Annotated in this window: 52 protein-coding genes and 3 tRNA genes (1 of these 55 only partly in view); 22 read left to right on the forward strand and 33 right to left on the reverse strand. The window is 69.5% G+C overall.

Annotated elements, in window-relative coordinates; genetic code table 11:
* Positions 1 to 166 precede the first annotated feature (166 nt).
* The 4 genes from EXE45_RS04435 (at position 167) to EXE45_RS04450 (ending at position 2,748) form a co-directional block, all read left to right on the forward strand.
* Positions 167 to 242 (forward strand) — tRNA-Cys (locus EXE45_RS04435).
* Positions 243 to 349: 107 nt separating this feature from the next.
* The gene (locus tag EXE45_RS04440) at positions 350 to 1,192 is read left to right on the forward strand and encodes a hypothetical protein (RefSeq protein WP_092921299.1); all 843 of its coding nucleotides are present in this window, start codon (positions 350 to 352) and stop codon (positions 1,190 to 1,192) included.
* A 223-nt stretch (positions 1,193 to 1,415) separates the two neighbouring features.
* Entirely contained in the window at positions 1,416 to 2,030 is a 615-nt protein-coding gene (locus EXE45_RS04445) for a VOC family protein (RefSeq protein WP_137693647.1), read from the forward strand.
* A gap of 1 nt (position 2,031) precedes the next feature.
* Complete coding sequence (locus EXE45_RS04450) at positions 2,032 to 2,748, forward strand: alpha/beta hydrolase (RefSeq protein WP_137693648.1); 717 nt, start codon at positions 2,032 to 2,034, stop codon at positions 2,746 to 2,748.
* Between the two features lie 40 nt (positions 2,749 to 2,788).
* On the opposite strand, the gene EXE45_RS04455 is transcribed toward EXE45_RS04450, so the two are convergent.
* From EXE45_RS04455 to EXE45_RS04475, 5 genes are all read right to left on the reverse strand, one after another.
* Complete coding sequence (locus EXE45_RS04455) at positions 2,789 to 3,502, reverse strand: hypothetical protein (protein ID WP_092920506.1); 714 nt, start codon at positions 3,500 to 3,502, stop codon at positions 2,789 to 2,791.
* 78 nt (positions 3,503 to 3,580) lie between these two features.
* The gene (locus EXE45_RS04460) at positions 3,581 to 5,653 is read right to left on the reverse strand and encodes a SpoVR family protein (RefSeq protein ID WP_137693649.1); all 2,073 of its coding nucleotides are present in this window, start codon (positions 5,651 to 5,653) and stop codon (positions 3,581 to 3,583) included.
* On the reverse strand, positions 5,650 to 7,026 hold the full coding sequence (locus EXE45_RS04465; protein ID WP_137693650.1) for a DUF444 family protein: 1,377 nt from the start codon (positions 7,024 to 7,026) through the stop codon (positions 5,650 to 5,652). The genes EXE45_RS04460 and EXE45_RS04465 overlap by 4 nt, the downstream gene beginning before the upstream one ends.
* Positions 7,017 to 9,419: a kinase anchor protein gene (locus EXE45_RS04470; RefSeq protein WP_137693651.1), complete on the reverse strand. Its 2,403-nt coding sequence runs from the start codon at positions 9,417 to 9,419 to the stop codon at positions 7,017 to 7,019. Before EXE45_RS04470 ends, EXE45_RS04465 begins: the two co-directional genes overlap by 10 nt.
* A gap of 1 nt (position 9,420) precedes the next feature.
* A complete protein-coding gene (locus EXE45_RS04475) occupies positions 9,421 to 11,496 on the reverse strand; it encodes a PrkA family serine protein kinase (RefSeq protein WP_092920510.1) in 2,076 nt (691 codons plus the stop codon).
* 474 nt (positions 11,497 to 11,970) lie between these two features.
* On the opposite strand from EXE45_RS04475, the gene EXE45_RS04480 reads away from it, so the two are divergent.
* Entirely contained in the window at positions 11,971 to 12,729 is a 759-nt protein-coding gene (locus EXE45_RS04480; RefSeq protein WP_137693652.1) for a DUF1028 domain-containing protein, read from the forward strand.
* Between the two features lie 10 nt (positions 12,730 to 12,739).
* Here EXE45_RS04480 and EXE45_RS04485 read toward each other — a convergent pair whose 3' ends face one another.
* A complete protein-coding gene (locus tag EXE45_RS04485; protein ID WP_137693653.1) occupies positions 12,740 to 13,591 on the reverse strand; it encodes an endonuclease/exonuclease/phosphatase family protein in 852 nt (283 codons plus the stop codon).
* 403 nt (positions 13,592 to 13,994) lie between these two features.
* A complete protein-coding gene (locus tag EXE45_RS04490; RefSeq protein WP_137693654.1) occupies positions 13,995 to 14,477 on the reverse strand; it encodes an RNA-binding protein in 483 nt (160 codons plus the stop codon).
* Positions 14,478 to 14,609: 132 nt separating this feature from the next.
* On the opposite strand from EXE45_RS04490, the gene EXE45_RS04495 reads away from it, so the two are divergent.
* The 3 genes from EXE45_RS04495 (at position 14,610) to EXE45_RS04505 (ending at position 16,112) form a co-directional block, all read left to right on the forward strand.
* Positions 14,610 to 15,218 carry a 2Fe-2S iron-sulfur cluster-binding protein gene (locus EXE45_RS04495; RefSeq protein WP_092920514.1) on the forward strand — a complete coding sequence of 203 codons (609 nt, stop codon included), beginning with the start codon at positions 14,610 to 14,612 and terminating at the stop codon, positions 15,216 to 15,218.
* An 84-nt stretch (positions 15,219 to 15,302) separates the two neighbouring features.
* Complete coding sequence (locus EXE45_RS04500; protein WP_092920515.1) at positions 15,303 to 15,641, forward strand: hypothetical protein; 339 nt, start codon at positions 15,303 to 15,305, stop codon at positions 15,639 to 15,641.
* A 135-nt stretch (positions 15,642 to 15,776) separates the two neighbouring features.
* A complete protein-coding gene (locus tag EXE45_RS04505; RefSeq protein WP_092920516.1) occupies positions 15,777 to 16,112 on the forward strand; it encodes a NifU family protein in 336 nt (111 codons plus the stop codon).
* 39 nt (positions 16,113 to 16,151) lie between these two features.
* Here EXE45_RS04505 and EXE45_RS04510 read toward each other — a convergent pair whose 3' ends face one another.
* The 3 genes from EXE45_RS04510 to EXE45_RS04520 form a co-directional block, all read right to left on the reverse strand.
* A complete protein-coding gene (locus EXE45_RS04510; RefSeq protein WP_137693706.1) occupies positions 16,152 to 20,033 on the reverse strand; it encodes a glycoside hydrolase family 97 catalytic domain-containing protein in 3,882 nt (1,293 codons plus the stop codon).
* 188 nt (positions 20,034 to 20,221) lie between these two features.
* Positions 20,222 to 21,742: a DUF402 domain-containing protein gene (locus tag EXE45_RS04515; RefSeq protein ID WP_137693655.1), complete on the reverse strand. Its 1,521-nt coding sequence runs from the start codon at positions 21,740 to 21,742 to the stop codon at positions 20,222 to 20,224.
* Between the two features lie 2 nt (positions 21,743 to 21,744).
* Positions 21,745 to 22,137, reverse strand: coding sequence for a hypothetical protein (locus tag EXE45_RS04520; protein WP_092920518.1), 393 nt, complete (start codon positions 22,135 to 22,137; stop codon positions 21,745 to 21,747).
* Positions 22,138 to 22,259: 122 nt separating this feature from the next.
* On the opposite strand from EXE45_RS04520, the gene EXE45_RS04525 reads away from it, so the two are divergent.
* Positions 22,260 to 23,267: a PrsW family intramembrane metalloprotease gene (locus EXE45_RS04525; protein ID WP_092920519.1), complete on the forward strand. Its 1,008-nt coding sequence runs from the start codon at positions 22,260 to 22,262 to the stop codon at positions 23,265 to 23,267.
* A 51-nt stretch (positions 23,268 to 23,318) separates the two neighbouring features.
* Here EXE45_RS04525 and EXE45_RS04530 read toward each other — a convergent pair whose 3' ends face one another.
* The 4 genes from EXE45_RS04530 to EXE45_RS04545 all read right to left on the reverse strand — a co-directional run bounded on the left by EXE45_RS04530 (position 23,319) and on the right by EXE45_RS04545 (position 26,687).
* Positions 23,319 to 24,296 carry an ROK family protein gene (locus tag EXE45_RS04530; protein ID WP_092920520.1) on the reverse strand — a complete coding sequence of 326 codons (978 nt, stop codon included), beginning with the start codon at positions 24,294 to 24,296 and terminating at the stop codon, positions 23,319 to 23,321.
* Between the two features lie 176 nt (positions 24,297 to 24,472).
* On the reverse strand, positions 24,473 to 24,931 hold the full coding sequence (locus tag EXE45_RS04535; protein WP_137693656.1) for a universal stress protein: 459 nt from the start codon (positions 24,929 to 24,931) through the stop codon (positions 24,473 to 24,475).
* A 202-nt stretch (positions 24,932 to 25,133) separates the two neighbouring features.
* Positions 25,134 to 25,517, reverse strand: a complete 384-nt coding sequence (locus tag EXE45_RS04540) for a DUF5611 family protein (RefSeq protein ID WP_092920522.1) — start codon at positions 25,515 to 25,517, stop codon at positions 25,134 to 25,136.
* 90 nt (positions 25,518 to 25,607) lie between these two features.
* A complete protein-coding gene (locus EXE45_RS04545; RefSeq protein ID WP_137693657.1) occupies positions 25,608 to 26,687 on the reverse strand; it encodes a hypothetical protein in 1,080 nt (359 codons plus the stop codon).
* A gap of 160 nt (positions 26,688 to 26,847) precedes the next feature.
* On the opposite strand from EXE45_RS04545, the gene EXE45_RS04550 reads away from it, so the two are divergent.
* Positions 26,848 to 27,162 (forward strand): 2Fe-2S iron-sulfur cluster-binding protein, encoded by a 315-nt coding sequence (locus EXE45_RS04550; RefSeq protein ID WP_092920524.1) that lies wholly within the window; start codon positions 26,848 to 26,850, stop codon positions 27,160 to 27,162.
* A 288-nt stretch (positions 27,163 to 27,450) separates the two neighbouring features.
* On the opposite strand, the gene EXE45_RS04560 is transcribed toward EXE45_RS04550, so the two are convergent.
* Positions 27,451 to 27,645, reverse strand: coding sequence for a cold-shock protein (locus EXE45_RS04560; RefSeq protein ID WP_004599158.1), 195 nt, complete (start codon positions 27,643 to 27,645; stop codon positions 27,451 to 27,453).
* 185 nt (positions 27,646 to 27,830) lie between these two features.
* Between EXE45_RS04560 and EXE45_RS04565 the strand changes: the two genes are divergently transcribed.
* From EXE45_RS04565 to EXE45_RS04580, 5 genes are all read left to right on the forward strand, one after another.
* Entirely contained in the window at positions 27,831 to 28,433 is a 603-nt protein-coding gene (locus tag EXE45_RS04565; RefSeq protein WP_137693658.1) for a hypothetical protein, read from the forward strand.
* Positions 28,430 to 28,597: a hypothetical protein gene (locus tag EXE45_RS20310; protein ID WP_167603322.1), complete on the forward strand. Its 168-nt coding sequence runs from the start codon at positions 28,430 to 28,432 to the stop codon at positions 28,595 to 28,597. Before EXE45_RS04565 ends, EXE45_RS20310 begins: the two co-directional genes overlap by 4 nt.
* An 89-nt stretch (positions 28,598 to 28,686) precedes the next feature.
* Positions 28,687 to 28,977 carry a zinc ribbon domain-containing protein gene (locus EXE45_RS04570; RefSeq protein ID WP_137693659.1) on the forward strand — a complete coding sequence of 97 codons (291 nt, stop codon included), beginning with the start codon at positions 28,687 to 28,689 and terminating at the stop codon, positions 28,975 to 28,977.
* Positions 28,978 to 29,108: 131 nt separating this feature from the next.
* Positions 29,109 to 29,612 carry a winged helix-turn-helix domain-containing protein gene (locus EXE45_RS04575; protein WP_096396191.1) on the forward strand — a complete coding sequence of 168 codons (504 nt, stop codon included), beginning with the start codon at positions 29,109 to 29,111 and terminating at the stop codon, positions 29,610 to 29,612.
* Positions 29,612 to 30,121 (forward strand): hypothetical protein, encoded by a 510-nt coding sequence (locus tag EXE45_RS04580; RefSeq protein WP_137693660.1) that lies wholly within the window; start codon positions 29,612 to 29,614, stop codon positions 30,119 to 30,121. The genes EXE45_RS04575 and EXE45_RS04580 overlap by 1 nt, the downstream gene beginning before the upstream one ends.
* Before the next feature lie 205 nt (positions 30,122 to 30,326).
* Here EXE45_RS04580 and EXE45_RS04585 read toward each other — a convergent pair.
* A tRNA-Phe gene (locus EXE45_RS04585) sits at positions 30,327 to 30,400 on the reverse strand.
* A 199-nt stretch (positions 30,401 to 30,599) separates the two neighbouring features.
* On the opposite strand from EXE45_RS04585, the gene EXE45_RS04590 reads away from it, so the two are divergent.
* Both EXE45_RS04590 and EXE45_RS04595 read left to right on the forward strand, forming a co-directional pair.
* Positions 30,600 to 31,208: a carbonic anhydrase gene (locus EXE45_RS04590; protein WP_137693661.1), complete on the forward strand. Its 609-nt coding sequence runs from the start codon at positions 30,600 to 30,602 to the stop codon at positions 31,206 to 31,208.
* 124 nt (positions 31,209 to 31,332) lie between these two features.
* A complete protein-coding gene (locus EXE45_RS04595; RefSeq protein ID WP_137693662.1) occupies positions 31,333 to 32,529 on the forward strand; it encodes a DNA cytosine methyltransferase in 1,197 nt (398 codons plus the stop codon).
* Between the two features lie 508 nt (positions 32,530 to 33,037).
* Here EXE45_RS04595 and EXE45_RS04600 read toward each other — a convergent pair.
* The 10 genes from EXE45_RS04600 to EXE45_RS04640 form a co-directional block, all read right to left on the reverse strand.
* A tRNA-Pro gene (locus EXE45_RS04600) sits at positions 33,038 to 33,108 on the reverse strand.
* A gap of 49 nt (positions 33,109 to 33,157) precedes the next feature.
* Positions 33,158 to 35,212 (reverse strand): DEAD/DEAH box helicase, encoded by a 2,055-nt coding sequence (locus tag EXE45_RS04605; RefSeq protein ID WP_137693663.1) that lies wholly within the window; start codon positions 35,210 to 35,212, stop codon positions 33,158 to 33,160.
* A gap of 133 nt (positions 35,213 to 35,345) precedes the next feature.
* Positions 35,346 to 35,876, reverse strand: coding sequence for a 50S ribosomal protein L16 (locus tag EXE45_RS04610; RefSeq protein WP_092920531.1), 531 nt, complete (start codon positions 35,874 to 35,876; stop codon positions 35,346 to 35,348).
* 157 nt (positions 35,877 to 36,033) lie between these two features.
* Positions 36,034 to 36,816 (reverse strand): endonuclease NucS, encoded by a 783-nt coding sequence (nucS, locus tag EXE45_RS04615; protein ID WP_092920532.1) that lies wholly within the window; start codon positions 36,814 to 36,816, stop codon positions 36,034 to 36,036.
* Between the two features lie 87 nt (positions 36,817 to 36,903).
* A complete protein-coding gene (locus tag EXE45_RS20315) occupies positions 36,904 to 37,053 on the reverse strand; it encodes a hypothetical protein (RefSeq protein ID WP_167603324.1) in 150 nt (49 codons plus the stop codon).
* Between the two features lie 141 nt (positions 37,054 to 37,194).
* A complete protein-coding gene (locus EXE45_RS04620; protein WP_137693664.1) occupies positions 37,195 to 37,584 on the reverse strand; it encodes a type II toxin-antitoxin system VapC family toxin in 390 nt (129 codons plus the stop codon).
* 1 nt (position 37,585) lies between these two features.
* The gene (locus EXE45_RS04625) at positions 37,586 to 37,828 is read right to left on the reverse strand and encodes an antitoxin VapB family protein (protein ID WP_137693665.1); all 243 of its coding nucleotides are present in this window, start codon (positions 37,826 to 37,828) and stop codon (positions 37,586 to 37,588) included.
* A 52-nt stretch (positions 37,829 to 37,880) separates the two neighbouring features.
* On the reverse strand, positions 37,881 to 39,170 hold the full coding sequence (locus EXE45_RS04630; protein ID WP_092920535.1) for an adenosylhomocysteinase: 1,290 nt from the start codon (positions 39,168 to 39,170) through the stop codon (positions 37,881 to 37,883).
* A gap of 142 nt (positions 39,171 to 39,312) precedes the next feature.
* Positions 39,313 to 40,698 (reverse strand): DNA primase, encoded by a 1,386-nt coding sequence (locus EXE45_RS04635; protein WP_137693666.1) that lies wholly within the window; start codon positions 40,696 to 40,698, stop codon positions 39,313 to 39,315.
* 736 nt (positions 40,699 to 41,434) lie between these two features.
* On the reverse strand, positions 41,435 to 42,778 hold the full coding sequence (locus tag EXE45_RS04640; protein ID WP_137693667.1) for an amidohydrolase: 1,344 nt from the start codon (positions 42,776 to 42,778) through the stop codon (positions 41,435 to 41,437).
* A 105-nt stretch (positions 42,779 to 42,883) separates the two neighbouring features.
* Between EXE45_RS04640 and EXE45_RS04645 the strand changes: the two genes are divergently transcribed.
* Positions 42,884 to 43,285, forward strand: a complete 402-nt coding sequence (locus EXE45_RS04645) for a dihydroneopterin aldolase family protein (RefSeq protein WP_137693668.1) — start codon at positions 42,884 to 42,886, stop codon at positions 43,283 to 43,285.
* 69 nt (positions 43,286 to 43,354) lie between these two features.
* Positions 43,355 to 43,852, forward strand: coding sequence for a hypothetical protein (locus EXE45_RS04650; RefSeq protein ID WP_092920538.1), 498 nt, complete (start codon positions 43,355 to 43,357; stop codon positions 43,850 to 43,852).
* 66 nt (positions 43,853 to 43,918) lie between these two features.
* On the opposite strand, the gene EXE45_RS04655 is transcribed toward EXE45_RS04650, so the two are convergent.
* The 6 genes from EXE45_RS04655 to EXE45_RS04680 all read right to left on the reverse strand — a co-directional run bounded on the left by EXE45_RS04655 (position 43,919) and on the right by EXE45_RS04680 (position 52,219).
* Positions 43,919 to 45,277, reverse strand: a complete 1,359-nt coding sequence (locus EXE45_RS04655; RefSeq protein WP_092920539.1) for an ABC transporter ATP-binding protein — start codon at positions 45,275 to 45,277, stop codon at positions 43,919 to 43,921.
* Positions 45,274 to 46,395 carry an ABC transporter ATP-binding protein gene (locus EXE45_RS04660; RefSeq protein ID WP_092920540.1) on the reverse strand — a complete coding sequence of 374 codons (1,122 nt, stop codon included), beginning with the start codon at positions 46,393 to 46,395 and terminating at the stop codon, positions 45,274 to 45,276. Before EXE45_RS04660 ends, EXE45_RS04655 begins: the two co-directional genes overlap by 4 nt.
* 1 nt (position 46,396) lies before the next feature.
* Complete coding sequence (locus EXE45_RS04665) at positions 46,397 to 47,386, reverse strand: ABC transporter permease (protein ID WP_092920541.1); 990 nt, start codon at positions 47,384 to 47,386, stop codon at positions 46,397 to 46,399.
* Positions 47,386 to 48,381: an ABC transporter permease gene (locus EXE45_RS04670; protein WP_255510254.1), complete on the reverse strand. Its 996-nt coding sequence runs from the start codon at positions 48,379 to 48,381 to the stop codon at positions 47,386 to 47,388. Before EXE45_RS04670 ends, EXE45_RS04665 begins: the two co-directional genes overlap by 1 nt.
* A 249-nt stretch (positions 48,382 to 48,630) precedes the next feature.
* A complete protein-coding gene (locus EXE45_RS04675; RefSeq protein WP_092920543.1) occupies positions 48,631 to 50,271 on the reverse strand; it encodes an ABC transporter substrate-binding protein in 1,641 nt (546 codons plus the stop codon).
* Positions 50,272 to 50,563: 292 nt separating this feature from the next.
* Positions 50,564 to 52,219, reverse strand: coding sequence for a GTPBP1 family GTP-binding protein (locus tag EXE45_RS04680; protein WP_137693669.1), 1,656 nt, complete (start codon positions 52,217 to 52,219; stop codon positions 50,564 to 50,566).
* A 128-nt stretch (positions 52,220 to 52,347) separates the two neighbouring features.
* Between EXE45_RS04680 and EXE45_RS04685 the strand changes: the two genes are divergently transcribed.
* Together EXE45_RS04685 and EXE45_RS04690 are read left to right on the forward strand one after the other, a co-directional pair.
* Positions 52,348 to 53,193: a DUF6293 family protein gene (locus tag EXE45_RS04685; protein WP_137693670.1), complete on the forward strand. Its 846-nt coding sequence runs from the start codon at positions 52,348 to 52,350 to the stop codon at positions 53,191 to 53,193.
* 361 nt (positions 53,194 to 53,554) lie between these two features.
* Positions 53,555 to 54,544, forward strand: coding sequence for an arsenic resistance protein (locus tag EXE45_RS04690; RefSeq protein WP_092920546.1), 990 nt, complete (start codon positions 53,555 to 53,557; stop codon positions 54,542 to 54,544).
* A 23-nt stretch (positions 54,545 to 54,567) separates the two neighbouring features.
* On the opposite strand, the gene EXE45_RS04695 is transcribed toward EXE45_RS04690, so the two are convergent.
* Positions 54,568 to 55,554, reverse strand: coding sequence for a transcription initiation factor IIB family protein (locus EXE45_RS04695; RefSeq protein ID WP_137693671.1), 987 nt, complete (start codon positions 55,552 to 55,554; stop codon positions 54,568 to 54,570).
* 163 nt (positions 55,555 to 55,717) lie between these two features.
* On the opposite strand from EXE45_RS04695, the gene EXE45_RS04700 reads away from it, so the two are divergent.
* Positions 55,718 to 56,133, forward strand: the 5' portion of a protein-coding gene (locus tag EXE45_RS04700) for a hypothetical protein (protein ID WP_092920548.1). It continues 106 nt past the right edge of the window; only the first 416 of its 522 coding nucleotides appear in the window; it begins with the start codon at positions 55,718 to 55,720; its stop codon lies beyond the right edge, outside the window.

Raw genomic sequence — 56,133 nt, forward strand, 5'->3', positions numbered from 1 at the left:
GGAGTGAGCGATCCTCTGGGAACCACGAGTCGCCGCCTGCCCACTCATACGGGAGTGATCTCCCACCCGAGCCCACGGACCGCACGTCCGTGGGCTGTTTTCATACACAGAGCAACCGCACCCGACCGCTAGGCTTAAACGCTCGACAGCGGTAGGTGCGATTGGCGCCAAGGTGGCAGAGTCCGGTCAGACGCAGCGGCCTGCAGAGCCGCCCAACGCCGGTTCAAATCCGGCCCTTGGCTTTCAATTTTCTTCGGGACTCGGCAGTCGTGATCGGTCCCATGAACTGACCCGCTTAGTAACCGTTAAACACTGGGTGACCCATGCGTGAACCATGCAACGACGCGCTGTGGCCGTGTTCGTCGCGCTGTTCCTCGCCATCGCGGGTGTGGCGGGCGCGCTGACCGCGACGGCCGATAGTCCGGAGATAGCGCTCGAGAACCCGGAGATCGATGTCTCTCAAGGAGATTCGATCGAAGTTGGGGGAGAGTCGTACACGGTAACCGATATCTCGGAGACGCAGGAAGGCGGCGGCGGGCACGGCGGTGCGGCGACGACGGTGATTTCGGGGACACTCGAACGCGAGTACACCGCCGAGATGTCCGAGACGTGGGCGAACGGGTCGACGGTCGCCGTGGGCGACCGCAACTGGCGCGTCGAGATCCCCGGGGGGAACGCCACCGAGTTCACCCTCGTTGAGGTGCTCGACCGGCAGGCGATCCTCGAAGCCGACGACGCGGCCGAGAATCAGACGGTGACCCTCGACGACGGCGAGTACGTCGCGGTGACTGACGGTTCCGGTGAGCGGACGCTGGTGCCCGTCGACGAGTACTTCCGCGAGCCCGAGGAACGCTCGTACGCGACGGGCGAGACGCTCGAATACAACGGACAGACGGTCACCGTCGACGAGGTGACGGCCGACGGCGCCGTTCTCGTGTGGCAGGCGACCCAGACGGAGACGATCGACGTCGCTCAGGAGTCGGTCGTGACGCTCGGCGACACGGACTACATCGCGCACTTCCCCGACGCGTCGACGCTTCGGATGTCGACGGACATCGAGGCGTACGAGGCGCAAGTCGCCGAGATGGATCGGTTCAACCAGTACAACAGCGGTCTTTCACGCGTACTCGTCCTCTCGCTGCTGTCCTCGGTACTGCTCGCGGGGATGGCGTTTATCCCGTCGCGGTACTGATTTCCGGTCGGCCCGGGTCGTTGTTCGGGTTAATTTCCTGAAATTTCACCGACTGCGACCGCTGGACGAGGACCGGAAGCGCGCGATCCGGTGGTTCGTCGGCTGCTGGCGCGCGGGGCACGGCGACGAAGCGTGCCGAACGCTCGCGCCGATAACATCGGTGTCAGCCGGTCACGGTCCTGTCCCTCTCGATTTTATACGGCTCGGTCGCCTTCGGATCGGTATGAGCGACGAGAATCGGGCTCCGGTCACGTCGGAGCTTCCGGACGCACCGTTCCACACCAGCGGGACCGACCACATTACGGTTTGGGGGAGCAACGAGGAGGACACGCTCGCCTTTTACCGCGACCTGCTCGGGATGCCGCTCGTGTTGCGGCAGCCGAACCTCGACGACCCCTCGCAGACGCACCTCTTCTTCGACACCGGCGACGGCCGGATACTCACGGTGTTCGTGAGCGACGAGCGGGCGTCCGCTCGCGGCCAGCGCGTCAACACGGGGGCGGTCCACCACCTGTGTTTCAGCGTCGAACCCGACGAGTACGAGGAGATCATGGCGGCCCTCGAGGAGGCCGGGAAGGGGTACAACGTGTTCGACCGGGGTATCTTCCACTCGATTTACACTCAGGACAACAACGGGCTCGTCATCGAGCTGTCGGCCGACAAGTACGAGATTCCCGACGACCGTAAGGGCGAAGTGCTCGCGACCGCGCAGCGCCTCCGCGAGGAGGACGGCGCCGACTTCGCCCAAGACCGCCACATGGAGGGGGCCCTCGAGGAGCTCGGACTCCCCGTGAACAAACACGACCTGCCGGACGCCGACGCCGGCGTGGGGGTCTGAGATGGCCGACCGCTCTCCGGGACCGCACGCGGGGGACGACCCCCACGGCGACGAACCGCTGGTCACGGCCGGAACGTCGCTCGACGACGCGGACGCGGCGCTCGTGCTCGTCCACGGCCGCGGCGCGACCGCTCGCAGCGTCGTCGACCTGGGCGAGCAGTTGGTCGGCGACCGCGAGGTCGCGATCCTCGCACCCGCGGCGGCCGGCAACACCTGGTACCCGAACTCTTTCCTCGCCCCGGTCGCGGACAACGAGCCCGGTCGGAGCTCCGGGCTCCGGGCGGTCGGATCGGCGGTCGATCGCGCGGTCGACGCCGGGATCGCCCGCGACGGCGTCCTCGTCGGCGGCTTCTCGCAGGGTGCGTGTCTCGCGAGCGAGTTCGTCGCCCGCAACCCGACCCGCTACGGCGGGCTCGCCGTCTTCAGCGGCGGCCTGATCGGTGAGACGGTCGACGTCGACGACTACCTCGCGGGCGCGGTCGAATCCGGCGAGGGCGGGCCGGCGGACGGCGACGAGGGCCCGCTCGCCGGCACGCCCGCGTTCGTCGGCTGTAGCGACGTCGACCCGCACATTCCCGAGGAGCGAGTCCACGAGACGACAGCGGTGTTGGAGGCGCTCGGCGCCGACGTGGACGAGCGGATCTACGAGGGGATGGGCCACGGGATCAACGAAGACGAGGTCGCGGCGGTGTCGGAGCTGGTCGCGTCGCTGTCGTAGGCTCTCCTTCCGCGGTTCGGCTGTCCGCCCACCGAGGCCGTCACGGCGCTACGGCAATCGACAGGCCCAGCGCCGCCAGCGCCCCGACGAACAGCGCACCCCCGAGCGCCGTCAGCGCGGCCGAGATGCCCCCCGTCACCGTCGCGAGCGACGCCGGGAGGCCGACGGCGAGGACGAAAAGCGTCACCGCGACGATCCCCGTCGCCATCGGGTCGACGCGCCGGACACGAGACCGGAGCCCTGAGACGGTCTCTCGCCGGGCGGCGCCGCGAGCGGTGTCGCCGTCGCTTCGGCCTCGCTCCGTGCGGGTACTGCCCGCGTCCGCACCGTTGCCCTCGACCGGTCCCGGCCGTCGACCGGTGACGATCCGCCAGCGGCCGTTCTCGCTGCGCGCGCGGGCGAACTCCCCGGCGACGAGGTCGGCAGCGGCCGGGGGATAGCCGAGCCCGCGGACCAGCGCGAGGAAGTCGCTCTCGTCGTATCGCCCCGCGGTCGGCCACCGGTACCGGTCGTGTCGCCGCTCGCCGGTCGGGAGGGCGTACGCGACCAGGACGACATCGCCGTCGCGTTCCCAGTCGATCAGCTGAACCCGGACGGTGCCGTCCCCGACGGCGTGCCGGTCTAACAGGTACAGCTCCGTCGCGTCGTCGAGGGCCGCGGGGTCGCGGTCCGCGAAGGCGAGCGGCGTCCCTTCCGGGAGGGTCTCCGCGCGTTCGGTCTCGCGCTCGCCTCCCTCCGTCTCCGGAGCGTCCATGCCCGAGGTTGTCGCTCCACGGCTATAAGTGTCGGTCCGGACCGCCGAGGCGGCCGAATCCGTCGGCGGTTTCGCGCCTCACGCCAGCCAGTCGTCGGGCTTGGTGTCGTAGTCGACCTCGTCGGCGGCGATGCGCTCTTCGATCGCCTTGTTGAGGTCGTGTTCGGTCACCTCGCCGCCGTCGTACTGGAACCGCACGCCGACCTCGGTGCCCTCGGGCTCCTCGCCGCGGCGCTTCGCGCGCCGGACGGCTCCGTCGTCGTACTCGACGCGGATCGTCGCCAGGTTCACCGGCCGGCCCCACAGCTCGAAGACGCGCTTCAGCGTCGCCGTTGCGCGCTCTTCGTCGAGCGCGACCCCGTTGTACCGGTGGCCTAAGAGCAGCTCGCCCCGGTTCCGGAAGTTCCCGTCCAGCACGACGATCGTCGGCTTCCCGAAGTTCGTGAACCGGAGGAGCAGCTTCTTCCGCACGTCGTCGGCGTCGACGCTGGCGACGCGGTGCTCCTCGGCGGCTCGGCTGTACTCGTAGGTGAAGTAGTTCCCCTCCCGGACGAACTCGTCGGTGAGGAACGCGTCGACGAACGTCACGTCGTTGTGGCTCTCGCGCACCTCGAACATGCGCTCCCAGCCGGCCGCGCGGTCGACGTCGTCGATCGCCGCCGCGACCGTCTCGTACCGGTCGACGTCGAACAGGTACCGCGCCTGCTCTTCGAGCGCCTCCCGGGAGACGTTCCGGAGCGCGCCGCGGTGCTCCGGCCGCGAGAGGACGTAGTGGCGTTCGGCGAGCCCCTCGCGCGTGAGCAGCTTCCACGGGTACCGCTCGACGTCGATCTCGTCCCCACCGTCGCTCGGGGCGTCGCCGCCGGACTCGTTCCGGACGGACAGCGCCCGGTCGACCGCCTCGGCGTCGACGCGCGGATCGCCCGCGGCGGCGAGGTCGGCGAGCTCGTCGAGCGTCGCCGGCCCGGCGCCCGCGATCGCCGGGTCCGGTTCGAGCAGGTCCGCGACCTCGTCGAGGTCGACCCGCGAGTGGAAGTTCTCCGGCGTCACCCCCTCGACGCGGAGCAGCTTGTCGAGCACCTCCCGGCGCGCCGCCCGCAGCTCCACGTGCGTCCACAGCTCGAAGCCGAGCTTGTAGGGGTTGAGTCCGGACGAGCCGAGCACCCGCGACATGTGGTCGGCGTACGTGAGGAACTCGTCGGGGCCGGCGAACCCCTCGCCGCCCATCATGATCGACTCCCAGTAGGTCGCCCACCCCTCGTTCATCACCTTCGTCTGCTTCTGCCCGGCGAAGTAGTACGCCTCCTCGCGGATCGCGTCGATGACGGTCGTCTCCCACGGCTCGCGGTCGACCGCCTTCCCGCTCTCCGGGTCGTACCGCTTCCCGTGATCGCGTAGGAACGCGAGCACGTCCGGGCGCGGTTCCTCCGGCTCGATCCCCTCGCCCCTCAATTCGAGCCACTCGTCGTCGAACACGTCGCGGCGCACCTCCTCGGAGAGGTCGAGGTCGTCGATCCGCGCTTCGATCGCCGCGAGCGGGTCCTCGTCGCCGTCGCTCACGTCCGCGGCGACCCCCGGCTCCTCGACCGACCGGGCGGCGTCGACCGGGCTGTGCTGGTCGATCGTGTCCTCTAACGCGGTCACGGCGTCGATCAGGCGCTCCACCTCGTCGCGATCGACCTCGGCCCGCCTCGCGATCGCCGCGATCCGGTCGGCGTTGCGCTCCAGTCGCGCCGCCGCGTTCGGGCCGTCCTCCCCGCGGTCGGCGTACAGCCCGAACCACTCGTTGTTCGCGAAGAAGTCCGCGTGCGCCTCGACGTGAGTGATGACGGCCTTCTGGTCGGCGGCCGAGTTCGACTCCTGGAGGAACGCGTGCGCCGGGTCGTCGTTGTTGACGATCTCGAACGCCTTCCCGAGCCCGTGGCGGTCCAACTTCGACTGCCGCTCGTAGTTCATCCCCCACCGCCAGTGCGGGTAGCGCCGCTGGAACCCGCCGTAGGCGATCAGCTCGTTCATCTGGTCGTGGTCGACCACCCAGTACCGCACGGGGTACGGCTCCAGCCCGAGCCGCTCCGCGAGCTCGCGGGCCTCGCGGGCCGGCTCGTCGAGCGCCTCCGCCTCGCGTTTCGCCTCGATCCGGTCGTCCCTCATCGGCTCCCACCTCCGTCGGTCCGGCGGGCGGCCCCGCCGGCGTCCGCCCCCTCGGCCGACTCGGTACTGAGTATCTCGTAGATGGCGTCCGTGACGTCGTCCGGCTCGGTGACGCGCGCGACCGCCACGTCGTCGGCGTCGCCGAACGCCTCCTCGACCTCGTCGGCGTGGCGGGCGTTCGCCGCGCCGTCGCCGGGCTGGGTCTCGACGTACGCCTGGAGGTTGGCGTCGATAGACTCCATCGTCGGGATCACGTTGTTCGTCGTGTCGCTGCCGGCGTTCTCGGAGTCGCCCGCGGCGAACACGTACCGGTTCCACTCCGAGTACGGGTACTCCTCGAGGATCTCCTCGGCGAGGTCGTACGCGCTGGAGATACGGGTGCCCCCGCCCGACTGGACCCCGAAGAACTCCTCGCGGTCGACCTCCCACGCCTCCGCGTCGTGGACGACGTACCGGAACTCGGCGGCGTCGTACTTCCCGGTCAGGTACCAGTCCATCGGGGTGAACACGCGCTCGACGAGCTCGCGTTTCGTCTCGCGCATCGAGCCGGAGGCGTCGCGGACGTTGATCACGACGACGTTGCGCTCGCGCTTCTCGATCACCTCCGGGTGGCGGAACCGCTCGTCCTCCCGGCGGAACGGGACGCTGTCGAGCCCCTCCCGGCGGATACGGTGGGTGACGGGCTCGCGGTCGAGTTCGGCGTCGAGCGCGTCGAAGCTCTCCCAGCGGTCGAGCGCCGCGACCGGCTCGCCCCGCTCGTCTTCGAGGGTCGCGGCCGCGTCGGCGATCCACGCCCGCGAGACGGGGATCCCCTTCCCGCGCGCCCACGCGAAGACGTCGTCGACGTCGGTGCCGTCGACGAACAGCCCCTCCCGGACGTACGCCTCGTCGAAGTCGGTCGCGAGGTGGCGCTTCAGCCCGCGCTTGAAGAACTCGTCGACGTCGAGGGTGCCCCGCGGCCCCGCGCGGGCGGTGTCGGTGAAGTCGCCCTCCACCTCCTCGACGACCCGCTTCCCCTTCGGTTCGAGGTCGAGCCCGAGCGCCTCGTCGAGCTCGCGGGCGAACTCCTCGGGGTCCATCTCGTAGTACTCGTGGTCGCCGCCCTCCTCGCCCGGGTCGCCCGCTTCGTCGCCGTCGTCCGGTTCGGGCTCGACCGGCTGACCGGGCTGCGGCTGCCCGTCGCCGCCCTGCCCCACCCCGCCGGCGGCGCGCTGGTCGTACTCGAACGCGGGGAGGTCGACGACCTTGATCGGGATCCGGATCCGCTCGGCGTCGGAGCCGCCGAGGTCGCCGCGGCTGATGAACTCCGCGAGGTCCTCGCGGCGGCTCTCGCCCACCTCGCGGAACCGCTCGCGGTCCTCGGTCAGTCCCACGGGTCACCACCCCCGTTCCGGTCGGCGCCGCCGTTCGGTCCCTCGTCGCCGGCGCGGCCGGCGTCGACATCGGGCCACTCCTCGCGTACGTCCTCCATCACGGCGCGGCTCGTCAGCTCCGCGGACGCGCGGCTGTACCCGCGCTCGCACAGGCGGGCTATCGTCTCCGCCTTCACCCGTTCCGTCTCGGTGTCGGCTGGCGGGTCGGGCCACGCGGCGGGGTCGAGGTCGGGGAACCGGCGCTTCACGTCGGCGAGGTCGTTCGCGTCGATCACCGCCTCCAGCTCGGGCACCTCCCCGAGGTCGACCTCGTCGACGCTGAACTCCTCGCCGCGGTTGCGCCACGCGTACCGCGTGAGCCCGCGGATCACCCGCTCGCGCCGGAAGCGCTCGACGTCGCGGGTCGGGTCGGTCCCGCGGTAGTCGCGCTCGTCGAACCGCCCGAGCGTCTCCGTCTCGAACACCTTCATCGCGAGCGGGTCCGGCGCCTCGTCTTCGCGGTCGCGCTCAGTCGGGTCGTCCTCGTCCCACGCGTACACGTGCTCGACGTACTCCGCGACCGTCTCCGTCGGGACGGTCTCCTCGGCCAGCACCGCGTCGATCACGTCCTCGCGCTGCCGCTCGCGGATCCGCTCCGCGACCGGTCCGCGCCGCCCCTCGAACTCCGCGGCCTCGGCCCGCGAGAAGAGGGGCGCGTCGGCCAGCCCGTCCGCCATCGCGTCGAGCACGTCGGTCGGGGTGACGACGCGCTCGACGGGGAGGTCGGGGTGGCTCCGGTCGGCGGTCGTCGCGAGCAGGTCGGCGACCGCGTCGCGGGCGTAGGTGACCGGGATCCCGTTGCGTCCGTCCCCCGCGGCGAGGTCGACGTCGTCGACGGTCACCGCGTCGTCGCCGCGCCGGACCTCGCCGGTCTCGTACAGCTCCGCGGTCTCGACCAGGTCGAGGTCGCCGGGGAGGTCGTCCCCGTCGAGCCGCGTGACGACCGCGTACAGCGCCGCGGCCCCGACCGCGTGCGGCGCGAGCTCGCGCTCGACGAGGCTCCCGTCGGACTCCCGGACCTCGATCGACAGCGGCGCGGCGCCCGGGCCCCGGGCGTCGTCGTCCGCGTCGCTCCCGCGGTCGCCGCCGGCTCCGTCGGCGTCCTCCTCGACCGCGGTGGCCCCGGCGATCTCCCGGCGGAGCAGCCGCGCCTCCAACCGGCGGTTCGTGAGGTAGCGGAACTCGTGTTTCGAGAGCCGGCGCTTCAGCGCCTTCAGCGGGTCGGCGTCGCCGCGCTCGGCGTGCCGGTCTAGCTCCGCGTCGAGGTCGGGGTTCGAGATGACGATCAGCTGGGTGTCCACGTCCATCCCGATCCCCTTGTCGAGCTTCACGCGCCGCTCGTCGGGGACGTTGAGCAGCCGCCGGAGCAGGTCGGCGTGTTGGCTCGCGTCCTCGACGACGGTGGCGACGCCGTTCCCCTGCGAGAGCACGCCGTCGTAGCTGAACGCCTGCGGGTTCTTCCGGCCGCGCGAGTCGAGCTCGCGGAGCATGCCGCCCATCCACGAGCCGACGAGCCGCTCCTTCGGCGTCCCGTCGTCCTCGGCGTGGAGGACGCCGATCCCCTGGCCGACGTCGACCACGTAACTCGTCACCCGGAGGTGGTTCCGGTCGGTGATCGCCGAGAAGAGGTCGCGGCGCCCGCGCTCGCGGTAGGCCGACTCCAGGTGGTCGTACGCCTCGCGGCTGAACGGGTCGAGCTCCACGTCGGCGGCGATCGGGTACGCGTCGCCGTCGACCGCGTCGGCGATCGACTCCCGGACCGCCTCGGGGAACACCGACAGCGGATGCGACTGGACCGGGCTGCGGTACCACTCTCCGGCGTCGCCGCCGTCGCCGTACGAGAGCGACGCCGGCGCGGCGCCGCCCCCGCCGACGCCGCCCCCGGCGCCCGCGACGTTCCACTCGACGGTGTACCGCCGGCCGGCGTCGGTCTTCGAGAACGCCCGGAGGCCGTTGACCAGGCACCGCTTGAACTCCGACTTCCCGGTCGCGGTCGGCCCGTCGATCCACACTATCGTTTCGTCGCCGCCCCGCCCGGTCGCGGCCGCGCGCAGGTCGTCGACGAACGCGTTGAGCGCGCGGGTGTTGCCGAGGACGGCGTGTTCGCCGTCGTTCGCCGGGTCGTCGAAGAAGCGGTACCGGTCGAGCGTCTCGCCCCGCTCGCGGACCTCGCGGGTCCCGAACGACTCGACGGCGGCGAGGACGTACCCCGCGCCGGAGGCGGCCGCGGTCGGGTGCTCTAACACGCGATCGACGTAGGCGGCGAGGCTCATCGGCGGGTCGTACGCCCCCCTGAGCGCCTCGTCGGCCGCGTCGAGGAACCCCTCACCGTCGGATCGGGTGCGGTCGTTCATCTCAGTCCTCGCCGTCCTCTATCTCCGAGCGCGCGACCGCCGCGCCCGCGTACTCCAACACCTCGGCGGCGCCGTCCTCGGAGTAGCCGCGGTCGACCAACGCCGAGACCCACGCGCTCCGGTCCTCGTCGTCGAGGTCGGTCGCGGACACCAGCGCCGAGAAGTTGATGTTGTGTTTCTTGTCCTCCCAGAGCTTTCGCTCCAGGGCGCGCCGGAGCCGGTCGTTCTCCTGGGGGTCGAAGCCGCGTCCCTCGCGGGCGCGCCGCGAGATCCAGTTCGACACCTCCTGTCGGAAGTCGTCCTTGCGGTCGGAGGGGATGTCGAGCTGCTCTTCGACCGCGCGCAGGAACGTCTCGTCCGGCTCGGTCTCTCTCCCGGTCAGCTCGTCGTCGACGGTGTCGTCGTCGATGTACGCCATCACGTGGTCCATGTACTTCTCGCCCTGTCGGCGGAGCTCGTCCACGTCGTACGCCAACGCGTGGCGCACGTCCTCGATGGCGCGCTCGCGGTACTCCTCGCGGACGCGGTCGAGGAGGCGCTCGTAGCGGTCGAGGTCCTCGGCGGCGATCGATCCGTGGCCTCCGAGGTTCGCCTCGAAGTGATCGAAGACGGACAACGGCGAGAGGTACCCCCGCTCGCGGTGGGTGGCGTCCATGATCGCCTCGGCTATCTCGTCGCCGACGAACCGCGCGGAGATGCCGTCCATCCCCTCGCCGACGTCGGCGGACTCGGCGGCGTCCTCGCGGAGCTTCCGTCGGTCGATCTCCTCGTCTTCCAGCTCGCCGTTGTACGCCTTCGCCTTCTCCACGAGCGTCACCGTCTCGTCGGTCGGCTCCTCTAAGCGAGTGAGCACGCCGAAGAGGCCCGCCATCTCCAGGGCGTGCGGCTCGACGTGGACGTTCGGTACGTCCGCGTTCGCGAGCATCTTCTCGTAGATCTTCGCCTCCGCCTCGTACTCCAACACGTACGGGTAGTCGATCCGCTTGGTGCGGTCGTTGAACGCCTCCATCTTCTCGTCGCCGGTCTTCTCGCGATACTCCGGCATGTTCGTCCGCCCGACGATCACCTGGTCGATGTCGATCCGCGGGTTGTTCTTCGGCTTGATCGTCGACTCCTGGGAGGCGTGGAGGAAGTCGTAGAGGAACTCCCGCTGGAGCTTCAACAGCTCCTCGCCGGAGAAGAGGCCGCGGTTCGCGTTGCAGAACGCGCCGGCGTAGTCGAACGCCCGCGGGTCGGACTCGCCGTAGACGGCGAGCTTCGCGTAGTTGACGTCGCCGGTGAGCTCGGTCTCGTCCTGGTTCTTCTTGTCCTTCGGCTCGAACGTCTCGATGCACTCGCGGCGGTTCTCGTCTGCGATGAGCCGGACGACCTCGACGTGCTCGTCGAGCACGCGCTCCAAGTCGTCGTCGTAGTGCGCGAGCAGCTCGTTCAGGTAGAACTCCGATGCCGGGTCGGGGTGCTGGTCGTTCCGGAGCGTGTAGGGGGCGTCGAGCCGCTCGTTGAGGTCGTCGATCACCGCCTGCCGCTGCGGCTTCGGGAGGAGGACGAGCGGGTCCTGGCTCATCGGCGAGCGGACGGCGTCGTCGTCCGGGTCCTGGTCGTCGATCACCGAACAGAGGTCGACCCAGCGGAAGGTGTACATCCGGCCGGCGTCCTCGCGGGTGTACGCCTCGAAGTAGCGGCGCACGAGCCAGTCGAAGTGCGACTTGCCGGAGCCGACCGGACCGAGCAGGAGCTTGATCCGCTTCTCGGGGCCGAGCCCGCGGGCCCCGGACTTCACCTTGTTGACGAACTCGTGGATCGCCTCGTGGACCTCGCGGCCGTAGAAGACGTTCTCGCCGTCGTGGAGCGGGTCCTCCGCGGCGAGCGCGTACTCGACGACGCCGCGCTCCTCGTCGTAGTGGGTCCCGTAGTGGTCGAACATGTCCGCGACGCGCTGGTGCGCGTTCCGCGCGATCTCGGGGTCGTCGTACAGCGCGTCGAGGTACCAGTCGAACGAGCGCGCCGCTCTGAGGTCGTCGGGGACCGCCGTCCGGTACTCCTCGCTGAGCCGTTCGAGCGTGTGTCGGTCTGCCATCGTATCACGTTCGCTCGGAGGGGGTGGCGACGTCGCCGGCGCCCGTCGCGACGGTCGGAGCCGCCGCTCTCCGTGCGCGTGTCAACAGCTCGTCGAGCCGCGAGCGGCGCATCGTCGGAGTGCGCGTCGGTGCCTGTGGTCGCCTCGCCCGTATCCGAGGCTATATATGTGCCGGGGATTGCCACGGATAAGCGTGTCGCCAGTTGACACGCGTCACGGACGGGCGGCGCCGTCGCCCTCACCGGATCCGCCCGGTTCGCTGACGGTCCGTCGGCCGGTCTTATGACTGCCCCGTGAGATCCACGGCGCGGGGCGGCCCGCGACCCCCGCGGATCGCTCGCGCGCGCCGACCGCGGTGCGCGCCGTCGGGGCCGTACATCGCCCGGACGGCGCGCCGTCCGGTCTCCCCGTCGGAGAACCGGAAAGCTCGCCCCCGGAACCCACCCTTTTGCCCGACGCCCGCCCAGTGCGCGTGTGACGTTCAGCATCTGCGTTCGCGAGCGGTACACCGACGAGGGCGGCGACGACCAGATCCGGTTCGGCGTTGCGGTGACCACTCGACTGCCGGGCGTCGGGACGCTCTGTCCGTTCGCCTCCTCGGACGGCGCGGTGGCGACCCAGTCGCTCGTCAACGTCGAGTTGGGGCGGAAGGGGATCGAGTATCTCGACGACGGCCTCGCGGTCGAGGATGCCCTGGAGGCCCTGTTGAACGCCGACGAGGGGAGCGCCCAGCGCCAGCTTCACGGCGTCGACGCCGACGGGACGTTCGCCTTCTCCGGCGACGAGTGCAACGACTGGTACGGCCACCGGGAGGGACAGAACTACACCGTCGCGGGCAACCTCCTGACGGGCGAGGACGTGATCGCAGACACCGCGGCCGCCTACGAGTCCGACGCCCACGGCGACGCGCCGCTCGCCGAGCGGCTGATCGACGCGCTCGCGGCCGGGCACGCGGCGGGCGGCGACAAGCGCGAGGACCTCGAGGTCCAGTCCGCGGCGCTGCTCGTGCGGAACACCGAGGAGGAGGCCGACGACCCGTACTACGACGACCTCCGGGTCGACGCGAGCGAGACGCCGGTGGCCGACCTCCGCGAGACGTACGAGACCGCGAAGCGCGGCTACGAGACGATTTTGGAGAAGTACGCGGAGGAGGAAGACGAGGCGGAGACCGACGACGAGGCGGACGACACCGACGCCGACGCCGGCGACGCGGGAGCGAGCGACGGCGAGTAGCGTTCCCTCGCTACACCGACAGCCGCGCGAGGATCGGCAGGTGGTCGGACGGGTACCGGCCGCGGTCGTCCCGGTCCGCGAGGGTCGCGAACGCCTCGACCGACACCCCGGGCGAGACCAGGGCGTGATCGATCCGCCGGTCGTCGATGAGGCGGGCGAAGTCGGTGAGGCTCGTCCCCGGGCCGTGTCGGAGGTCGGCGGCGGCCGCGGCGTCGCGGAGCGAGAGGCCGTCGTCGGCAGTCGGGTTTCCGGGAGCGTCGTCGTCGTCGGCTCCGGAGTCGTCGCCGACGAGGATTCGGTGCGGATCCGACCCCGGCGTACAGTTGAGGTCGCCCACGAGGACGATCGGGGTCGACCCGTCGGCCTCGTCGTTTCCGGCGGTCGCCGCTCCCGGAATCCGATCGCGAAGCAGCCGGGCGGACTCGCGTCGCGCGCGGGCGCTCACGTGGTCGAAGTGCGTGTTGACGACGCGGAGCGCGGCGTCGCCGTCGACGGCGCGCACCCGGGCCCACGTCGCGATCCGGGGGTAGGCGGCGTCCCAGCCGGTCGAGGGCTCGTCGGGCGTCTCGGAGAGCCAGAACGTGTCGCCCTCGACGACCTCCCAGCGCTCGCTCCGGACCGCCATCGGGCACCCCTCGCCCTCGCCGCCGGCCTCGCGGCCGCGTCCGACGAACTCGTACGCCGGGAGCCGCTCGCGGAGGTCGTCGCGCTGCTCGGGGAGCGGCTCCTGGAACGCGGCGACGTCGGGGCGGTGGAACCGGACGAGCCGCCCGACGGCGTCCCGGCGGTCGTGCCAGGCGTCGTGGTGGTCGCCGCGGTTGGCGTAGCGGACGTTGTAGCTTAACACCCGGATCCCGGTCATTACGTCGGAAATCGCGGGCGAGGCGATTAAAAGACGCGGAGCGATCGCGCGTTCGCTCGCGTCGTGGTCGGTGGGTCTGATACCGATCATTTATAAGCGGGTGCGTGCGGATCGGCAGCGAACACCGCCGAAGCCCCAGTTGGGAGGCGATACGTGACCAATACCGTTCCCGAGAACCGCCCCTTCGAGTCCCGCCCCGCACGGCACCTCACGCCTCCCCAGCCTCGTCGCTCCCTTCGGTCGCGACTCCCTCGCGCGTGCTGTCTCGCGGCCTTCGCTTCGCTCCGGCCGCTCGCAGGCACGCAGGGAGGCGCGACGCGCCTCTTACAGCCGGCGGCAGAGCCGCCGGCGACGCCACCGCAGTTCTATTTACAAATAGCGTCGTCGCCGGCACCGCTCGCGCTCACACCGAGAACTCGTAGAGGTCGTCGCCGACGTGGTGAATCGAATCGACGACCTTCCCGCTGTCGCCGGCCATCTCGTCGCCGTCGACCAGCGCGCGACCGACGGCCAGCACCTTGTCGTGCGTCTCCTCGGCGACGACGACCAGCTCGCCCTCGCGGATCTCCGGATCGGCCTCGACGATACCGGGACGCATCACGTCGGCCCCGTCCGAGACGAACGAGATTGCGCCCGCGTCGACGGTGACGACGCCCGCCTCCGGGTCGAAGTCGTTCGCGCCGCGCACCGTGAGAAACGGCTCGTCGTCGTCGACGTAGAAGACGGCGGGGTCGCCGTCGACCAAGACGAGCTCGTAGCCGGCGTCGACGAACTCCACGAACTCGAAGGTGTCCCCGTCGATGTCGACCCCGAGGTGGTCGGCGACCGCCTCGCGGATCGCCGTGATCTCGTCGCTCCGGAGGTGGTGCCGGGATTTCACTTCCATGCCCGTCCCGTCGACCGCTCGGCCGATAAATGGACCGCTCCGCGGCGTCCGTCCGCCGGCCCCCGCCGTCCGGGCTCCCACGCGGTTGGACCGATCAAAACGGCCTTATGCCACCTCTCCATATCGGTTCGTATGCTCAACCCGCTCATTGCGAACGTCGCGAACCCGCCCGCGATCGTTCTCGGGGCGATTGCGACGCTGCTCATCGTCCTCGTCACCTCGGTGAAGGGAACTGGCTGGGAACCCACGACCGACATTTCAGAGGACGTGCTCGAACACCGAGCGTCCGCCGTTCCGGAGACCGAGTTCCCCGAACCGGGCAACCGCGCGGTCGGCGGCGGCGGCGGGGGCGGCGGCGCCATCCCGGCCGGCGGTGCCGAGGGCGAGGAGGGCGAGCTCGAAGAGGGCGGCACCGCCGGCTCCGGCCCGGGCGACATCCCCGAAGACGAGGTGGAGTACTTCGAGGTCGAGTTCGTCAAGCAGGGCGAGACGGTCGAGCTCTCGAACGACCAGCCCATCCTCGAACAGGGCGAAGACGAGGGGTGGGACCTCCCGTACGCCTGCCGCCAGGGCCAGTGCGTCTCCTGTGCCGGTCAGATCACGGACGGGCCGAGCGAGGACTTCGTCGAGCACGACAACCAGCAGATGCTCGAGGAGGCCGAGATCGACGACGGCTACACGCTCACCTGCGTCGCCTACCCGCGCGACTCCTTCAGCATCGAGACCGGCGAGGCGCCGTAGTCCTCCCGCTTTCGCCGCCTCGTCTCGTTTTCCCGTCGCGTTCGCTCGCGACACCCTTTTTCGCGTCTCGCTCCAACCGCTCGTATGTCCGTCACCACGGCGCTCGTCGCCGGCGGCGGGGGCGTCGCCGTCGCGCTGATCGCCGCGGCCGTCTACCGCGACGCGGTCCGCGTCGGCGTCGACCTCGGCTCCCCGGCGACCTGGGCCGCGCTCGTCGTCCTCACCGGCGGCGCGAGCCTCGTCACGCTGGTCCTCGTCCCCGACGCGCCGCTGCCCGGCGTCCTCGTGTTGACCGCGCTCGGCCCGCTGCTGTACCTGCTCGAACGCGACGACTCGATGAACGGCGACGACGCGGCCGACCCGACCCGGCTCCCGAGCCAGTCCGGCGACTCCGCCGACCGGAGCGACGAGCCGGAGCGGTAGTCGCTCGACGACGGCGACGGAGCCGCGGCCCTCGCGGGCTCGTTCCGTCTCATCGACGATGACACAGTTCCTTTCGATCTGTTTTACCGCTCCTAAACCGCAACTTTCCATACCGTCGGCGACGAAGGACGGGCAATGAGCGACGAGAGCGACGAGAGCCTCGCGGACCGGGTCGAGCGGTGGATGGTCGGACAGATGCCGATCATCCAGATGCACGGCGGCACGAGCGTCGTGCGCGAGGCGGACCCCGAGACCGGCGAGGTCGTCGTCGAACTCGGCGGCACCTGCTCCGGGTGCGGCATCTCGAACATCACCGCCGACAACATCCGCCGCGACCTCATCATGGACTTCGAGGAGGTCGACAACGTCACCGTGCGAACCGCCTCCTCCGGTGACAACGGCGCCTCCACCGTCGAGGGCGGCCGCGGCGGCGAGCTGAAACACGAGACCGAGTCCGCGAACCACTTCTGAATCGGGCGGGCCGGAGGGCGTCCGTCGCTTCTCTTCTCTCTACAGCGGCGTGAACGGCAGCGACGCGAGCGAGTTCGGCCCGTAGTCGAGCGCGTCGGACTGCGAGACGCCCTCGGGCGTGATCATGTCGATCACGCGTGGTGCGTTGTCGGCCGCGCCCTCCTTGGCGCCGCCGAAGACGAACTCACCGGGCTCGCCGACCTGTACGTCGCGGAACGAGCCGAAGCTCTCCGAGCCGACAACCGGAAGAACCTCCCAGTCGGAGATGTCGGTGCCCCCGACCGACTCCTTCGGCACCGAGAGAACGGCGAGGTTCGTATCCAGTTCGACGAACGTTTCCGGCGATCCGAGGTTGGTCCCGCTCGCGTTGACAACTCCCCCGCCGAAGCCGCTTGCTCTAACGCGGTACTGCCACGGCTCGGCGAACTCGGCGGTGACGTTCAGGTCGCCGATTTCGGTCGTACGCCCGGTGTCGGTTTCCGGGTCGCGTAGATAGACCACGAAGTAGTGCGGGGAGAACTCCCCGCCGAACGCATCGTACAGGCTCTCCACCTCGAACGCGAACCGCCAGCTGTCGTCCGTCTCGAAGACCGTGAACGTACGCAGGTCGAACGCCCCCTCCTCCTCCCGGAACGCGCCATTCGTCGGGTATGTGTACCCTCCGGGACCGTTGTCATCACCCTGCGGGTCGGTAAACTCGGAGACAGATTCTCCGATGACACCCGTGACAGTCGCCGAGGCGAGCTTTCGACCGGTGTCGGGTTCGCGGACGACGACGTCGAAGTCATCGCGCCGAGTGATCCGGAAGCCGAGGTCGACGGTCTCGTTCGTCGCGTTCGGCGGGAGCCGAACGTTGTCGACCGCTGCGAACTCGCCGTCCACGAAGATCTCGACGGTCGTCCCGCCGACGAAGCCGGCGTCGTTGGAACCGGTTGCCGAAATAAACGATTCGCCGAGGGCCGCCCGCTCGTCGATCGTTACTGAGAACTCCTGCTCCGGCCGTTCGTACTCCGGCAAGCGATTGATCTCGCGGCCCCGCGCCGGCCGGAGTTTGACCGCGGTCCCGCCGCTCGGCGCGAGCGACGCGAGTAGCGTCGTGCTCGGCGTGACGACCGCCTCGTCGATGCGGACGCCGGTCGGGTCGCGGTCGACACCGGTGCCGACCGCGTCCGAGTAGATCTCAGCGACGTACTTCGGGCCGTTTCGGCCGTTGCCGCGGCCCTTTCCGTTTCCACGGCCGTTGCCGCGGCCCTTGCCCCGCCCCTTTCCGCGTCCGGGCGCGTCGCCGGAGTTCCCGGGTGCGTTCCCCGAGTTGCCGGGCGCGAGGAAGTCGAGCGACACGTCGACCGCGCGGCCGTCGCCGTTCGTCATGGCGCCGACGTACCACTCGTCGCCGTGCCGGCGGGCGATCGCGAGGTAGTCGCCGATCGCGGCGCCGACCACGCGCGTCTCGTCCCAGCCGGCCGCCGGGACCGACTCGATGAAGGCGAACTCGGGCTCGGCGTCGAAGTTCTCGCTGTCGGGCTCGTACCCCTCGTACTCGGCCGGGACCGGCGACGGCTCGCCGGACTCGGTGACGGCGACGGTGTTGAGGTTGAAGCCGCCGACGTCGCCGGTGAAGCCGCTCTCGCCCTGCGCGTAGTCGAGCTCGATCGCGATTTCGTTGTCGCCCGCGTCGAGTTCGACCGGCGTCGTGAACACCTGCCAGTCGTCCCAGTAGTCGGTGAAGTCGGGCTCGATCATTCCGGTCTCGTCGTTGACGCGCAGCGTCGCCCGCGGCGTGCCGGCGTTTTTCACCCGCTGTGCGTTCTCCTCCGCGTCGCTCGCGTACCGGAGGTGGAGGTCGTACGTCCCGGCGCTCGGCACGTCCTCGACCGTGAACGACACCGACGACCCGCTCGGCGCGCGGTTGGGATCGACCGCGACGTAGTTGGTCCCGAACGCGTCGCGCCAGCTGTCGCTGGTGACCAGCCCGTCGAGCTCGCCGGCGGCGGCCTGGAGCGCCTCACCGACCGCGAACGTCTCGTCGACGTACCCCTCGATCCGGTCGGCCGCCATCTGGAGGCCGCTGAGGTACGTCGGGTACATCGCGAGCTGCTTCGCGCGCGTCGTCTGGATCTGGTCGCCGCGGTCGTCGTTGAAGGTGATGTCGAAGATCCCCGGCTGGAAGCTCACCGGGCCCGCGAGGTTTCGCGTGAACGGCAGCGTGACGTGGTGGTCGCGGCCGACGTTGGAGCCGAGCTGGCCGAACCCGTCGTACTCCTGCGCCTTCACCACCTCGCGGTTCGCCACGTTCGGGTAGGTGCGGATCTCGCCGGTCGGCTTGATCCCCTCGTGGATCTCTAAGAGCTGCCGGTCCGCCGCGGCGTTCCGGATCACCAGGCGATGGTGGTTCACCGCGAGTTGGTTGTGCTGGTTGTGGGTCGGCTCGGAGCCGTCACCGTCGATGCCGAGTCCCCGGTCGGAGACGTACCCGTTCTTGATCGAGTTGATCCCCTCGGCCTCGTACCCCGCGAACACGTCCTCGTCGAGGATCGCGGACTCGTACTGCGGGAGGTTCCCCGCGGTCTCGTTGTGGATCGTCATCTCGACGGGGTCCGGCAGCGACGCGCCGAAGTCGGTCACCTCGGGCACGTCGAAGTCGGGGTAGGAGTCGTCGACGCCGAACTCGAACCCGGAGCCGTCCCCGGGATAGGTGCTCCAGCCCTGGTTCCACCCCTCGACGAGCACGCTGTCGAGCCCGTTCTCGCTCGCGAACCGCATGTATCGCTTCATCCGCTCGGTCCGAGCGCCGTGGATGTAGGCCGCGGGGTTCCCGCCCCCGGCCGCCACCTCGTCGTCGGTCTTGTACTCCCAGTTCGCCTGGCCGGCGATCATCGTCCACCAGATGCCGACGTACTTGCGGGGCTCGATCCAGTCGGTGTCGGGCTCGCCACCGACCGTCGGCAGCGCGTCCTCGTCGAGCGAGTCGGAGAGCAGCGGCACGAGCTGCGACTCGATCAGTTCGCCCGGGCGCTCGACGACCTGGACCGTCCGCCACGGCGTCGCCGCCGGGAGTTCGAGGGAGGCCCTCGTGCCGTCCGGCAGCGGCGTGAGCTCGGTCGCGAACGCCGTCCCGCCGTCGTCGCTCCGCGGCGCCAGCGTCGCGGCCGCGTAGTCGTCGAGGTTCGCCTCGTGAACGCTCAGGTACGCGTCGCCCGCGTCCACGGTAAGCGGCGTGTGCGCCCCGCTGCGCATCTCGGTGCCGTTCGGCCGTCGCGGCTCGCTTCCGGCGGGAATCTCCGACAGCGGCGTCTCGGCGTACTCCTGTTCGAACCGCGGGTTCGTCACCGCGTTTCTGATCCACCAGGCGTCGTAGTCGTCCGCGAAGTCGACGCCGGTGTTCTCCGAGGCGACCACCGCCCGCTCCGAGTTGCTCGCGAACCCCTCTCCGAGGACCGTCCGGAACCCGATACCGTCGTCGAAGACGCGGAGCTGAAGGGTCGCGCTCCGGGACCCGTCCGCGCTGTCCGCCCCGGAGCCGCCGGATCCGCTCTCCGCGGCGTCCGCGAGACCGACGCTCAGGGCGTTGTACTCCGCCGACACCGACTCGTAGGCGCCCCACACCGGGTCCCACTCCTCGGTCGTCGACTCGCGCTCGGTGCCCGTGACGGCCACCGGACCGTCCGACCCCCCGGCGCTCGCGCCGAACGCCGCCTGATTTTTGAAGTCGAATCCGATCGTCGATGGCCCGACGTACGTCGTCCCGCCGCGCGCGACTTCGTAGGTCGGCACCCCGTCCCTGACGTCGACCGTGACCGCGATCGATCCGTCGGGCGACGCCACCGTCTGGACCGGGTCGTCCGCGTCGTTGGCTATCTGCGCGGCGTCGTCGGCCGCGACGCTCCCCGAGTACGCGGCCGCGGCCACCAGCGCCCCCACGCTTCCGAGGAACCCCCGTCGTGTCGTCTCGTTGAACGTCTGCTGTGATTGTTTCTCACGCATTCCGTCCCCACCGTGTCTGCGATGAATAATAATGTTATTGTAACGCAGCGAAGTGATCGGATTTCGAAACGACCGAGTCGACACGTCGCCGTGCCCGGGCCGGGACCCTCTGTGCTCCGGCCGCCTTACAGCGCGTTTTCCAGCGCTGACGCGACGCTCCGGGCCTTTTCGGCGAGCGGCTCGGGAGTGTCTCCCCCCGCGACCGACTCGTCTAAGACGTCGTCGTCGACGCGTTCGACCGTGCCGTCCGGGCGTTTCACCACGTCGACGTGGAGGTCCACGTACCGGGCCGCGTCGGGGAACACCTCCACCGGCGTACAGACGTTGACGTACGTCCCGCGGACGGTCCCGTCGCGTCCCCGGTACGTCGTCGGATACCACCACCGGCCCTCCTTCAGGCTCGTCTCGGCGACGTCGCCGGCCTCGCGGGCGACGCCCAGTCCGTCGTAGGTCCCGCCGCCGGTCATCTCGCGCTCGACGGTGACGGTCCCGTCGGGGTCGACCCCCGTCACCGTCCCCTCGCCGAGAGTGATAAGGCGACCGTCCGGCTTCCCGTGGTCGATCCGGAGCGCGTCGCCCTCCCGCGGACCGAACGCGTCGGTCACGACCGCGAAGGGGAACTCGGCCTCGGGGTCGGGGTCACAGAGGGCCTCCGCGAGGTCCACGCCCGCCGAGGCGTCCGCCGAACCGGCCTTCACGCGATGGTGGCCCGGCATCGTCGCGGTCGCGGTCCGGCGCGCGTCGTCGAGCCCGAACCGGCTCTCCCGCCCGAACCAGGCCCAGACGCCGACGTTCGGCGCGGCGATCGGCGCGTCACGGAGGCGGCTTCGGTCGTCGAGGACGCCGAGTCCGCCCTCGCCGTCGGCCCCTCCGTCGCTCTCGCCGTCGGCCGGCCCGACCGTCGCGCGCAGCTCCTCGGCGGCGTCGACCGCGGCGTCGAGGCCCGCGGTCAGCGCCGCCGTGTCGGCGTCGACGGACGGGGGTCGCCACACCGCCCGCCACCCCGCCGGCGGTTCGAGACCGAGCAGGTCGATCATCCCGAACAGCTCCCTCGCGGCCTCGTCGTCCCGGACGTCGACCCGCGTTCCGGATCCCGGTTCGAGCGCGACGAGGTCGCCGCCGACCCGCAGCTCCCCGGCGAGTTCGGGGCGGCGGTCGGTCCACGGCGCCGCCGACTCGCGGACCTGAACGCGGACCGAATCCCCCGTCTCCACCCGGGCGTCGACGTCGCCGTACGGGAGGTACCCCTCGGCGCCCCCCGGGGGCGTGCCCGCCGCGTCGCCGCCGTCGCCGTCGGCTCGGCCGTCGCCGGCTCGGAGGTCGACGACGGCGCCCCCGCCGAGCGTCTCGGTCACCTCCCCGTCGAGGACGGCGCCGGGCGGCGTGGGATCCGGCCACGCGAGCGCGTCGCGGCCCGCGTCGGTCAGGAGGGCCCGGACCGCGTCGACCGCGTCCGGGTCGCCGCTCGCCCCGACGCCCTGCCGGTCGCTGCTCGTCGCGATCCGCACGTCGGGCGGCTCCTTCGGGAACTCGGCGTCGAAGCGCCGGCAGATCGGCGGCGAGGCGTCGACGACCTCGTGGCCGGCGTCGAGGAGCCGCGCGGTGAGCGCCGTCGCGTAGATGCCGCGGACGCGAACCCGGGCCATCGTCACAGGGCCTCGCGCTCGCGCGCGAACCGGACCCGGTCGTTCACCGTGTCACCGAGGGTGAGTTCGACGACGACCGGGTCGCCGCCGTCGTCCTCCCGGAGGATCCGCCCGCCCTCGACCGGGACGCCCCACCCGTCGAGCGAGAGGTAGCCGCGGAGGTCGCTCCCGTGGGTGAACAGGTCGACGTCGGCGGTCGCGTGCTCTTGGACCGACTCCGCGCTGTGGGCCATCTCCATGTCCGAGTAGGCGGGTCCGTCCCCGTCGAAGAACGCCCGAAGCCGGTCGGCGTCGCGGGCGACGAGTTCGGCAACTCGGTCCGAGGCGTCGGTTATCGCGTCGGCGTCCAGCCCGGCCTCGCGGAGGGCGCGCTGGGTCCGTGCGTCGAAGTGCATACCCCGCCTTCGGCCGCCGCCGTTTCAACGCTGTCGGCCGCGCCGCGGCGCGGCCCGCTTTCCCCCGGTGAATCGCTCGCTTGCGCCAATTAGTTAAGTCACCGGGGAGGCAAACGATCCCTATGCCATCCGACGAGGACCCGATCGCGTCCCGGGCCGACGACCGCGACCTCTACGACGTCGCGACCTGGGAGGAGCGGACCTCCCTCGACGGGCTGTCGGTCGCGCTGTACTGGCTGCTCACGCGCTCCGCGAAGGCCGGCGTCATCCTCGTCGCCTTCGTCGGGCTCCTCGCCATCCTCGGATCGTTCGGGCTGGGGCTGCTCTTCGATCCGGCCATCGCGATCCTCCTCGGCCTCTCCGTCGTCCCCGCGCTGGGTCTGGCCGCATACGTGTACGTCTCGGACGTCACGACGGCCGAACCGCTGTCGCTACTGGTGGCGACGTTCCTGCTGTCGATCCTCACCGCGACGTTCGCAGCGATACTGAACAGCGTGCTCCAGCCGTACTTCCAGCCGTTCGGCTTCCTCGGGATCGTCGTGTTCTTCTTCGTCGTCGTCGGCCCGATAGAGGAGTCGGTGAAGCTGCTCGCGGTGCGACTGTACGCGTACAACGACGACCGGTTCGACGCCGTCATCGACGGTGCCATCTACGGCGCCATCGCGGGACTCGGATTCGTCGTCATCGAGAACTTCGTGTACATCGCTCAGAACGTCGACATGGCGGAACTGACGGTCGGGATCGCAGCGCTCGGCGCGGGCGACGGCATCGCGGCCCTCCGGGCGCTCGCGGGGCCCGGCCACGTCGTCTACTCCGCGTTCGCGGGCTACTACCTCGGGCTCGCGAAGTTCAACCCCGAGAACCGGGGCCCCATCATCGTCAAGGGACTCGTCATCGCGGCGGCGATCCACGCGCTGTACAACACGCTCGTCGGCCCGGTGACGGGAATCGCCTCGCAGCTGTTCGGCCTCTCGCAAATCGTCGCGCTGTTCGGCTTCGTCCTCGCCTTTCAGGGGGCGTTCGGCTACGTCCTCCTCCGAAAGATCTGGCGGTACCGGGACGCGTACCTCGACACGCGCGACGCGGTCGACCCCGACATGGAGCCCGACCTCGACGAGTTCGAGCCGTAGTCCGCCGGTCCGGCTCGCGGTGCGGTCCCGACTCGGTCGGCCCGTCCGCCGTCAGGGGGCGGCCTCCACCCGCGAGCGGTCGCCGGTTCCGCCCGTCAACGCGCTCGCGAGGGCGCCCTTCACGACGACCTCGTCGCCGAGGTCGGTGAGCCGCACCTCCGGAACGTTGATGAACACCATCTCCGGCAGCTTCTTCCGGATCGGATCGAGGACCCGCTCGGGGTTGTTGAGCGCGACCGCGCCGCCGACGCTCACGACCAGCGGGGCGTACGCGTGGATAATGTTCGCGATCCCCATCGCGTTCCAGTGGGCGAGCTGGTCGATCACGTGGTCGGCGAAGGTGTCCTCGCCCGCCGCCTCGAACACGTCGACCGCGGAGAATTCGGGGTCCTCGACCGGTAGACTCGTCTCGATCGGGTCCTCGGCGTGGAGTTCGCGGGCGTAGCTCGGGATGTTGTTCCCCGAGCAGTACCCCTCCCAGTGCCCGTCGAGGCCGCAGCCGCAAGTCATGAAGCCGTGCGGGTCGACGGTCATGTGGCCGACCTCCCCGGCGTTGCCGTCCCACCCCGAGAGCACGTTGCCGTCGACGGCGACGCCCGCGCCGATTCCGGAGGAGATGGTGAGATACACCATGTCGTCGGGGTTGCGCTCGGAGTGGAACCGCTCGCCGATGACGCCCGCGATGGTGTCGTTGTGAAGGTACACCTCGTCGGTGTCGAGTAGCCGACCGACCGGGCCGACGAGCGGAATGCGCTCGACGGTATCGGGGAGGTTCGCCGGTCCGTTGACCACTCCCTCCGCCAGGTCGAGCGGGCCGATCGAGCCGACGCCGGCCGCGACCGCCTCGCTCGGCGCGATCCCCGCGTCGGTACAGGCCTTCCGGATCACCTCCAACACGGCCTCCGTGACGGCGATGCCGTTCGGTCCCCGCGGAGTGTTTCTCGACGCGGAGCCGAGGATCGCAGCGGTCTCGTCGCCGACGACCGCCCGGACGTTCGTCGCCCCGAGATCGGCGCCCACGTAGTACATCGGGTGTAAGCGCGGACCCGTCTCACTTAAGCGGGACGCTTCAGGCGGTCCAGCAAGGGGAACAAACGGACCGGTTTCCCTCCGAATCGGGTCTCTGCGGTAGCGAGACAAAAGTCCCCTTCAGAGATGGGAAGACGACGGACCTTCGGACTTCTCCGTTTCGCCGTCGGAGGATGTCAGGAGGCGATTTCGCGCACGAACGTCACCGGGCACGGCGCCGAGAGCATGACTTCCTGTGCGACGCTACCGAACACGGCCTTCCCGGTCGGGGAGCGTCGCCGTCCGCCGACGACGACGCGGTCGGCCTTGACGCTGTCCGCGGTCTCGACGACCTCGTCCGCGAGGTCGCCGACCGCGCCCCGCACCGAGTGTCGCACGCCCGCCGCGGAGAGCGCCTTCGAGAGCGCTCGGGTGGTCTTGTGTCGCTCCGCCACCGCGTCGGGGGTCGCCCCTTCGCTCCCCTGGTCGAAGCCGAGGTTCGCGCGGGTCTCGTCGAACTCCTCTCTGTCGAACACGTGCGTCAAGACGATCTCCGCGTCCGCGGGCTCGGCGATCGCGATGGCCTCCCGTGCGAGCTGTTCGGTTCGCTTCTCGTCTTCCGTGCCGACCGCAAGCACTACTGTCTCGATGCTCATACTTCCCTTTCGCTCCCGGCCGGCTTAAGCCTATCGGAGTTTTAACTCAGATTTGAATAAACATTTTCTCGATCGATCCTGATACTCTCGGGGGCGGCGACGCGACGGTCTCCGACGACGTCCGTCGGACGAGCGGGACGCTGCCGGTGCTGTGCGTCGCTCTCGGTCGGACGGAGCCGGACGCGACCGCCGCAGAAATCGATCAGTAATCGGGCGCGTCGTCTTCCACTTCGCGCTTCAGCGAGTCGCGACGCGACTTCGCGTCGCGGCCGGTCGCCTCCAGTAGAAACTCGTTCTTCGCGTCGACGGCGTCCGCGGCGGCGTCGGCGTTCCCCTCGGCGATGACGTCCTCGGCGGGCCGCTCCTCGAAGTGGACCGCCAGCTTGTCCTTCTTACTTCCGTACTCGGCGGCGCCCGCGACGATTCGCTCGAACACCGGGTTGTCGGGGTCCTCGACGACGTACAGCTCGTGACCCTCCCACTCCTCCGTGTCGGAGACCTCGCCGAAGTACTCCTCGACGGAGCCCTTCAGGTCGGGCATGCGGTCGTCCAGATGCTCGCCGCGACGCATCTTGTACTCTTTCATGCCGCGACCGTTCGACAGGCCGGCGTAAACCAGTTTCGTCACGGCCGCTCGGCGGGTTCGACCGCCGACGCGGCGCTCTTTTCCGTCCGTCTACCGGGGCCGCTCGTCGACGTACCCGCGCTTACACTCCGGACAGATGTCGCCCGCGCGCATCGAGCTCCCGTCCGCGGCCCGGACCATCCCGCACTCGGGACAGTAGTACTCCGTCGGTCCGTCGTCGCCCATCGTCTCCAGCTCGGGGCTCTCGCCGCGGGTGATCCCCGTCTCGCCCTCCCCGCCAGTGTCGAACACCGCGGTCTCCCCGTCTTCGGGCGCCTCGACGTACTCTGTCTCCGCCTCCGTCTCCGTCTCGCCCTGCTCCGCGGCCTCCGGAGTGAGCCCGCCGCCGAACTCGACGCCGGCGTCGCCGCCCTCGCCGACCGCCGCGCTGAATCCCTCGTCTTCGCCGCCGTGATCGGGCCAGGCCGTCCGTTCGTCGCCGTCGGGGTCGTCCTCGTCGACCGCCGGCCACGCACCCCGGTCCCGGTCGTCGGGCGCGTCGTCGTCCTCGTCGAGGATGACCCCGTCGTCGCTCTCCGCGTCGGGTTCCTCGCCGCCCGCCGCCGCGTCCCCGTCCCTCGGGCTCGACGCGCCGTCCGGCTCCGAGTCGCCCGCGGCGTTCGGCCGATCCGCCGGGGCCGCCGGCGAGTCGGCGTCTCCTGTCGCCGGTTCGGCGTCCGTCGCACCGGCCTCCGCGTCGGCCGCGGGCCCGTCGTCCAGGATCACCGCGTCGTCGGTTTCGGCTCCCGGCTCCTCGTCGAGCGTCACGCCTTCGCCGCCGGTCGCGCCGTCGTCAGCGTCGCCCCGCCTCGGCGCCACGTCGGCGTCCGCGACCGCCTCCTCGCCGTCCGCGGCGGCGGCCTCGCCCGGAGTCCCGGCCGGTCCCGCGTCGGTCCCGCGGTCGGAACCGCCCGCCGAATCGACTCCTTCGGCCTCGCTCGCGGCGGCCTCGTCGGCCAGTTGCTCCATCGTCGTCACCTCGGTATTCTCGCTGACGATCTGCGTCTCGCCGCAGCGAGCGCAGGTCTTCACCTCCTTGACGGTCGTGACGACCTCGTCGCCCTCCTCCTCGCGTTCCCGCTGGAGTTCGGGTTCGCCGAAGTCGTGTCCGAGCAGACACCTGAGTCCCATTGTGCCACCCTGCGGTGCCGAGGGTAAAAAACGCCCCGTCGGCGTCCGACGCTCGGCGCACGACCGGTATCGCGGGGCGACGCGCTCGCCGCGTCCGACTTCGGTCGCGCGCCCCGATGACACAGACTCTTTGTGGATCGGTCGCGTACCGTACCTCACCATGCCTACCGTATCCTACAAGGGCGAGGAAATCGAGTGCGAGAAGGGCGCCAACCTGCGCGACGTGCTCAGGGAGGCCGGCCTCTCCGTCTACAACGGCAAGATGGAGACGCTCAACTGCCGCGGCGCCGGGTCGTGCGGGTCCTGTGCGGTCCAGGTCGAGGGCGAGGTCAGCGAGCCGGGCAAGAAGGAGCGCGCCCGCCTCTGGCTCCCGCCGCACCACCCCAGCCACGACGTCCGCCTCGCCTGCCAGACGAAAGTCGAGGGCGACGTCGAGGTGACGAAGGGCCGCGGGCTCTTCGGGCAGCACATCTGAGCGCCGACGCGCCACTTCCGTCGAACGCGCCACTTCCGTCGAACGCGCCGCTTCCGTCGAACGCGCCGCTTCCGCCGGGCGCACCGCTCCTACCGTTTCTCCCTCTCCGCGAGCGACGCCCGACCGACGAGCGGAACGCTGGTCGAACGGAAGCGACGAGCGGAACGCTGATCGGGAGTAAAATACGACCGCGGCGGACGCGAGCCCGCGACGCGGACGAAAACGCTTGATACCGTGTGTCAGAGTCGCGTTCGGCGTCAGCCGGACCGACCCACTCTTCGGATTGGCTTACTGCCGAACGACGTTCGTCGCGCGGGGGCCCTTCTCGGAGGACTCGATGTCGAACTCGAGCTCCTGACCCTCTTCGAGGTCCGGGCCGCCGACGTCTTCCATGTGGAAGAACACGTCGTCGTCCGCGTCGTCAGTCTCGATAAATCCGTAGCCGCCAGTGTCGTTGAAGAAATCAACCTTTCCGGTCGCCATTGCGTGTCGAGAGAGGCGCCGACCGTGGATAAGAATTGCGAGTGTACAGTTACCACGTCTCTCTATAGACGTTCGTTTTCGAAGAACCCAGATTCGACAGCCACGCGCTGACCGCACGACGGATTCTCGGTACAGGATCGACCGATACGTCGGATTCTCCGGTGCCCCGTCCGACGCCGACGTTTATGTCTCCGGCCGCGAAAACGGGACGTGTGTCTCACGCGCATCGGGCGAGCGGCCCCGGCCTGACGCTCCGCGAGAACGGTCCCGCCCTGCTGGTCCCGGCGGCGTGGGGCGTCGCCGGCGCGGCGGTCCTCGGCGTCGTCTCCGCGCACGCGCTGTTCGTCGCCCACGTCGTCATGAGCGCCCTGCTCGTCGCCTTCGTCGTCGCCTCGTGGCGCGACATGGCGACGGGCGTCCTGCGCGCGTGGAAGCTGGCCATCCTCGCGGGCACGCCGGTCACGCTCGCGGGCGTCGCCGGGTTCCTCGCGCGCGACGGGACCGTTCCGGCGCTCGCGGCCTCGCTTCCGCCCGACGCGCTCCTCGCCGTCGCCCTCTACGGCTGGATGCTGCTGCCCGCGCCCGCGTTCGTCTACACGGGCCTGCGCGACCCGGCGGTCCCGCGCTCGGTCGTCCACCACGTCGCCGCCGCGTGTTCGGTCGCGGGCGCCGTCGTCGCCGCGCTCGCGGGCACGCCGACCGGAACCGTCGCGGGAATCGCGCTCGTCGGCGCCGGGCAGACCGCGGGCATCCTCGCGGCGACCGCGCTGTACTCGCTCGGAGAATGACCGACGCGGACACCTACGACTGCGAGACGTGCGGCGCGAGCGTCGCCGTCGCGGACGCCCGCCGGTCGAAGCCGTTCGGCGACCTCGACCCCGACACGTGGCAGACGCTGAACTGTCCGCACTGCGGCGACCGCCTCGCGACCGTCTTCGTCGGCGACGAGTGAGCCGCGGCCCTCCTCCCGAGCGCCGGCCGATCCGTCGCAGTCCGTGCTGACATCCCACATTATCTACGGCTGCGGCCCGTAGCCGACACATGTTCGACGTCGGCACGGCCTACCTCGCCGCGGCGGGCGCGCTGCTGCTCGTCGCGCTCGGCGTCGGGGCCCGAGCCCTCGTCCGGATCTTCCGCGAGGCCCGCGAGCGCAGCCGGAAGCGACGCGAGGGCGAGTTCGAACGCTACACCAAGGACCCCGTTTACGACCGCGATCCGGCGGACCCGGAGGCTGACGGAGCGGCGCGGTCGACCTGTCCGCAGTGCGGCGCCGAAAACGCGGCCGGATTTTGCTACTGCCGCGAGTGCGCGGCGCCGCTGGGGCCAAATTAGCGCCCGCTCCGACCTCTGCGTTCGCGGAACCGGTCCCGTCTGAATATCTGAATTATACAAAATTATTTGAGCTCAGCGGTACAACGTCAAGTCGAATGGCCGACTCGGAGTCCGAACCGTGGAGAGAGACCATGAGCGGGCGTGAGCGCGTCCGGCACGTCGCGGAGCTGCTGGACGAGCCGACGCCGGTACAGGAGATCGCGGACCGGGCGGACGTCTCACGCGCGACGGCCGACGACGAACTTCGTCGACTGGAGAGCGACGACTGGGTGACTGAGACGACCGTCGACGGGACGAAAGCCTACGACCTGAACCCCGTGCGGATGCTCTTCGACGAGGTGACGGACCTGATCGAAGCCCACTCGCGTGAGGAACTGGAGCGTCGACTCACGGAACTGAAGGAGGAACAGGAAGAGCTGGCGACGGAGTACGACGTCGATTCGCTCGCTGAGTTCCGGGAACGCCTCGCTGACGAGGCGTTCTCGGCCGCGGAACTCCGTGAGCGTCGCAACGCGATCGCCACGTGGGAGGCGATCAACACGGAACTCGGGCTTGTGAAGCACGCCCTCCAGCTGTACGATGACGTCCTCGAACTCTCCTCGCCGCGGACTGACTCTCCCTCGACGCTCGCCTGATGGTCGTTTTCCTCGCTGACCGGACGAACCTTCAGAGCAAGCGGCTCCACGACCGCATCGGGAACCGGCTCGGCGGCGAGTTCGACAACGTCCGACGGAGACGTGCCGAACCGCGCGAAGCGGGCCCGTACCGCGTCGTCGCCGCCGTGAACCCACGGCAGTTCTTGGGCGACGACGAGTACCCGGTGACGGCTGCGCGGATCGAAATCGGGTTTCAACTACAGACTGGTGAGCCGCACGAGTACTACTGGTTCAACTGGATAGAGCCAGACCGGAGGCTGCTGGTGGGTTGGCATCGGGACGACACGCACGATGACCTCGGTCCAGTTCATCTCCAAGTCAACGACGGTGGGACGCCCGCCGCGCACGAGCCGGCGCAGTTCATCGACTCACATCCGCTGGACGTCGTCGAGCGACGCCTTGACTCGCTCCGAGATGTCGTCCTCGCGGTCGAGTGGGACCGGGGACGCCCCGTCGGCCTCGACCTCGCTGCGCCCCCGGGCGAGTAGGTCCGGTGGGGGCCGCACGGCGTCGCTTCTTCACCCGCTCGCTGTCGCTCGCGGGTTCGGAATATGCCGCCTCCCCGATTTGAACTCGCCGAGACGCTCGTCCTCGCTCCGCTCGGGCTCACGACTCGTCTGCTCAAATCGGGTCGGGAGCATTTTCGCTGCTCACAACTCGGTCGCTGCGCTCCCTCGTAGGTTCGCAGGAAAATGCCGCCTCCCCGATTTGAACGGGGGACAGCTCGATCTTCAGTCGAGTGCTCTCCCAGTCTGAGCTAAGGCGGCTCGCACTCGCACCAACGCCGATTCCAGACAAAAGGATTTCGAAAGGCCGCGCGCCGATCGCGCGCAACCCACTCGCGTCGCTCGAATCGGGACGCCGACCATCGTCGCGGTATCGGACGATATCGCCGCCGATCCGCGGCGACGGCGCGGATCGTGGCTTCCGCAACCGCCCCCTTTCTCGCGTCCCTCCGATATCGTGATGGCATCTCACGACGACCACGACCACGCCGACCACCACGAGACGCTCGACGCCGCGGTCGACGCCCGCGACGACTGGGCGCGCCGCCGCCGCAAGGGGATCCCGACCGACGAGAACCTCCTCGTCGTCGCCTGTATGGACGAGCGCATCCCCGTAGAGGAGGCGCTCGGCATCGACCTCGGCGACGCGCAGGTGTTCCGCAACGCGGGCGGCAAGGTGACCGACGACGTGATCCGGTCGGCCGCGCTCACGACGAACTTCTTCGACACCGACGAGATCGTCGTGATCAACCACACCGACTGCGGCATGATGAGCGCCCCCGACGAGGCGATCCGCGACGGCCTCGCGGCGCAGGCCGGCGACCTCGACGCCGCCGACCTCGACCCGTCCCTCCCGGAGCTGACCATCGGCGACGCCGACCTCCTCGATTGGGTGAAGATGACCGACGACATCGACGCGGCCTGCGCCGCGCAGGTCGAGTACCTCCGCGAGTCCGCGTTCATCCCCGACGACACGACCGTCTCCGGCTACGTCTACGAGGTCGAGTCCGGCGAGCTCCGCCGCCCCGACGAGCGTATCGCCGAAGCGATCAGCGAGCGGCGGGCCTGACCGCCGCCGGCTGACGGCGCGCGGGCGACGCGCCGCCCGAGGTGAGACGTTTTTATGCGCCCGCGGCGAACCGAGTGGCAAATGGATCGAGCACGCGCGCCCCTCTTCGGACGAGGTGGTGCCGATGGACGCTGACGGCGACGCCGTCTCCGAGTCGGACGCCGCGAGCGACGCGGACGGCGCGACCGCGTCCGGCGACGACGCCCCGGTCGTCGCCGGCTTCTTCTCCGGCTGCGGCGGCCTCGATTTAGGCTTCGAACGGGCCGGCTTCGACGTCGCGCTCGGGAGCGACCAGTGGGAGCCGGCCGCGCAGACGTACCGCCGCAACTTCCCCGACACCGAGTTCGTCGAGGAGGACGTCCGCGAGCTCGACGCCCCGGCGGTCCGCGCCGCGGTCGAACGGGCCGGCTACGACCACGAGGGGATCGACGTGGTGATCGGCGGGCCCCCCTGTCAGGGGTTCAGCCGGCTCAACAACGAGCAGATCGAGCTCGACGAGATGGAGAAGGACCGCCGGAACACGCTCTTCGAGGAGTTTCTCCGGGTCGTCTCCGTCCTCGAACCGCAGCTGGTGTTGATGGAGAACGTCCGCGACCTGATCAACCGCCAGACCAGCGACGACCGGTACGTGAAGGACCTCATCGTCGAGGAGTTCGCGGCCCACGGCTACAAGTGCGAGTACCGCGTGCTGGAGGCCGAACAGTACGGTGTCCCCCAGAAGCGCCGCCGGATCTTCTTCATGGGCACCGACCGCGACGTGCCGATCCGCTTCCCCGAGCCGACGACGCCCGAGGGACAGTGGCGCACCGCCGGCGCGGCGCTCGCGGACGCGACCGACGACCTCCCGAACATGACGTACGCGGACACCGGCGAGAAGACGCTCGAACGCATCCGCCACGTCCCGCCGGGCGGCTACTACCGCGACCTCCCCGACCGCCTGAAGACGAAGAAGTACCAGTGCGACTGCGAGGACACCGACACCTGCCCCCACGAGCCGGAGATCGTCAAGCGCTACGGGACGTACCTCCGCCGGCTCGACCCCGGCGAGCCCTCGTTGACGGTGAGCACGAACGTCTTCATCCACCCGACCGAGGACCGCTACCTCACGCCCCGCGAGATGGCGCGGCTCCAGACGTTCCCCGACGAATTCGCGTTCGAGGGGACGAAGACCGACGTCATGAAACAGATCGGCAACGCCGTCCCGGTCCGGCTCGGGGAGGAGTTGGCGAATCAGTTGCTGGAGTATTTCCCCGAGATCCGTGACGCGCCGCCCGCCGACCCCGACGTGTACGAGCAGCAGTCGCTTACTGACTTGGCCTGAGATCCTTTTTAAATAGTGATTGGCGATGCGGCGAAGGATTCTGCTGTTCCAGCAACTTGCTTATAAATAGCCGCTGGTAGATCGGTGGCGAACACCGCCAAAGCCCCAGCCGCTCGTTTATAAATAGCCGCCAACACCACGACGATTACCACCAAAGCCCCAGCCGGGAGGGCGGCGCACGCTCGCTGCGCTCCTCACTCGGTCGCTCACTCCGTTCGCTCCCTCGTTGCGGTGCTTACGTCACCTGCGCCGCCCTCCCGGCTGCCCTTTTGAGTTCCACCCCTACAGCAACCGCACCGCACCTCACACCTCCCCAGCCTCGTCGCCGGACTACCTCCGGCTGCAAGCGAGAGCTTCGCTCTCGCCCTGTCAGTCACCTCCGCTTCGCTCCGGCGACTGACTCCCTCGCGCGTGCGATTCGCGCCCTCCGGGCGCTCATCGGCACGCGCCACCGCTTCTTTATTTATAAATAGTCGCCGCTGCTCACGGACTGTTCGCAACAGCAGAATGGGGCCGCTGAGAGTCGAACTCAGGTCCACTGCACCCAAGGCAGCGAGGATACCACTACCCCACGGCCCCGCACCCGTACCTACCCCGAAGAGCCGCTAAAGGGTTTCGTTGCGCGCCGTCACTCCTCGTCGTCGCGCCGTTCGAGGTCGGCGACGATGTCGTACGGGTCGGTCCCATTCCGGACCGAATCGAGGATGAAGAACGCCTCGTCGGGCGCGAGGAAGTGTCTGGTGACCCCGCGGCCGAGCGGCGTCGGCTCGAAGCCGTCGATGAAGTTCCACTCCAACAGCTTCCCGAGCGCGTGCTTCGTGGGGACCTCGCCGATCATGCGGTCGTTGAGGCGCTTCGCCTTCTTGCCGGCCACGACGACGTTCGCGAGCGTCTCCTCGGCGGCCGCGGTCTCGTCGTAGTGGGTCGCCACGTCCTCCATCTCGCCTTTCAGGAGGGTGAACGCCACCTCGTCCTCCGTGCGGTCCATCGAGCCGTGGTAGACGCCGTCGGGCTCGACGAGGAGGTAGACGCGGCCGCGGTCGTGGTAGTCCGGCCGCCCGGCGCGGCCGAGCATCTGCGAGAACTCCTGGACCGAGAGCCACTCGATCCCCATCGCCAGCGAGTCGAAGATCACCTGTGAGGCGGGGAAATCGACCCCGGCGGCCAGCGCCGCGGTGGTGACGACCGCCGAGAGATCCTGGTTCCCGAACATGCGCTCGACCTTCTTCCGGCGCCCGTAGTCGAGTCCGGCGTGGTACGGCGCGGAGTCGTACCGGAGCTTGCGGCTGATCTCGTGGCAGCGCCGCCGGGAGTTGGTGAAGATGATCGTCTGCCCGCGGTACCCCTTCGAGGACTTCGTGTCGAACTCCCGCTTGACGAGCTTGTCGGCGATCTGCGCCTTCTCGCGGCCGTCCGCGAAGGTGACGTGGCGCTCGATCGGGACGGGGCGCTCCTCGTACTCGATGAGCGTCGCCCGCAGCTTCTCCGCGAGCCACTCGGGGTTGCCGACGGTCGCCGAGAGGTAGACGAACTGCGTGCCGTCGTACCCCTCGTGGGTCTCCATCCGGTTCTCGCTGTAGTACTTCAGCCGGGAGATGAGCCCGTCGAGCCGGTGGCCGCGCTCGCCCTCCTTCAGGGTGTGGACCTCGTCGATGACGACCGTCCCCACGTCGCCGAGGTCCTTCCCGGTCCGGAGCGCGTGGTCGATCCCCTCGTAGGTGCCGACGATCACGTCCGCGCCCGGGTCGAACCGGTTGCCGTCGTCGTTCACCCGCGAGGAGCCGACGCGGATGGAGACGTCGAGCAGGTCGCCGTAGCGGTCCTCGAAGTCCTCGTGCTTCTGGTTGGCGAGCGCGACGAGCGGGACCAGAAACAGGAGCTTCCCGTCCCCCTTCAGCGCGCGGTCGATCCCGGTCAGCTCGCCGACGAGCGTCTTCCCCGTCGCGGTCGCGCTCACGACCAGCTGGTCGTCGCCGTCGAGGAGGCCGTTCCGCACGGAGAGGCTCTGGACCGGGAGCAGCTCCTCGAACCGGCCCTGGAGGTGCGCGGAGAGGTCCGGGTGGAGGTCCAAGTCCTCGGTGCGGACGGGGCTCACGTCGTCGACGTTCGCGGACACCTCGTCGTACTTCGTGAGGTCCGGGTCGAGCCCACCCTGGAGGAGGCTCACGATCCGGTCCAAGTCGCCCGACTCGTACAGCAGCTCCTCTAAGCGCTCCTCGGCCGCGCCGGTGAAATCGCCCTTGTACGACAGTTCTCGCTCCAGTTCCCGGCGGGCGCAGTCCCGGCAGATCAGCTCGCCGTTGTGTTCGATCGCGTCCTCGCTCGTGATGGGGCCGTACCGCCCGTCGCTCGCGCAGCGCCGGCAGGTCCGGACCGCCGTCGCCTCCAGCTGATAGCCGTCGAGCATCTCCTTCAGCCGCGCCCGGTTCTCGGGAGCGGTCTGCTCGGAGATGCGGATCCGGCCGGCCGCACGGGCGAGGTCGACGAACTCGTCCGGCTGGCGGGGGTGGTCCTCGCCGTCGCGGATCACCCGGAACTTCCCCGGCCGCGGACCCGCGGAGGTGTCCTTGAGTTCGAGCCGCCCGCGGAGCACGCGCTTGCCGTCGCGGTTCGCGACGACGGTGTAGTCGCTCCGCGACTCGTGGAGGAACAGCGTCTCGACCTCGGCCAACTGCTGTGACACTGCCGTTCGGTACGCGAGCGAGGTATTTCAGGTGTTCGGCTCGGGGGCCGAGAGCGTGTCCCTCGTGCGCTCCGGCGGCTACCCGACGCGACCGCACGAAGAAGAACCGCCTTACGGACGGGGAAGTCGGTCGCTACGAGACGAGCAGCTTCTCGCCGCGGTCGACCGTGATCCGGCACGGCGGGGAGAGCTTGTTGTACGCGCGGCGGAACGCCTCCTTCACGACGGACGCCTGCTCGACGTCGCAGTACGCCGTGAAGACGACGTCGTCCTTGTTGAGCCGCGCGGCGGTGCCGACCGGCTTGCCGAACGCCTGACGCATCCCGTCGGAGACGCGGTCCGCGCCGGCCCCGGTCGCCTGCTTGTTCTCTCGGATGACCTGGTGGGGGAACTTGCGGAGGGTCATCTTGTAGTTGCCCTCGCCGAGCTCCTTGATCAGGTGGCGGTTCGCCGAGAGGCGCGCGCTCTCCAGCGAGCCGTGTCGGACCTGGAGCTCCTCCTCGACGCGGAGGCTGATCTTGACGGGGTAGTCGTCCGGCTCCGCGGAGAGGTCGCCCATGTTGTGCTGGGCGATCTTCGAGCCGGGAATGCCCGTGATGTACTCGCGGCGGGTGTACGACGGCTTGTCGATCGTCCGATACATAGAGGCGGGTTTGTCAGACATGGCTACTTGTCCGATGTAGCCGGTGCTGCGGCGATAAAGCCTTCGATAGCGAGGCGCTTTCATCGGCTCCGCGGCCGTCAGCGTCGACGTCCGGTCGGATCGCGGCGTGCGTTGACACACCGTTCCGACCCCGGCGCGCGTTGACACGACGCTCGGTTCACTCCGCCGGCGTCGGGTCGAGCGCGACGTGGTCGAACCCGCGGTCCGCGAGCCGTTCCGCGGCCCGGTCGGTGACCGACGGCGCGACGAGAATCCCCCGGACGCCCGGCGCGTCGTCGGGGTCGCGGTCCCCGTCGCCCGTGCCGCCGTTATCGTCGGCGGCCTCCTCGATCCCCAGCTCCTCCTCGAGCGCTCGCACGTACCGAGCCAGCTGTCCGACCGCGTCCGGTCCGACTCGGCGCCGCTTCAGTTCGACGACGACCGGCGTCCCGTCGGCGTCGACGCCGAAGACGTCCATCGGCCCGGCGTTGGAGGGGCGTTCCGTCTCGCGGGGTTCGAACCCCGGCTCGACGAGGCCGGGTCGTTCCAGAATCCGGGTCCGGAGGTCCTCCTCGCTGCCGTGAAGGGTGAGGTCGCGCCCCCCCGTCACGGCCATCGCGGAGAGCTGGTGAACGTCCGAAAAGCGGACCGTCAGTGTCTCGTCGGGGTTGCTTCTGGTCGAGACAACGCGGAGCCGCCCGTCGCGTACCGCGGCGCGGTGCTGGGACCCCGGCGGCTGCCAGTTGACCGGCTGGCGCCCCTCGTCGGTGTGGACCAAGGCGGCGCCGTCGGGTTTCAACACGAGCAGCCGGTCGCCGGCGCCGAGGTCCGAGGCGGCGCGGCCCTCGTAGGAGACCGTACAGGTGCCGAAGACGCTGACGAGGTCGCCGCGCTCGAAGGCGTCCTCGAGCTCCCAGAGGGCCTCGCGGTGACTCGGGTCGTGGACGCTCGTGACTGTCACTGCGGTTCGTAGGCGGTCGCGGCTGAAAAAGGGTGTGCGCCGGCGGCCGCAGCCGCTCGGTCCGGACCGGCGGCGCGTCCGCTCGGCTCAGTCGCCGCGCCGCGAGACGACGATACCGGCGACGAAGAGGACCGCCCCGAGCGCGAAGGCGGCGACGCGGAGCGTCGTGTCCGAGACGAGGATTCCGGCCAGGACCGAGACGGCGAATCCGGCGTGTAACACCGCGGTGAGGTTCATGAGACCGCTACGGCCGCGCGGCACAAAAGCGGGTCGAAGGCGGCGGCGCGGTCGGTTCACTCTTGTCGTGAAAGGTCGCCGCGGTACTCTTTCGCTCTGGCAGCCGTCGAAATCGAAACGTAATCGCCGGCGAACTCGTGTTCAGTAGCGTTCGATCTCGACGTCTAGTCGCTCGAAGTCGTCGACGTTTCGGGTCAGGACCGGTTCGTCGACGACCTCGGCGGTGGCGGCGATGATCACGTCGCCGTCGCCCACAGGGGTCCCTTCGTTCTGTAGCTCATCTGCGAGTCGGCCGGCCTTCCGCATGACGGCGGTGTCGGCCGGATGGACCGGCTTCGAGGCGAGAATATTCTCGACCTTTTTACGTTCGTCCTCTGACTCGGTCGCTCGGGCGATACCGTAGTACAGTTCGAACAGCGTCATCGAGGAGATGCGCTGCTGGATCAGTTCCGTCTCCAGTTCCCGAGCCTTTTCCACGGCGTCCTCGTCTCCGTTCATCAAGTCGATGAGGAACGACGTGTCCAGCAGCACGCTACGCCTCTCGAAGCCGGTCGGCGGTGTCCTCTAGCTCGGCGGCGCGTCGATCGCGTCGCTCCTCGACAGCTTCATGGAGCGCGTCGGCTTCGTCGTCGCTCAGAACGCCCGCGAGCTCCAGCAGCGATCGCTCGCCGGCGAGCCGGAGAACGATGTCGGAGAACGTCTCGTCCTCCCGCTTGTGGGCGGCGAGCCGATCGTATGCCTCCTCGGAGAGGCGGATGCTTTTCGACGTATACATACGGTTGTATGCAGACTCACAAAGGCTTTTCTCAGGGATCGCCGCTGCCCGCCTACGTCCCGTGCTCCCAGCTCCCCATGTACTCGCGCTGCTCGTCGGTGAGCTCGTCGTACTCGACGCCCTCGGCGGCGAGCTTGATGTCCGCGACCTCGCGGTCGAGCTCGTCGGGCACGTCGTGGACGCCGGGCTCGTAGCTCTCGCCGTTCGCCGCGAGCTCGCGCACGACGACCGCCTGGACGCCGAAGCTCTGGTCCATCACCTCGACCGGGTGGCCGAGGGAGATGGGCGCCGCGAGGTTGACGAGCCGGCCCTCCGCGATGACGTTCAGCACGCGGCCGTCGGGCATCTCGAACCCCTCGACGCCGTCGCGGACCTCGTAGCGGTCGACGGCGAGGTCGTCGAGGTGGTCGAGGTTCACCTCCACGTCGAAGTGGCCGGCGTTCGCCAGGAGGACGCCGTCGTCCATCTCCTCGAAGTGCTCGCGGGTGATCACGTCGCGGTTGCCCGTCGTCGTGATGAACACGTCGCCCTTCTTCGCGGCCTCCGTCATGGGGAGGACCTCGTACCCCTCCATGTGCGCCTCGAGCGCCTTGCGGGGGTCGACCTCGCAGACGATGACGTTCGCGTTCTGGCCGGAGGCCTTCTTCGCGACGCCCTTGCCGCACTGGCCGTAGCCGCCGACGACGACGTTCTTCCCGGCCCACGAGAGGTTCGTCGTCATCGCGATGGTCGCGAGCGACGACTCGCCCGTGCCGTGGACGTTGTCGAACAGCTGCTTCATCGGCGTGTCGTTGACGGCGAAGACGGGGTAGCCGAGCTCGCCGTCGGCGTCCATCGCGCGCAGGCGGTCGACGCCGGTCGTCGTCTCCTCGGCGCCGCCGACGATGGAGTCGACGAGGTCGGGATACTCCTCGTGGACGAGCTTCACCATGTCCATCCCGTCGTCGACGGTGATGGTGGGCCCGTGGGCGATGCAGGCGTGCATCGCGTCGTAGTACTCCTCGTCGTCGACGCCCCGCACGGCGTAGGAGGCGATCGACTCGTGGGCGTCGAGCGCGGCCGACACGTCGTCGTGCGTCGAGAGCGGGTTACAGCCGGTGATCGCGACCTCGGCGCCGCCCTCGGCCAACAGCTCGACGAGGTTCGCCGTCTTCGCCTCGACGTGCATCGCCATCGCGATCGTCTCGCCGGCGAGCGGCTGCTCGTCGACGAACTCCTCGCGGAGCGCGTTCAAGATCGGCATGTGCTGGAGCGCCCAGTCCATCTTCCGGCGCCCCTCCTCTCGGGCCGCCTCGACGTCCGAGAGGTGCTGTGACACCGGCGGATACGCGGTTTCGCTCATACTACTCGGTTCGCTCACGGCGCACTAAACCCTGCCGACACCGGGCCGCGAAAAAAAATCCGCGTCGTTCGAGGGACGGCCGGTTCGGGCCGTCAGTTCGGAGCTCGGTTCGAGTCGTCAGTTCCCCGACCGATTCGAGTCGTCAGTTACCGCCGGGGCCGCCGGCGTGGTCCGGCGGGCCGCCGTCGTCGTCTTCGTCGTCGTCCTCATCGTCATCGTCGTCTTCCGCGTCGTCCGCTTCAGCTTCGTCCGCTTCCGCGTCGTCTGCCTCGGTTTCGTTCTCCTCCGCGTCGTCGTCCACGTCCGCGTCGTCCGCGTCGTCGTCTTCCGCGTCGTCGTCTTCCGCGTCGTCACCGCCCGGGCCGGCGTGGGCCGGCGGGCCGCGCTCGCCGTCCTCCTCGCCGTCGGGACCGGCGTGGTCGGGCGCGTTGCCGGGCGCGTCGGTCTCGTTTTCGGCGTCGTCGTCATCGTCGGCCTCGTCGGGGCCGCCGGGGCCGCCCGCGTGGTCCGGGGCGTTACCGGGGTTGTTCTCCGTCACGAAGTCGGAGACCGCGCTGCCGATGCCGCCCTCGCGGTCCTCGAGGCCCTCGATGAACTCCCGGACGAGCTGGCCGAACGGCGTTCCCGCTTCGGACTCGTCGTCCTCCTCTTCGACGGTCAGCTCGACCGTCTCGGAGACGCTCTCGTTCTCGGACGCGGCGGTGATCTCGACCGTCACGTCCTCCTCGGCGGCGGGCAGCGTCACCGTGCCGTTGGCGTCCGTCTCGTACTCGCCCGTGCCCACGTACGACGCGTTCTCGTCCGCGTCGCCGGCGAGCGCGACGACGACCGAGGCGTTCTCGACCGGCTCGTCGTCGTCCGTCACCGTGACGACCGGTTCCTCGTCGGTGTCGTCGACCTCCAGTTCGAGGCCGTCGGGCGCCTCGAGTTCGACCGTCTCGGAGACGCGCTCGTTCTCGTGCTCGGCGGTGACGTTCACCGTCACGTCCTCCTCGGCGGCGGGCAGCGTCACCGTCCCGTTCGCGTCGGTCTCGTACTCGCCGGCGCCCGCGTACGACGCGTTCGCGGGGTCGGCGACGGTGACGTTCACCGTCGCGTTCTCGACTGCGGTGTCGTTGTCCGTCACCGTGACGACCGGTTCGCCGTCGGTGTCGTCGACCTCCAGTTCGAGGCCGTCGGGCGCCTCGAGTTCGACCGTCGTCGAGGCGGTGTCGTCACCGTCGGCGGCCGTGACTGCGACCGTCACGTCCCCCTCGGGCGCGGGCAGGTCGACGGTGCCGTTGGCGTCCGTCTGGTACTCGCCCGCTCCCGCGTACGACGCGTTCTCATCGCCGTCTTCGTCGACGACGCTCACGACGACCGTGGCGTTCTCGACCGCGGTGTCGTTCTCGGTCACCGTGACCGTCGCTGTCCCGTCCGCGTCCTGCTCGACGCCCACTCCGAGGTGGCCGTCGGCGGCCGCGACGCCGGTCATCGCGCCCAGCGCGACGACCGCGATCAGTAGGATGGCTGTCGTGCGTTCGCTCATGTCCACTCGGGTCCACTCCCTGTTACCGTATAAAAAGCGGACTCGCTTAACGCGGTTTAACCCGGTTTGTATCCGGGTTAACGGCGCTGAGACGTTTGTTTTGGTTGATCGGGGTCTGGCGGCGGTTTCGCCCTCGATCGAACCCGGTTTCGACCCCGGACGCGGGTCGGTCATCGCTCGCGCGCGATACGTCTCTGGGAGTGTCGCGCTCGACCGAGTTGTGTTCTCTCGTTTATACGCAGGCGACCGTTTCGCGGCGAACACCTCCAAAGCCCCAGCCGTTCGCTTATAAACGGTTGATAGCGGATCGACAGCGAACACCTCCAAAGCCCCAGCCGCGAGGACTCGCGCGGCTCGCTGCGCTCCTCAGTCGCTCGTTTCACTCGCTCCCTGCGGTGCTTGCGTCGCCGAGCTTCGTCCTCGCGACTGCCCCTTTGAGTCCCGCCCCGCACAGCACAGCGCCTCACACCTCCCCAGCCTCGCCGTTCGCTCCGGGCTCTCTTCGGTCGCCCGTCGCTCACGGCGTCCCTCGCGCGGTGCTGTCGCCGGCGCTTCGCGCCGGCTTCCAGAGGGACCTCCGGTCCCTCGCGGCTCGGCCGCGAGGCGGCCTCGCAGGCACGCGCCACCGCGGTTCATTTATAAGAAGTACGTCAGACTCAGCTTCTCTATTTAAATACTGCCTACGTGGGTCGGCTTTGCGCGTCGCGTTCGATCGCGCTCGCGCTCGCGCTGCGCGCTACGCCGATCCGACGCGGTCGACGAGGTCGCTCGCGGCGGCCGCGGCGCGCTCCTGGACCGACTCGGCGTCGAGCGTCAGCACCTCGCGGTCGCGCATCAGGACCTCGCCGTCGCAGACCGTGTGGCGCACGTCGCTCCCGCGGGCCGCGTACGCGAGGTGCGAGACCGGGTCGTGGACGGGCGTCAGATGCGGCGCGTCGAGGTCGACGACGGCGAGGTCGGCCGCCGCGCCAGCCTCGATCCGGCCGCCGGGGAGCCCGAGGGCGTCGGCGCCGGCTCTCGTCGCCATCTCCACGGCGGCCGCCGCGGGGACCGCGCTCGCGTCGTCCGCGGCCAGTTTCCCGAGCATCGCGGCGTCGCGCATCTCGTCGAACACGTCGAGGTCGTTGTTCGAGGCCGCCCCGTCGGTGCCGAGCGCGACCGTCACGCCCGCCTCGCGCAGGCGCCGGACCGGCGCCATCCCGCTGGCGAGCTTCATGTTCGAGGCCGGGCAGTGGACGACCGCGGTCCCGGCGTCCCCGAGCCGGTCGATCTCGGAGTCGTCGACGTGAACGCCGTGCGCGAAGAAATCGTCCGGGCCGAGCGCGTCGACCTCGGCGGCGTACGCGATCGGTCGCTCCCCGCGCTCGTCGACGATCGGGTCGACCTCGTCCGTCGTCTCGTTCGCGTGGAGGTGGATCGGGACGCCCGCCTCGCGCGCCTCCGCGACGCCCTCGCGCAGGTACTCCTCCTCGACCGTCGTCAGCGAGTGCGGCATGAACGCGGTACGGATCCGGCCGTCCGCGGCGCCGTCGAGCTCGCGGGCGACCGCGAGGCTCTCCTCGACGTCCGCCCGAGCGTCGGCCTCGTCCTTCCCGACCGTGACGACGCCGTGCCCGAGCCGCGCGCGCAGCCCCGCGCGGTCGACGACGTCGGCGACGCGGTCCATCGCGAAGTACATGTCCGCGAAGGCGGTCGTCCCCGATCGGATCATCTCCAGCGCGCCGAGTTCGGCGCCCGCCTCGACGTCGGCGGGCGTCAGTTCGGCCTCCGCCGGCCAGATGTCCTCCCGGAGCCACGGGTCGAGCGGCTTGTCGTCGGCGTACCCGCGGAGCAGCGTCATCGCGACGTGCGTGTGCGCGTTGACGAGGCCCGGGATCACGATCCCGCCGGCGGCGTCGAGCGTCTCGGCGGCCGCTCCGCCGACCGACTCGTCGACGTCCCCGCCGACCGCCTCGTCGACCTCGTCCGGCGACCCCACGGCCCGGATCGTTCCCTCGTGCCGGTCGACCGCGACGTCCGCCCGCTCGACGCGACCGCCGGGTCGGAGCACTCGACCGCCGGTGACGCGGAGGTGAGTCATAGTTCACCGTGTCTCCCGCCGCACCAAACGCCTTCGGTTCGCCGTTGCTCCTCTCGCCCCGTCCGCCGTCCGAACCTTCTTGCCCGCCCGCGGCCGCGTTCCGCCATGGCAACCGACGCCCAGCAGGCGTGTTTCGAGGCGGGGATCAAGTTCGGCTCGCTGTACCACCAGTTCGCCGGCACGCCCGTCAGCCCGGAGAGTGCGCGGAGCATAGAGGCCGCGATGGCGGCGGCGATCGAGAACCAACCGTACTGCGAGGCGGTCGACGTGACGGTCCACGACGACCGCGTGGCCGACGCGGTCGACCACGAGAACGGCTACACCGAGCTCACCGGCTCGCTGATGGACGTTCGGATGCGGATCGAGTACGAGGGCGTCACGGTGCGCACGCGGATGGCGATGACTGAGGGATATCCCCTGATGGAACTGGTCGAAGTGGTCGACGACGGGGAGCCGTCGCGTTCCGGCGGCGCCGACCCGTCGCCCGACGGCGACCCGAACGCTTAGTACCGCGACACCCGTACTCCGAGCCGAACGGCGGTCGACACCACCGATTTCCCGCGTTCAGAGACGCACATGGTCGACAGACGCCACGACAGTCAGACGGACCGCACCGGCTTCGACGAGACGAAGAACTACCTCTCGAACGCCCTCGGTCGCGTGGTGCCGCGATCGGTTGCGCGGCGAGCGATAGCGGTGGCCGTCAGCACGGACGCCGCCGAGTACGCCCCCGACGAGCCGGTCGAGATCACCGTCACGATCCGCAACCGCCTCCCGGTTCCCATCGAGGTCCCCACGTCGACGCGCCGCTCGTGGGGATGGGCGGTCGACGGCGTCTTGGAGGCCACCGACGAGCGGCTCTACGTGCGCCCCGAGGAGTCGGCGCTGTCGCTCCGAGCCGGCGAGACGAAGCGGGCGACCGCCACGTGGAACGGTCGGTTCCGCCGCACCGACGGCGACGGACTCGACCGGTCGGTCCGGGCCGATCCCGGGGAACACACGATCTCGGCGTTCGTGCCGGTTCCCGACGGCGACGAACGCTACGAGGCCGCCACGCAGATACGGATCCGGTAGTCGCCGGAGCCCGACCCGTCGCGGTCGGCGGCCCGGCTCCGTCGAACTTCGAACGCGGTAGCGCGGTCAGTCGTCCGCTTCGGGTCGACCGGGACGCGCCGCGCCGTCCAACGCGGCCTCGTCGACGGCTGCCGCGATCGCCTCGTCGCGACGCAGGTGGCACGCCGCGTAGTGGCGGCCGTCGCTCCGATCGGACTCCACCTCGTACGCGGGGTCCGTGGTCGCGCAGACGCTCTCGTCCGCGAACCGCTCGGTGAGGATCCCCTCCGCGTCGTCCCACTCGTCGCGCTCGATGTGACCGAGCGCCTCGTCGAGCAGGGTGCCCGCGTCGCCGCCCGGTACCGCGCCGTCGAAGTACCGGTTCCGAAGGGCGTCCGGATCGGTCTCCTCGAACGCCCGGCGCTTGACCGCGCGCTGGAACTTCACGACGTTCCGCCAAGTGTCCTCGGGCATGTCGTACGACTCCGGCTGGATCAGCCTCGGGCACCGCGTCCGGAACCGACAGCCGGAGGGCGGATCGATCGGGGAGGGGACGTCGCCGGACAGCAGCTCCTTCCGTCCGCCGCTTCTCGGGTCCGGAACCGGAATGGCGTCGAGCAGCGCCTCCGTGTACGGGTGTTTCGGGTTCTCGAACAGCTCCTCTTTGTCGGCCAGTTCGACGAGGTTCCCGAGGTACATCACCGCCACCCGGTCGGAGATGTGGCGGATGACGCTCAGGTCGTGCGCGATGAACAGGTACGTCAGGTCGAACTCCTCCTGGAGCTCCTCCATCGTGTTGAGCACCTGCGCCTGGATGGACACGTCGAGGGCGCTCACCGGCTCGTCGCAGACGATGAAGTCGGGGTTCACCGACAGCGCCCGCGCGAGGTTCACCCGCTGGCGCTGCCCGCCGGAAAACGCGTGCGGGTATCGGTTGTAGTGTTGCGGGTCGAGTCCGACCTTCTCTAACAGCTCCTTCGCGCGCGCTTCCCGTCCCTCCTCGTCGAGCATCCCGTGAGCCTTCATCGGCTCTTCGACTATCGGCCCGACCTTCATCCGCGGGTCGAGCGACGACTGCGGGTCCTGGAAGATCATCTGCATGTCCTTCCGCTTCCGCCGCAGCGGCTCGCCGGAGAGCGCCGCGAGGTCCTCGCCCTGGAAGTAGACGCTCCCGCTCGTCGGTTCGAGCAGCCGGAGGACGGTTCGCGCGAGCGTCGACTTCCCGCAGCCGGACTCGCCCACGAGCCCGAGGGTCTCGCCCTCCTTGATGTCGAAGCTCACGCCGTCGACGGCGCGGACGTCGGAGGCCGACCGCGAGACGTACGGGAACTCGTCGTCGAGCTGGACGCCGGCGAGCAGCCCGCTCTCGTTGTCGAAGTACTTGCAGAGGTCGCGGACCTGTAACAGCGCCTCGGAGTCCGACTCCGGCGGGCCGACCTCGCTCATTCCGCCTCACCTCCGGTCTCGGTGAGGCCGGCGGAGAACCCGCCGGTGGCCTGCGTCTCGATCGACCGGCTCTCGTCGTACCCCACGTCGAACGCGTCGTGTTTCACGCACGCCGCCGTGTGTACGGGCTCGCCCTCCTCGCTCAGGTCCCGTAGCTCCGGGTGGACTTCGCGGCACACCTCCCGCGCCTCGGGACAGCGCGAGTGGAACCGACAGCCGGCGGGCGGATTGATCGCCTCCGGCATCACCCCCTGGATCGGCCTGAGCTCGTCGACCGTCCTGTCGGGCCGGGGCATCGAGTCGAGCAGCGCCGACGTGTACGGGTGTTTCGTGTCGTAGAACAGGTCGTCCACCTCGGCCTGCTCGATGATCTCGCCGAGGTACATCACGTTGACCCGGTCGCAGATCTCCGCGACGACGCTCATGTCGTGGGTGACCCAGATGAACGACGTGTCGTACTTCTCCTGGAGCTCAGTCACCATCTCGAGGATCTCGCCTTCGACGGTGACGTCGAGCGCGGTCGTCGGCTCGTCGGCGATGATCAGGTCCGGCTCGCAGGCGAGCGCCATCGCGATCAGCACGCGCTGTCTCATCCCGCCGGAGAACTGGTGCGGGTACTCGTCGTACCGCGACTCGGGCGCCGGGATCCCGACCTCTCTGAGCATGTCGATCGCCTCCTCCTTCGCCTCGTCCGCGCCGAGGTCGCGGTTGATCTCGATGAACTCCCGGAGCTGCCCCCCGACGGTGAACACGGGGTTCAACGACTCCATCGGGTCCTGGAAGATGATCGCGATCTCCCGGCCGCGGATCCGCTCGCGCATCTCCGACTCGGAGAGCATCTCGTCGCGGGGGCGCAACTCGCCGGCGTCGTCCTCCTCGAGCCCGAAGATCGTCTCTCCTTTGAACTCGATTTCGCCGCCGACAATCTCGCCAGGGCTGTCGACGAGCCGGAGGATACTGGAGGTCGCGACGGACTTTCCGGCGCCCGACTCTCCGACGAGCCCGACGATCTCTCCCTCGTACACGTCGAAGGAAATCCCGTCGACCGCGCGGACCGTCCCGTCTTCGGTGAAGAACTGTGTCTTGAGATCGCGTACGCTGAGTAGTGGTTCAGTCATATCAGTTGTTTATCCGCGGGTCGAGCGCGTCCTGTAGACCGTCGCCGAGAATGTTGAAGCCGATGACGGTGATCAGAATAGCGATTCCGGGGAAGATACTGAACGTCGGCGCGGGAAGCATGTACGCCCGCGAGGCCGACAGCATCTGTCCCCACGACGGCGTCGGCGGCTGTGCGCCGAACCCGAGGAACGAGAGGCCGGCCACGATGAGGATGCTCACCCCGACCTGAAGCGTCGCCTGGACCAGCACCGGCGCGAAGCTGTTCGGGATGATATGCTGGAAGATGATGTTTCTGTCTTTCACCCCGGCGGCCCGCGCGGCCTCGATGTAGTCCTCCTCGCGGATGGAGACGACGCGAGACCGGATGAGTCGGTTGAACACGGGGACGGCCGTGATCCCGACGCCGATCATCGCGAACGTGAGGTTCCGCCCGAACGCGGTCATGAACGCGATGACCAAGACGAGGAACGGAATCGCGTAGATCGTCTCCGTCACCCGCTGGAGCACGTCGTCGATCCAGCCGCCGTAGTAGCCGGAGACCGCGCCGATGACGGTGCCGCCGCCGAGGCCGATCGCGGTTGCGAGGAACCCGACCGTCATCGCGATCCGCGTCCCGTAGATGGTCCGGGAGAGCAGGTCTCGACCCCGGTGGTCGGTGCCCAGCGGGTGTTCGATCACGCCCTCACCGAACTGGTTCTCCATGCCGACAGGGGGGAGCAGCCGCCGGACCTGCTCCGGGTCGGCCTCGGGGTTGTACAGTACCGCTTCCGCGATCGCGTAATTGAGGACGTAGTAGTCGAACGCCGCGAAGATCGCGACCAGGGTCATGAACCCGACGATATATGACCCGACCCGCGCCGTCGTGTCCTGTCGAACCTGTTTCAGCGTGTATCGAAGCCCGACGCGGGCCTCGACCTCGTCGGGCCCGCCGCCGCTCTCGTCGCCGCCGTTCGGGGTGTCGTCGTCCGAAGTTGCGCTGTTGGTCGACATTACTCGTCACCGTAGGTAACTCGCGGATCGAGGTAGCCGTACATGATGTCCGTGATGATCACGCCGATCACGTAGACGAACCCGAACACGAGCGTCGTCCCCATGATCAGCTGGTAGTCCTGGTTTTGAATCGCCGTGATGATCAGTCTCCCCATCCCCTGGATTCCGAAGACGGTCTCCGTGAGGACGGCGCCGCCGAGCGCGGTCGACAGCCCGAGGCCGATGATGGTGATCACCGGGAGCTGCGCGACCTGGAACGCGTGCTTGCGGACGATCGTCGACTCGGGCACGCCGTACGCCCGGGCGAGCTTCACGTACTCGCCCTGGAGCGAGTCGACCATCGACGAGCGCTCGATCCGCGTGATCTGTGCCATCTGGAGCGTCCCGAGCCCGATCATCGGCAAGAAGAGGTGGTGTGCCGACTGGCGGATCACCTCGATCTGCGTCGCCGCCCCGCGAACGTCCGTCGGATCCGCCCACGGCAGGACGAGTCCGCGTGCGGGGAACCACCCGAGGTAGAACGCGAAGACGATGATCAACACCAACCCGATCCAGAACGACGGGGTGGAGACGCCGATCAGCGAGATGATCCGGGAGATGTGGTCCGCCGGCTCGTTCCGCCGCTTGGCCGAGATGACGCCGAGCGGAATCGCGGTGACGATCGCGAACGCGAACGCGGACAGCATGAGCAGCAGCGTCACCGGCAGCCGGAGCATGATCATCTCGAGGACGGGGCGGTCGTAGTAGATGCTGAGCCCGAGATCGCCCGTCGCGACGCTGGTGAGGTACGAGAGGTACCGCTGGTACAGCGGCCGGTCGAGGCCGTACTGGGCCCGGATCGCCTCCACCTGTTCCTGTCCCGGCGTCGGTCCCAGCATGATTTCGACCGGATCGCCGGGGATCTGGTTCGCCAGGAAAAACGTTATCGTCACGATACCTATCAGTACGGGTATCGCCTGTGCGAATCGTCTGAGTGTGTACCGAAGTAAACTCACTGTCGTGGATTCCTCGTTGTTTCGGTTCGGTTTTTGCCGTCGCTTATCCGTTCCGTTCCCGCCGGCGCATCAAGACGGTGACCGCGGAGGGCCGCCGAACGCGTCGACCGGCTCCCGACGGGCTCGCGTTCGGAACGCGCGCGGCCGTCTCCGCGTCGCGGTCCGTCGTTTTCGAGCGTCGTTCCGTCGTTCTCGCGCCGCGACCGTTCGATAGAACGCGAGCCGACGGCGTTCTATCCCGTCGCCGGGTTATCGGGACACCGTGACGTCGGTCATCTGGAGCTCCGTCGAGATCGGGTGCGCTTCGAAGCCCTCCACGACGTTGCGGACGCCGTAGGAGTTGTTCAGGTTGTACGCCGGGAGGTGGACGCGACCTTCGAGCAGCGTCGTCGTCGCGTCGATGTAGAGCTGCCGACGCTCCTCGCGGTCGGCGGACTCGCGGGCCTGCGTCAGCTTCTGGGAGGCCTCGTCGTACTCGTGGAACGTCCCGTTGGTGACGCCGTTCGTCTCCTGGCTCAGCAGGTTGTACGCGAACGTGTCCGGGTCCGGGCTACCCGACCAACCGAGCGTGTACATGTTGTAGTCCTCCTCGTTGCCGGTGAGGTACGCGTCGAGGAACGTCCCCCAGTCGAGGCGCTGGACCTGGACGTTTTCGAAGCCGGCGTTCTGGAGCCCGTCGCCGATCGAGATACCGATCTGCTCACGCTTGTTGTCCGGCGGCACGATGATCCGCCAGTCGTAGTCCATCGGGACTCCGGCCTCCTCGAACAGCGCCTGCGCCTCCTCGAGGTTCTGATCGTGGGGGATACTCGACCACTCGTCGACGGGGAAGTTCCACTCCTCGCTGATCGAGGAGGGGTACGGGCTGTACTGCCGCACGCCGGCCGGCGTGACGAAGCTCTCGACCGCCTGGTCCATCGAGACGCAGTAGTCGACCGCCTCCCGAACGAGCGGGTCGGACGTCGGCCCTTCGGCGCAGTTGAACGCGAGGTAGAAGTATCCGACGCCGGGCTCCTCGGTGATGCTGGCGCTCTGGTTGCTCTGGACCGTCTCGTACAGCTGCGGGGGGATGCTCTCGATGATGTCGACGTTCCCCGTCTCCAGTTCGGTGACCCGCGTCGTCTGCTCCACAATCGGCTGGAACTCGATCCCGCCGAGCTCCGGGAGGCTCTCGCTGTCCCAGTAGTCGTCCCACCGCTCCAGCGTCGCGAAGTTCTCGGGCTCCCACTCGACGAGCTGGAACGGCCCCGAGGTGACCGGGTCCTGGTTGTACGCGTCGACGTCCTCCTGACGTACGGAGGCGTTGACGACGTTCCGCGCCATGGCGATCGTGAACGCGCCGTACGGATACTTGAGATCGAACTGCGCGGTGGTCTCGTCGATCGCCTCCGCGGTGTCGATCATGTTCACCTCGGAGGCGTTCGCGGTCTCTTCTTCGATCGGCGCCATCATCGTGTGGACGACGTCTTCCGCGGTGACCGGATCGCCGTTCTGGAACTCGGCGTCCTCGCGGATCGGGACGATGTACCGCGTCCCGTCGCGCTCGACCGTCGGCATGTCCGCGGCGATCTTCGGCTCCAGGTTGACGCCGTCGCCGTACTCGTAGAGGCCGTCGAATATCCGCCCGGCGATCTGCGCGGACGGCACGTCGTTCATGATGACCGGGTCCATGTCGAGCGGGCCCTTCGCTTGCGCGAAGTACAGCGTCGAGGGGGTTCCGCCGTCGCCCCCGCCGCCGTCGGAGCCGTTGCCGCCGCTGGAACCGTTGCCGCCGCCGGAGCCGTTGCCGTCCCCGCCGCCGGTACACCCGGCGAGCAGGAGGGAGGTGCCGGCCGCCCCGCCGGCGAGGACCTTTCGTCGCGAAATGCGTTGTGTGGGTTGTCGACGCATACAGGCAACTCTTGTTTTCACTAAATAAGCTTTTGGGTCGGCGTGTCCGTACGGTCGGATCTGTTCGTTGTGTGCCCTCTTCTCAGTACGAATCCGCGCTACTACCGCCGAATCGGCGGAAACACTCGAATACGCCGGCGCTCGACGGTGGAACGGCATTCTCGCACGCGAGGGTAACAGCGACGTCTCGCGTCTCTTCCGGGAACCGTCTCGCGTCTCTCCCGGGGACCGTCTCGCATCTCCGTTCGAGAGCTGCCACGGCGCGGTCGCCCCCGGCGTCACTCGACCGGAGCTAGCGATCGGCGGGCGACGCTCCGCCTCCGGCCTCTCCGACGTCCGTCACGGTCCCGACCCCCTTGCTCGATCCCTCGCGGAAGACGAAGCGCTGCCCCGCTTCGATCAGGTACGGTCGGAACTTGAACCGGACGCGCGCGTCGCCCGTGTCCCCCGGGAGCAGCCGCCCGTCCTCCGGGAAGAACGCGGCCGCCTCGGAGACGGTCTCGAGGTGGACCACCGGTTCGTACCCCTCCTGGATCCGAGTCGGGTGGTTGAGCACCATCACCTCGGCGTCGAACTCGCGGACCGGATTCGGCTCGCTGTCGCGGGGCACCAAGGCCATCCCCCGCTCGATCTCCGCCTCGTCGACGCCCTTCAGCGCGATGCCGACGATCCGCCCGGCGGTCGCCCTGTCCACCCGGTGGTAGTGCATCTCGATCGACCGGGCCTCCACCTCGCGGAAGGACCCGTCGGGCATGGGGCCGAGCAGGAGTTCGTCGCCCGTCTCGACGGTCCCCGAGTTCACCGTGCCGGACGCGACCGCGCCCACGCCCGTCACCTTGTAGCTGCGGTCGACGTACATCCGGAACGTCTCGCGGTCCGGCGTCGCGCGCTTCGGCAGGCGCTCGAACAGGCGGTCCAGCGTCTCGATCCCCGCCTTCGTCACCGCGCTGGTCCGCAACAGGGGGACGACGCCGTCCCCGACCTCCGCGACCGCGGTGTCGACGCCGTGCCGGTCGACCAGGAGCGGGGTCTGTCCGGCGTCGCGGAGCATCGACTCCACGTCGCGCTCGACCGCCGCGAGCCGGTCGTCGCTCACGGCGTCCGCCTTCGTGATCGCGACGATGGTCGGCAGCTCCGTCGCCAGGAGGATCCCGAGGTGTTCCCGGGTCGTCGTCGTCGGCCCGTCGTCGGCGGCGACGACGAGGAGCCCGTAGTCGAGCTTCTGCCCGACGAGCCCGCGGATCGTCGTCCGGAGCCACGGCTCGTGACCGACGGTGTCGACGAACGAGACGAGCCGGTCGGCCGCCTCGACGACCCCGGCGCGGTCGGACTTCCGGTGCGGGTTGTCCATCCGAACCGGTTCGTCCGCGTCGTCCGCGAACCCGTACACCGCGTACGAGAGGTCGGCCGAGAGGCCGCGCTCGACCTCGTGGGGCTGGACGTCGAGGAAGCCGCGCGTGCCGCCCTGCCCGTCGTCGGCGCGGCCGGTGACCAGCGTCCCCACCAGCGTCGACTTCCCGTGGTCGACGTGGCCCGCGGTGCCGACAACGAGGTGGTCCTCGTCGGCCTCGAACACGCCGCCGTCGCGGAGCGTCGCGAGCCCGACGAGCCCGGCCTCGTCGGCGTCGCCGCCGGAGCCGGCGCTCCACGTCTCGACGTCCGCGATGTGGGCGTCTGCCTCGTCTGCCAGCAGCGAGAGCACGTCCATCGTCTCGGAGAAGGCGTCGGGGGAGACGCCGGCCAACCCCCCGTCGTCGGTGACGCCGAGGACGTAGGTCGCCTCGCCGTCGCCGGAGAGGACGCGGTGGCGGAGCTGGGCCACGAGCGACTCCATGCGCCCGTCGGCCAGGTGGACCTCGCGGGTCAGTCGCTCCTTGAACTCGATGGCGCCGCCGTCCCGCTCGCCGCGCTCGATGGCCCGCCGGAGGGCGGACCGGTCCGCGCTCATGTCCCTTCATAGGCGACAGCCGGGTTTAACGGTTTTCGTGGTACGTGACCCCACGACTCGTGATCGCTCGCGGCTCCTCGGGAGCGCTCCGGCGGACTATTTAATCGGGCGCCGCGAACAACGCCGGTATGGACACCTCGGTCCCCAGCGTCGCCGAACGCCGCGTCCACGTGGTCCCGCTCGGCTACGAGCGCGACCGCATCGTCGAGCCCCTCCGTCGCCACGGCGCCGACGTCGCGTACCTGCTCGTCGACGCCCCCGACCGCGACGGGGCCCGCGGCGACGTGGACTTCGAGGCGGCCGGCGCCGCCGACCCCGCAGACACCCGAATCGACCCCGACGGGCTCACCGACTACCAGCGCGAGGCGTGGACGACCGCCGCCGAGTTCGCCGCGGTCCGACCGATCCCCGTCGCGCTCGCGGACGTGTACGACGTGCTCGGCGTAACGACCACGGTCGCCGCCCGTCACCGGGCGAGCGCCGAGGACGGCGACCGCCTCTTCGGGAACGTCTCGACCGGGCCGCGGATCGCCGCGGTCGGCGTCGCGCTGGCCTGTATGATCGTCGGCGCGCGCCCGTACAGCGTCGAGCCAGAGCGCCACCGCCACGACCGGCGCGAGGAACCGCTCACCGAGGGCGTCGAGCGCACCGTCGACCTGCCCATCTACCCGATGGACGCGCCCACGACCGACCAGGTCGCCGTCCTCGGTCGGCTTCACGAACGCTCCGAGGAGAACCGCACCACCGACAAGTGGAACCTGATCGAGTGGGCGCGCGAGCGCGACCTCTCTTTCCTCCGCGAGGCGGGCGAGAGCCGGACGGCGAAGTACCGCGCGCTGGAGACGCACGTGCTCTCGCCGCTGCGCGAGCGCGGCTACGTCGAACTGGAGGACATCGGACGCTCCGACACCGTCCGGCTCACGGAGACCGGCCGCCGGGTCTTCTTCGCGTTCAAGCACAAGATTGCCGAGTAGGGGGCTTCGCTCGATCGCCGAGCGGTGAGCGGTCGACACGCGAATCGCGATCCGTCCGATTCGAACGTGTTGTTCGGTCCGTCCGTACTGTCGACGGCTAACGTAGAACTATCCCCCGCACCTCGATTCAGGTGCGTGACGCCCGCCGGGCGGTCGGGGCGCCCTCCCTGCCCTCCACACCGCCTGTCCGCTATCAGATCCCGGTCGCCGCGGCCCCCTCTCGCGGCGATCGGTCCCCGCTGACGCCGCCGCGCCCGCCCGACGGATCGTCACGAAACGACGGGGCCGCCGTCGTTTTCTCCCCCTTCTGACGCCGACCCACAGCCTTAGCACGTCGCCGGCGCAGTACCGAGACGAGGCGATGAATCCCGTCGAGAAACACCAGTCGATGCTCGTCCTCACCGCCGTCGCGGTCGGCCTCGCCGCCGGCCAGATCGACCGCGTCGCCCCCGTCGCCGACCGGCTCATCGTCCCGTTCCTGATGGTGATGCTGTTCGCCGCGTTCGTCGGGATCCCCCTCTCTCGGCTGCGGGAAGCGTTCGGCAACCGCCGCGTCGTCGGGTCGAGCCTGCTGGTCAACTTCGTCTGGAGCCCTCTGCTCGCCGTGGGGCTCGGTGCCCTCTTCCTCCGGAACCAGCCCGCGCTCTGGGTCGGACTCATCATGCTCCTCGTGACGCCGTGTACGGACTGGTACCTCGTGTTCACCGACGTCGCCGACGGCGACGTACCGCTTGCCGCCTCCGTGTTGCCGTACAACCTCGTCCTCCAACTGGTGTTGCTGCCGGTGTACCTCTACGCGTTCGCCGGGACGCTCGTCGACCTGCCGCTCGCGCTGCTCGCCGAGAGCGTCCTCCTCGTGCTGGTCGTTCCCCTCACCGTCGGCGCCTTCGCCCGGTGGGGACTCACCCGCACGAAGGGCGAGACGTGGCTCCGAGACCGGTTCCTGCCCCGGATGGGCCCGGTCCAGGTCGGCTTCCTCGCGCTGGCCATCGGGGCGATGTTCGCGTCGCAGGGAGACGTGATCGTCGAGAACCCGCGGCTGCTTGCGCTGATGGCGATCCCCGTCGCGCTGTTCTACGCGATCAACCTCGCGGTCGGGTTCCTCGTCGGGCGCTCGCTCTCCTTCTCGTACGGCGAACTGGTCTGTTTCAATAACACGATCCTCTCGCGGAACTCCCCGACCGCGCTCGCAATCGCCGTCGTCGCGTTCCCGAACGAGCCGCTGATCCCGCTCGCGCTCGTCATCGGGCCGCTGCTGGAGCTCCCGCTGTTGGGGGTCATCGCACAGGGACACCTCGCGGTGAGAGAGCGGTGGACGGCTCGCCTCGACGAGCCGTCGACCGACCGGTAGCGCCGCGATTCCGCGCCGCCCGCTCACTCCTCCGTCAGGTCGACGTACGTCCGGCGGACGGTCACCGGCGTCACGTCGGCGGCGTCGGCCGCCTCCTGTTGGGTACACTCGGCGCCCAGTTCGCGGGCCGCGGTGTAGAGGCAGGCGGCGGCGACGCCGACCGGGTTGCGGCCGTTCGCGATCCCCTCCTCGACTGCGCGCTCGGCCAGCTCGCCCGCCCGGCGCTCGACGGCCGAGTCGCAGTCGAGGTCGCTGGCGAACCGCGGGAGGTACTCCGCGGGGCCGCTCGGCGCGATCGGGAGGCCGAGCTCGCGGTTCATCGCGTCGAAGGCGGCCCGGTGCTCGTCCTCCGTCGCCTTCGCCTCGGCGCACACCTCGCCGACGGTGCGGGCCACGTCGGCGGTGCGGCAGGCGACGTAGACGCAGGCCGCGGCGAACCCCTCCAGCGAGCGCCCGCGGAGCAGGCTCTCCTCCTGCGCGGAGTCGAACAGCGCGCAGGCGGCGTCGCGGACGCTGTCGGGAAGCCCCATGACGCCGGTGAGCCGCCGGATCTCGGTGTACGCGTACACCTTGTTGCGGTCGCGCTTCGTGGAGATCTGCGCGCGGTTGTGCTGGGTCCGCATCCGGGCGAGCCGCCGGCGCTTGCGCCCCTTCACCTTCGTCGATCGGCCGATCTCCGTCGAGAGACCGCGGTCGTGCCGCGAGCGCGTCAGGGGCGCGCCGGTGCGCTTCGGGTCCGCGTCGTCGTCGTCGAACGACCGCCACTCCGGGCCGTGGTCGATCCGGTCGGCGTCGACGACGAGGCCGCAGTCGGTACAGACGCGCTCCGAGCTATCGACCCGCGTGCGGCCGCCGCACTCCGGACACGTCTCGCGGTCGGTCTCGGCCCGACCGGCCTCTGTCGCGTCCGCGGCTGCGGCGCGGTCGGCGGTCGCGGCGCGGTCGGCGGTCGCGACGTCGTCGGTCTCGGTCCGGGGCGAACGGGTTCGGGTCGAACGTGCCTCACTCATCACACGTCGAACTCCGGCCCGATGCCTTACTTAAACCCGGGTGAATCGGGGGTCGATCGCCCCGATCGCGGCGCTCGAACCGACCGGTTATCGGTCGGTGATCCGGCGTTCGACCTCGCCGCAGTACGGTGGTTTTAACCATCCGTGCGAACCACCGGATCGCATGACGCTGTCGGAGATCGCGGCCGGGGTCGAGGTGACCTCGCGTCAGCGCGATCGCGGGGTCGCCCTCGCGGACGACACGGAGACGCCGCTCGTCGATCGCCTGTCGGCCCACGCGGAGTCGCTCCCGTGTACGCCCGAAGCGACCGCCACCCTCGTCGACGCCTACACGGCCGGCCGGACCGTCGGCGACGCGGCGCGGGAGGCGGGCGTCACCCCGATGACGGCCGCGAAGACGCTCCACCGGTGCGGCGTCGCGGGGGTCTGCCCGCTCTCACCGACCGGTCGCGGCGTCGTCCGCGACTGGCTCGCGGGCCGGACCTCGCGCAGCGAGGCCGTCGAACTCACCGGCGGCGACGAGGCCGACTTCGCGCTGGCCACGTACGTCGAGACGCACGACCCCGTCGACCCCGTCGC

The sequence above is a fragment of the Halorubrum sp. SP9 genome, from assembly GCF_005435015.1.
Taxonomy (GTDB): Archaea; Halobacteriota; Halobacteria; order Halobacteriales; family Haloferacaceae; genus Halorubrum; species Halorubrum sodomense.

Coding starts and splice junctions, on each gene's coding strand:
- EXE45_RS04445 (WP_137693647.1), top strand. CDS start 1,416: ATGAGCGACGAGAATCGGGCTCCGGTCACGTCGGAGCTTCCGGACGCA.
- EXE45_RS04450 (WP_137693648.1), top strand. CDS start 2,032: ATGGCCGACCGCTCTCCGGGACCGCACGCGGGGGACGACCCCCACGGC.
- EXE45_RS04455 (WP_092920506.1), bottom strand. CDS start 3,502: ATGGACGCTCCGGAGACGGAGGGAGGCGAGCGCGAGACCGAACGCGCG.
- EXE45_RS04460 (WP_137693649.1), bottom strand. CDS start 5,653: ATGAGGGACGACCGGATCGAGGCGAAACGCGAGGCGGAGGCGCTCGAC.
- EXE45_RS04470 (WP_137693651.1), bottom strand. CDS start 9,419: ATGAACGACCGCACCCGATCCGACGGTGAGGGGTTCCTCGACGCGGCC.
- EXE45_RS04475 (WP_092920510.1), bottom strand. CDS start 11,496: ATGGCAGACCGACACACGCTCGAACGGCTCAGCGAGGAGTACCGGACG.
- EXE45_RS04485 (WP_137693653.1), bottom strand. CDS start 13,591: ATGACCGGGATCCGGGTGTTAAGCTACAACGTCCGCTACGCCAACCGC.
- EXE45_RS04490 (WP_137693654.1), bottom strand. CDS start 14,477: ATGGAAGTGAAATCCCGGCACCACCTCCGGAGCGACGAGATCACGGCG.
- EXE45_RS04495 (WP_092920514.1), top strand. CDS start 14,610: ATGCTCAACCCGCTCATTGCGAACGTCGCGAACCCGCCCGCGATCGTT.
- EXE45_RS04500 (WP_092920515.1), top strand. CDS start 15,303: ATGTCCGTCACCACGGCGCTCGTCGCCGGCGGCGGGGGCGTCGCCGTC.
- EXE45_RS04505 (WP_092920516.1), top strand. CDS start 15,777: ATGAGCGACGAGAGCGACGAGAGCCTCGCGGACCGGGTCGAGCGGTGG.
- EXE45_RS04515 (WP_137693655.1), bottom strand. CDS start 21,742: ATGGCCCGGGTTCGCGTCCGCGGCATCTACGCGACGGCGCTCACCGCG.
- EXE45_RS04520 (WP_092920518.1), bottom strand. CDS start 22,137: ATGCACTTCGACGCACGGACCCAGCGCGCCCTCCGCGAGGCCGGGCTG.
- EXE45_RS04525 (WP_092920519.1), top strand. CDS start 22,260: ATGCCATCCGACGAGGACCCGATCGCGTCCCGGGCCGACGACCGCGAC.
- EXE45_RS04530 (WP_092920520.1), bottom strand. CDS start 24,296: ATGTACTACGTGGGCGCCGATCTCGGGGCGACGAACGTCCGGGCGGTC.
- EXE45_RS04535 (WP_137693656.1), bottom strand. CDS start 24,931: ATGAGCATCGAGACAGTAGTGCTTGCGGTCGGCACGGAAGACGAGAAG.
- EXE45_RS04540 (WP_092920522.1), bottom strand. CDS start 25,517: ATGAAAGAGTACAAGATGCGTCGCGGCGAGCATCTGGACGACCGCATG.
- EXE45_RS04545 (WP_137693657.1), bottom strand. CDS start 26,687: ATGGGACTCAGGTGTCTGCTCGGACACGACTTCGGCGAACCCGAACTC.
- EXE45_RS04550 (WP_092920524.1), top strand. CDS start 26,848: ATGCCTACCGTATCCTACAAGGGCGAGGAAATCGAGTGCGAGAAGGGC.
- EXE45_RS04560 (WP_004599158.1), bottom strand. CDS start 27,645: ATGGCGACCGGAAAGGTTGATTTCTTCAACGACACTGGCGGCTACGGA.
- EXE45_RS04565 (WP_137693658.1), top strand. CDS start 27,831: ATGTCTCCGGCCGCGAAAACGGGACGTGTGTCTCACGCGCATCGGGCG.
- EXE45_RS20310 (WP_167603322.1), top strand. CDS start 28,430: ATGACCGACGCGGACACCTACGACTGCGAGACGTGCGGCGCGAGCGTC.
- EXE45_RS04570 (WP_137693659.1), top strand. CDS start 28,687: ATGTTCGACGTCGGCACGGCCTACCTCGCCGCGGCGGGCGCGCTGCTG.
- EXE45_RS04575 (WP_096396191.1), top strand. CDS start 29,109: ATGAGCGGGCGTGAGCGCGTCCGGCACGTCGCGGAGCTGCTGGACGAG.
- EXE45_RS04580 (WP_137693660.1), top strand. CDS start 29,612: ATGGTCGTTTTCCTCGCTGACCGGACGAACCTTCAGAGCAAGCGGCTC.
- EXE45_RS04590 (WP_137693661.1), top strand. CDS start 30,600: ATGGCATCTCACGACGACCACGACCACGCCGACCACCACGAGACGCTC.
- EXE45_RS04595 (WP_137693662.1), top strand. CDS start 31,333: ATGGACGCTGACGGCGACGCCGTCTCCGAGTCGGACGCCGCGAGCGAC.
- EXE45_RS04610 (WP_092920531.1), bottom strand. CDS start 35,876: ATGTCTGACAAACCCGCCTCTATGTATCGGACGATCGACAAGCCGTCG.
- EXE45_RS20315 (WP_167603324.1), bottom strand. CDS start 37,053: ATGAACCTCACCGCGGTGTTACACGCCGGATTCGCCGTCTCGGTCCTG.
- EXE45_RS04625 (WP_137693665.1), bottom strand. CDS start 37,828: ATGTATACGTCGAAAAGCATCCGCCTCTCCGAGGAGGCATACGATCGG.
- EXE45_RS04630 (WP_092920535.1), bottom strand. CDS start 39,170: ATGAGCGAAACCGCGTATCCGCCGGTGTCACAGCACCTCTCGGACGTC.
- EXE45_RS04635 (WP_137693666.1), bottom strand. CDS start 40,698: ATGAGCGAACGCACGACAGCCATCCTACTGATCGCGGTCGTCGCGCTG.
- EXE45_RS04640 (WP_137693667.1), bottom strand. CDS start 42,778: ATGACTCACCTCCGCGTCACCGGCGGTCGAGTGCTCCGACCCGGCGGT.
- EXE45_RS04645 (WP_137693668.1), top strand. CDS start 42,884: ATGGCAACCGACGCCCAGCAGGCGTGTTTCGAGGCGGGGATCAAGTTC.
- EXE45_RS04650 (WP_092920538.1), top strand. CDS start 43,355: ATGGTCGACAGACGCCACGACAGTCAGACGGACCGCACCGGCTTCGAC.
- EXE45_RS04655 (WP_092920539.1), bottom strand. CDS start 45,277: ATGAGCGAGGTCGGCCCGCCGGAGTCGGACTCCGAGGCGCTGTTACAG.
- EXE45_RS04660 (WP_092920540.1), bottom strand. CDS start 46,395: ATGACTGAACCACTACTCAGCGTACGCGATCTCAAGACACAGTTCTTC.
- EXE45_RS04665 (WP_092920541.1), bottom strand. CDS start 47,386: ATGTCGACCAACAGCGCAACTTCGGACGACGACACCCCGAACGGCGGC.
- EXE45_RS04675 (WP_092920543.1), bottom strand. CDS start 50,271: ATGCGTCGACAACCCACACAACGCATTTCGCGACGAAAGGTCCTCGCC.
- EXE45_RS04680 (WP_137693669.1), bottom strand. CDS start 52,219: ATGAGCGCGGACCGGTCCGCCCTCCGGCGGGCCATCGAGCGCGGCGAG.
- EXE45_RS04685 (WP_137693670.1), top strand. CDS start 52,348: ATGGACACCTCGGTCCCCAGCGTCGCCGAACGCCGCGTCCACGTGGTC.
- EXE45_RS04690 (WP_092920546.1), top strand. CDS start 53,555: ATGAATCCCGTCGAGAAACACCAGTCGATGCTCGTCCTCACCGCCGTC.
- EXE45_RS04695 (WP_137693671.1), bottom strand. CDS start 55,554: ATGAGTGAGGCACGTTCGACCCGAACCCGTTCGCCCCGGACCGAGACC.